This is a genomic window from Leptospira perolatii (genome assembly GCF_002811875.1).
Taxonomy (GTDB): Bacteria; Spirochaetota; Leptospiria; order Leptospirales; family Leptospiraceae; genus Leptospira_B; species Leptospira_B perolatii.
This window is the reverse complement of sequence record NZ_NPDZ01000001.1, coordinates 230,687-288,357: the sequence shown is the minus strand read 5'-3', so window position 1 is coordinate 288,357 and position 57,671 is coordinate 230,687. Positions and strand designations below refer to the sequence as shown.

Annotated in this window: 45 protein-coding genes and 1 riboswitch (2 of these 46 running past the window's edge); of the genes, 20 read left to right on the top strand and 25 right to left on the bottom strand. The window is 41.0% G+C overall.

What is annotated here, in order from left to right; all coding sequences use genetic code 11:
• From CH373_RS01310 to CH373_RS01290, 5 genes are all read left to right on the top strand, one after another.
• A protein-coding gene (locus CH373_RS01310; protein WP_100712125.1) for a DNA gyrase subunit A crosses the window boundary here: on the top strand, positions 1-1,345 show its 3' portion. The gene continues 47 nt to the left of window position 1, outside the view; the window shows 1,345 of its 1,392 coding nt (coding positions 48-1,392); the start codon falls outside the window, past its left edge; it ends in the stop codon at positions 1,343-1,345.
• Positions 1,342-3,480 carry a toprim domain-containing protein gene (locus tag CH373_RS01305; RefSeq protein WP_100712552.1) on the top strand — a complete coding sequence of 713 codons (2,139 nt, stop codon included), beginning with the start codon at positions 1,342-1,344 and terminating at the stop codon, positions 3,478-3,480. Before CH373_RS01310 ends, CH373_RS01305 begins: the two co-directional genes overlap by 4 nt.
• Before the next feature lie 9 nt (positions 3,481-3,489).
• Positions 3,490-4,461, top strand: a complete 972-nt coding sequence (locus CH373_RS01300) for a fumarylacetoacetate hydrolase family protein (protein WP_100712124.1) — start codon at positions 3,490-3,492, stop codon at positions 4,459-4,461.
• Positions 4,462-4,645: 184 nt separating this feature from the next.
• A complete protein-coding gene (locus CH373_RS01295; protein ID WP_100712123.1) occupies positions 4,646-5,491 on the top strand; it encodes an alpha/beta hydrolase in 846 nt (281 codons plus the stop codon).
• Between the two features lie 24 nt (positions 5,492-5,515).
• Complete coding sequence (locus CH373_RS01290; RefSeq protein WP_100712122.1) at positions 5,516-6,394, top strand: bifunctional helix-turn-helix domain-containing protein/methylated-DNA--[protein]-cysteine S-methyltransferase; 879 nt, start codon at positions 5,516-5,518, stop codon at positions 6,392-6,394.
• 36 nt (positions 6,395-6,430) lie between these two features.
• Here the strand turns inward: CH373_RS01290 and CH373_RS01285 are convergent, their stop codons facing one another.
• Positions 6,431-7,777, bottom strand: coding sequence for a flavin monoamine oxidase family protein (locus CH373_RS01285; protein ID WP_100712121.1), 1,347 nt, complete (start codon positions 7,775-7,777; stop codon positions 6,431-6,433).
• Between the two features lie 143 nt (positions 7,778-7,920).
• Positions 7,921-8,054, top strand: a riboswitch (adenosylcobalamin (AdoCbl) riboswitch).
• A 211-nt stretch (positions 8,055-8,265) separates the two neighbouring features.
• On the opposite strand from CH373_RS01285, the gene CH373_RS01280 reads away from it, so the two are divergent.
• The 4 genes from CH373_RS01280 (at position 8,266) to CH373_RS01265 (ending at position 11,498) form a co-directional block, all read left to right on the top strand.
• Positions 8,266-8,817 carry an LIC13354 family exoprotein gene (locus CH373_RS01280; RefSeq protein WP_100712120.1) on the top strand — a complete coding sequence of 184 codons (552 nt, stop codon included), beginning with the start codon at positions 8,266-8,268 and terminating at the stop codon, positions 8,815-8,817.
• A gap of 64 nt (positions 8,818-8,881) precedes the next feature.
• The gene (locus CH373_RS01275) at positions 8,882-9,742 is read left to right on the top strand and encodes an LIC_13355 family lipoprotein (RefSeq protein WP_100712119.1); all 861 of its coding nucleotides are present in this window, start codon (positions 8,882-8,884) and stop codon (positions 9,740-9,742) included.
• 30 nt (positions 9,743-9,772) lie between these two features.
• On the top strand, positions 9,773-10,366 hold the full coding sequence (locus tag CH373_RS01270; protein WP_100712118.1) for a DUF6580 family putative transport protein: 594 nt from the start codon (positions 9,773-9,775) through the stop codon (positions 10,364-10,366).
• A 64-nt stretch (positions 10,367-10,430) separates the two neighbouring features.
• Positions 10,431-11,498: a vWA domain-containing protein gene (locus CH373_RS01265; RefSeq protein WP_100712117.1), complete on the top strand. Its 1,068-nt coding sequence runs from the start codon at positions 10,431-10,433 to the stop codon at positions 11,496-11,498.
• On the opposite strand, the gene CH373_RS01260 is transcribed toward CH373_RS01265, so the two are convergent.
• The 8 genes from CH373_RS01260 to CH373_RS01225 form a co-directional block, all read right to left on the bottom strand.
• Positions 11,486-13,138 (bottom strand): mucoidy inhibitor MuiA family protein, encoded by a 1,653-nt coding sequence (locus CH373_RS01260; RefSeq protein WP_243393204.1) that lies wholly within the window; start codon positions 13,136-13,138, stop codon positions 11,486-11,488. The genes CH373_RS01265 and CH373_RS01260 overlap by 13 nt on opposite strands.
• 13 nt (positions 13,139-13,151) lie before the next feature.
• Entirely contained in the window at positions 13,152-15,233 is a 2,082-nt protein-coding gene (locus tag CH373_RS01255) for a DUF4139 domain-containing protein (protein WP_100712116.1), read from the bottom strand.
• Between the two features lie 139 nt (positions 15,234-15,372).
• Positions 15,373-15,930 carry a DUF1564 family protein gene (locus CH373_RS18910; RefSeq protein WP_100712115.1) on the bottom strand — a complete coding sequence of 186 codons (558 nt, stop codon included), beginning with the start codon at positions 15,928-15,930 and terminating at the stop codon, positions 15,373-15,375.
• A 269-nt stretch (positions 15,931-16,199) separates the two neighbouring features.
• Positions 16,200-17,492 carry a sterol desaturase family protein gene (locus tag CH373_RS01245; RefSeq protein WP_100712114.1) on the bottom strand — a complete coding sequence of 431 codons (1,293 nt, stop codon included), beginning with the start codon at positions 17,490-17,492 and terminating at the stop codon, positions 16,200-16,202.
• A gap of 110 nt (positions 17,493-17,602) precedes the next feature.
• Positions 17,603-19,153, bottom strand: coding sequence for an OmpP1/FadL family transporter (locus CH373_RS01240; RefSeq protein WP_243393203.1), 1,551 nt, complete (start codon positions 19,151-19,153; stop codon positions 17,603-17,605).
• Positions 19,154-19,420: 267 nt separating this feature from the next.
• A complete protein-coding gene (locus tag CH373_RS01235) occupies positions 19,421-21,376 on the bottom strand; it encodes a chloride channel protein (RefSeq protein WP_100712112.1) in 1,956 nt (651 codons plus the stop codon).
• Positions 21,377-21,403: 27 nt separating this feature from the next.
• Positions 21,404-22,201 (bottom strand): hypothetical protein, encoded by a 798-nt coding sequence (locus CH373_RS01230; protein ID WP_100712111.1) that lies wholly within the window; start codon positions 22,199-22,201, stop codon positions 21,404-21,406.
• On the bottom strand, positions 22,201-23,115 hold the full coding sequence (locus tag CH373_RS01225) for a CPBP family intramembrane glutamic endopeptidase (protein WP_100712110.1): 915 nt from the start codon (positions 23,113-23,115) through the stop codon (positions 22,201-22,203). The genes CH373_RS01230 and CH373_RS01225 overlap by 1 nt, the downstream gene beginning before the upstream one ends.
• On the opposite strand from CH373_RS01225, the gene CH373_RS01220 reads away from it, so the two are divergent.
• Together CH373_RS01220 and CH373_RS01215 are read left to right on the top strand one after the other, a co-directional pair.
• Positions 23,097-24,119 carry a peptidoglycan DD-metalloendopeptidase family protein gene (locus CH373_RS01220; RefSeq protein ID WP_165778753.1) on the top strand — a complete coding sequence of 341 codons (1,023 nt, stop codon included), beginning with the start codon at positions 23,097-23,099 and terminating at the stop codon, positions 24,117-24,119. The genes CH373_RS01225 and CH373_RS01220 overlap by 19 nt on opposite strands.
• The gene (locus CH373_RS01215; RefSeq protein WP_100712109.1) at positions 24,119-25,225 is read left to right on the top strand and encodes an SMP-30/gluconolactonase/LRE family protein; all 1,107 of its coding nucleotides are present in this window, start codon (positions 24,119-24,121) and stop codon (positions 25,223-25,225) included. The genes CH373_RS01220 and CH373_RS01215 overlap by 1 nt, the downstream gene beginning before the upstream one ends.
• 63 nt (positions 25,226-25,288) lie before the next feature.
• On the opposite strand, the gene CH373_RS01210 is transcribed toward CH373_RS01215, so the two are convergent.
• The 6 genes from CH373_RS01210 to CH373_RS01185 all read right to left on the bottom strand — a co-directional run bounded on the left by CH373_RS01210 (position 25,289) and on the right by CH373_RS01185 (position 31,351).
• Positions 25,289-26,971 carry an NADPH-dependent assimilatory sulfite reductase hemoprotein subunit gene (locus tag CH373_RS01210; RefSeq protein ID WP_100712108.1) on the bottom strand — a complete coding sequence of 561 codons (1,683 nt, stop codon included), beginning with the start codon at positions 26,969-26,971 and terminating at the stop codon, positions 25,289-25,291.
• Positions 26,972-27,040: 69 nt separating this feature from the next.
• Positions 27,041-27,631 carry a precorrin-2 dehydrogenase/sirohydrochlorin ferrochelatase family protein gene (locus CH373_RS01205; protein ID WP_100712107.1) on the bottom strand — a complete coding sequence of 197 codons (591 nt, stop codon included), beginning with the start codon at positions 27,629-27,631 and terminating at the stop codon, positions 27,041-27,043.
• A complete protein-coding gene (gene cobA, locus CH373_RS01200) occupies positions 27,628-28,452 on the bottom strand; it encodes a uroporphyrinogen-III C-methyltransferase (protein WP_100712106.1) in 825 nt (274 codons plus the stop codon). Before cobA ends, CH373_RS01205 begins: the two co-directional genes overlap by 4 nt.
• An 18-nt stretch (positions 28,453-28,470) precedes the next feature.
• The gene (locus CH373_RS01195; RefSeq protein WP_100712105.1) at positions 28,471-29,715 is read right to left on the bottom strand and encodes a sulfate adenylyltransferase subunit 1; all 1,245 of its coding nucleotides are present in this window, start codon (positions 29,713-29,715) and stop codon (positions 28,471-28,473) included.
• On the bottom strand, positions 29,715-30,623 hold the full coding sequence (gene cysD, locus CH373_RS01190; protein ID WP_100712104.1) for a sulfate adenylyltransferase subunit CysD: 909 nt from the start codon (positions 30,621-30,623) through the stop codon (positions 29,715-29,717). The genes CH373_RS01195 and cysD overlap by 1 nt, the downstream gene beginning before the upstream one ends.
• A complete protein-coding gene (locus CH373_RS01185; protein ID WP_100712103.1) occupies positions 30,620-31,351 on the bottom strand; it encodes a phosphoadenylyl-sulfate reductase in 732 nt (243 codons plus the stop codon). The genes cysD and CH373_RS01185 overlap by 4 nt, the downstream gene beginning before the upstream one ends.
• A 476-nt stretch (positions 31,352-31,827) precedes the next feature.
• Here CH373_RS01185 and CH373_RS01180 point away from each other — a divergent pair, with 476 nt between their 5' ends.
• Positions 31,828-33,837 (top strand): phosphoethanolamine transferase family protein, encoded by a 2,010-nt coding sequence (locus CH373_RS01180; protein ID WP_100712102.1) that lies wholly within the window; start codon positions 31,828-31,830, stop codon positions 33,835-33,837.
• Between the two features lie 14 nt (positions 33,838-33,851).
• Here CH373_RS01180 and CH373_RS01175 read toward each other — a convergent pair whose 3' ends face one another.
• Complete coding sequence (locus CH373_RS01175; RefSeq protein WP_100712101.1) at positions 33,852-34,835, bottom strand: lysophospholipid acyltransferase family protein; 984 nt, start codon at positions 34,833-34,835, stop codon at positions 33,852-33,854.
• A gap of 41 nt (positions 34,836-34,876) precedes the next feature.
• Positions 34,877-36,673: a hypothetical protein gene (locus CH373_RS01170; RefSeq protein WP_207763704.1), complete on the bottom strand. Its 1,797-nt coding sequence runs from the start codon at positions 36,671-36,673 to the stop codon at positions 34,877-34,879.
• An 84-nt stretch (positions 36,674-36,757) separates the two neighbouring features.
• Here CH373_RS01170 and CH373_RS01165 point away from each other — a divergent pair, with 84 nt between their 5' ends.
• From CH373_RS01165 to CH373_RS01140, 6 genes are all read left to right on the top strand, one after another.
• Positions 36,758-37,852, top strand: coding sequence for a lipocalin-like domain-containing protein (locus CH373_RS01165; RefSeq protein WP_100712099.1), 1,095 nt, complete (start codon positions 36,758-36,760; stop codon positions 37,850-37,852).
• Positions 37,853-37,966: 114 nt separating this feature from the next.
• A complete protein-coding gene (locus tag CH373_RS01160) occupies positions 37,967-38,983 on the top strand; it encodes an ABC transporter permease subunit (RefSeq protein ID WP_100712098.1) in 1,017 nt (338 codons plus the stop codon).
• The gene (locus CH373_RS01155; RefSeq protein WP_100712097.1) at positions 38,980-40,017 is read left to right on the top strand and encodes an ABC transporter permease subunit; all 1,038 of its coding nucleotides are present in this window, start codon (positions 38,980-38,982) and stop codon (positions 40,015-40,017) included. Before CH373_RS01160 ends, CH373_RS01155 begins: the two co-directional genes overlap by 4 nt.
• Entirely contained in the window at positions 40,014-41,015 is a 1,002-nt protein-coding gene (locus tag CH373_RS01150) for an ABC transporter ATP-binding protein (RefSeq protein ID WP_100712096.1), read from the top strand. The genes CH373_RS01155 and CH373_RS01150 overlap by 4 nt, the downstream gene beginning before the upstream one ends.
• Positions 41,012-41,977: an ABC transporter ATP-binding protein gene (locus tag CH373_RS01145; protein WP_100712095.1), complete on the top strand. Its 966-nt coding sequence runs from the start codon at positions 41,012-41,014 to the stop codon at positions 41,975-41,977. The genes CH373_RS01150 and CH373_RS01145 overlap by 4 nt, the downstream gene beginning before the upstream one ends.
• Position 41,978: 1 nt before the next feature.
• The gene (locus CH373_RS01140; RefSeq protein WP_100712094.1) at positions 41,979-44,060 is read left to right on the top strand and encodes an AsmA family protein; all 2,082 of its coding nucleotides are present in this window, start codon (positions 41,979-41,981) and stop codon (positions 44,058-44,060) included.
• Between the two features lie 38 nt (positions 44,061-44,098).
• Here the strand turns inward: CH373_RS01140 and CH373_RS01135 are convergent, their stop codons facing one another.
• The 3 genes from CH373_RS01135 to CH373_RS01125 all read right to left on the bottom strand — a co-directional run bounded on the left by CH373_RS01135 (position 44,099) and on the right by CH373_RS01125 (position 48,297).
• Positions 44,099-46,072 carry an LTA synthase family protein gene (locus CH373_RS01135; protein WP_100712093.1) on the bottom strand — a complete coding sequence of 658 codons (1,974 nt, stop codon included), beginning with the start codon at positions 46,070-46,072 and terminating at the stop codon, positions 44,099-44,101.
• A gap of 69 nt (positions 46,073-46,141) precedes the next feature.
• Positions 46,142-48,001 carry a MutS family DNA mismatch repair protein gene (locus CH373_RS01130; RefSeq protein ID WP_243393202.1) on the bottom strand — a complete coding sequence of 620 codons (1,860 nt, stop codon included), beginning with the start codon at positions 47,999-48,001 and terminating at the stop codon, positions 46,142-46,144.
• A 62-nt stretch (positions 48,002-48,063) separates the two neighbouring features.
• Positions 48,064-48,297, bottom strand: coding sequence for a hypothetical protein (locus tag CH373_RS01125; protein ID WP_100712549.1), 234 nt, complete (start codon positions 48,295-48,297; stop codon positions 48,064-48,066).
• A 170-nt stretch (positions 48,298-48,467) separates the two neighbouring features.
• Between CH373_RS01125 and CH373_RS01120 the strand changes: the two genes are divergently transcribed.
• Positions 48,468-48,674 carry a hypothetical protein gene (locus CH373_RS01120; RefSeq protein ID WP_100712091.1) on the top strand — a complete coding sequence of 69 codons (207 nt, stop codon included), beginning with the start codon at positions 48,468-48,470 and terminating at the stop codon, positions 48,672-48,674.
• A gap of 160 nt (positions 48,675-48,834) precedes the next feature.
• Here the strand turns inward: CH373_RS01120 and CH373_RS01115 are convergent, their stop codons facing one another.
• From CH373_RS01115 to CH373_RS01100, 4 genes are all read right to left on the bottom strand, one after another.
• Positions 48,835-50,454, bottom strand: coding sequence for a caspase family protein (locus CH373_RS01115; protein ID WP_100712090.1), 1,620 nt, complete (start codon positions 50,452-50,454; stop codon positions 48,835-48,837).
• A 263-nt stretch (positions 50,455-50,717) separates the two neighbouring features.
• On the bottom strand, positions 50,718-51,719 hold the full coding sequence (ilvC, locus tag CH373_RS01110) for a ketol-acid reductoisomerase (RefSeq protein WP_100712089.1): 1,002 nt from the start codon (positions 51,717-51,719) through the stop codon (positions 50,718-50,720).
• Positions 51,720-51,788: 69 nt separating this feature from the next.
• Positions 51,789-54,581: a PP2C family protein-serine/threonine phosphatase gene (locus tag CH373_RS01105; RefSeq protein WP_100712548.1), complete on the bottom strand. Its 2,793-nt coding sequence runs from the start codon at positions 54,579-54,581 to the stop codon at positions 51,789-51,791.
• Positions 54,582-54,675: 94 nt separating this feature from the next.
• On the bottom strand, positions 54,676-56,238 hold the full coding sequence (locus tag CH373_RS01100; protein ID WP_243393201.1) for a methyl-accepting chemotaxis protein: 1,563 nt from the start codon (positions 56,236-56,238) through the stop codon (positions 54,676-54,678).
• A gap of 248 nt (positions 56,239-56,486) precedes the next feature.
• Between CH373_RS01100 and CH373_RS01095 the strand changes: the two genes are divergently transcribed.
• On the top strand, positions 56,487-56,945 hold the full coding sequence (locus tag CH373_RS01095; protein ID WP_100712087.1) for an OsmC family protein: 459 nt from the start codon (positions 56,487-56,489) through the stop codon (positions 56,943-56,945).
• Here the strand turns inward: CH373_RS01095 and CH373_RS01090 are convergent.
• A protein-coding gene (locus CH373_RS01090) for a SpoIIE family protein phosphatase (RefSeq protein WP_100712086.1) crosses the window boundary here: on the bottom strand, positions 56,942-57,671 show its final stretch. 2,480 nt of this gene lie beyond the right edge of the window; the window shows 730 of its 3,210 coding nt (coding positions 2,481-3,210); the start codon falls outside the window, past its right edge; the stop codon is at positions 56,942-56,944. The two genes, CH373_RS01095 and CH373_RS01090, sit on opposite strands and share 4 nt — an antisense overlap.

Sequence of the window (57,671 nt, the reverse complement as noted above, 5' to 3'; positions counted from 1 at the left end):
AAGACCATTTGAGGACCAGGTAAACGACGACCAAAAAAAGTATTCCCGGTATGTTTGCGATTCCAGAGCAATTCCTCACGAAATTGACGGATTAAAACCTGTGCAAAGACGGATTCTCTGGGCGATGTGGAACTCCGACGCTCGGAACCGGTATACAAAAACTGTGAAAGTTGCCGGTCTCGCCATGGGATACCATCCGCACGGGGACCGTTCCATCCAAGACGCTCTCTCTCAAATGGCGCAAGATTTTACCTTCGCGAATAATTTTCCTTTAGTTGCGGGTGAAGGAACTTTCGGAGACGTTTTGGATCCGAGCGCGATCGCCTCTCCACGATACACTGAAGTCAAACTTTCCGATTTTGTAAAGGACCTTGGATTCTTTGAAAGCCTTCCGGATATTGATTACGTAAAAAACTACGACGAAACAGAAGATGAACCGATTCACTTCGTCGGTAAGGTTCCGGTGGTATTACTTAACAATATCCAGGGAATCGCGACCGGATTTAGATGCTTTATCCCGGGACACAAATTATCCCACGTCATCAATTCTCAGGTGAACTATCTCAAAACCAAAAAGCCCTTACCTCTGAAGCCTTGGTATAAAAACTACAAAGGCGAAGTAAAAATGGCGAAGACCGAAGCAGGGAACATCACTATGACCACTACTTTCGGCTTCACTTGGGAAGGAGATACTCTTTATCTCTCTTATTCTCCGATGAACTGGAATCGCGAGAAGGTAATCAATCTTTTAGATGATATTTTAGAAAGAAAGGATACTTGGTTAAAAGATTACGTAGACTATTCTAGCGAAACATTCCGAGTAGAATTGATCTATAAAAAGGGAGACAAACCTTCAACAAAAGATATTTTCCAAGTATTTTCCAAAGAGGATACTCAAACTCTCGCGAACAACGTCATCACATATGACGGTCGCCTAAAGAATTTTAACCCGGAAGAAATTATCAAAAGATTCTGCGATTTCAGAAAGACCCACTTGATCCGCAGGTTCAAGCGACTCGCAGGCTTAGAAGAAGAGAAGATCGAAAGAAACTCTGAACTCATTCGCTTTATTAAAGAAAAGTGGAATGAAAAAGTAATCGGAATCAAGTCCAAGAAGGACTTCGAGGATAAACTTCAAAAAGCTAAATTCAAATATTTCGAATGGTTGGCATCGATTCCAGTATACCGAATGACGATCGACGAAGTCAGAAAATGCGAAGAAGCGATCGTAGAAGCAAAAACAGCACTGAATCGTTACAATAGCTTGGTCAAAGAAGATAAAAAGCTTACCGAATTTATGATCGGAGAATTGACCGAACTCAAGGATAAATGGGACAAGGAATGAGCACCGGCAAAGCAAAAACGGATAAAAAAACCGGACAGGAAAGAAACTTTAAGAAACTCTCAAACGTAGAACACGTACGTATGAGAACCGGAATGTGGTTAGGCCAGAATTCGGCTTCCACTTTCGAGCAGCATTTTTTCCGAAAAAATTCCCAAGGTAATTATGAAATCGTTCACGAAGAACTAGAAGATGTTCCTGCAAAATTGAAATGCTTGGACGAAGCTTGCATGAACGCTGTGGACGAATACCGTAAGAACCTAAAAGACAAGTCCATCCCCGAAAAGGACAAAATGTCCAAGTTGATCATTCAACTTTCTTCGGATCGAAAAACTGTGACTGTCACCGACAATGGGCGAGGAATTCCCGCAGCAAACGCGGAAGGCGTTTACCTTCACTTAATGTACGGAGAAAATTTCGACGATCAAGTAAAGCAGGATCACGTCGCCGGACAAAACGGAGTCGGGATTTCCTTGGTTCGGATGGTTTCCTCGTACTTCAAAGTGAAAACGGTGAATAACGGAGTTTCTTTTAAGAAGCTTTTCACACTACACGAAGACGCTAAAAAACAAATCCGTTCTTACAAGTTATCCAAAGAAGATACAGAGAAAGTTTTTTTGTATTTTGACGAACACGGAAAATTCGATGATTGCACGCTTCTCACAAAAGACCAAATAGAAAAGCTTGTTCCGATTTGTAAAAAAACGAACATGTTCGAATCCGTCGAAAAAACAGACAAGGACGACCACGGAACCTCCGTAGAATTCGAGTTAAATCCAAAATACTTTAATAATCTGGATATCTCGTTTAACGTCGATTTGATGAAGCAATACTTGCAGGATATCGCGATGACGAATCCTGGATTAGAAGTTCAGTTTGTACTTAAAGGAAAGAAGGAAAAGTACAAATTCAAGAAAGGTCTAGACGAGATTTTCTCTCATTCTGAGCTGGTCTATTACAAAATGGATTATCAGGCCCCAAATACTGGAACTCAACTCCATCTAGAGTCATACTTGGTAATCGGACAAAATAAAAATCTCGCTTGGGTAAATTCCATTTTTGCCCCTCAAGGCGGTTCTGCGATCGAGTACTTAGAAAACAGAATCTGCGATGAGGTTCGTAAAAAGAGCCAGATTGTTTCATTAGAAAAGAAACTCAAAACGAACTGTACTCGCAATGACGTTCGAAACTGTTTCCATATGTATGTGAACATGAGACTTTTGAATCCTAGATTCAAGTCCCAAGATAAATCATACTTAATTAACGATCTAAACGAAGATATTCGAAATGCTGTAGATAAGCATTTGGATAAGTTTATTAAGAAAACCGGATTGATCGAAGAAGTAAAACTTCAGATGGAAAAGAGAACTCAGCTCAAGGCTTTTGAAGACGCTCAAAGAGGGTTAAAGAAAGCAAGTAAGATGAATATTCCGAAGTTAATGCCTCCGACAGGCAAGCCGGGCGACTCAGGGAGAGTTCTATTTATTGCAGAAGGTGACTCTGCCATTGCTGGCCTTCGCCCAGCACGAAATCCAAAGTTACACGGACTCTTCCCTCTTCGCGGAAAGCCGATGAACTGTAAGGGAGTCTCTCTGGCAAAAGCGATCGCTAACGAAGAGCTGAAAAATATAGTCGCCATCTTAGGTTTGCCGCTCGATGAAAAAGTAAAATCGATCGACCAGCTGAATTATGAAAAAGTCAGCATTATTACTGACGCTGACTTTGACGGCTATGCAATCCGATCTTTGATGCTTTCATTTTTTTATGAATACTGGCCTGAGTTATTCGAGATCGGTCTGATTCATATTTCGAATGCGCCGCTCTATGAAGTCGATATTAAGATGCCGGAAAGCAAAAAGACCGAGACAATCTTCTGCATCGATGACAAAGATTATGAAGATCTAATGAAGAAAATTCAGAAATCGGGCGGTCAAGTGCTTCGGAAAAAACGAAACAAAGGTCTTGGAGAAACCGGAAAGGAAGCCATGAAGTTTGCGGTCGAAGAATGTATGACCAAGATCGTCATCGGAAGTAAAAAGGAAGCTTCCAAAGTGCAGAATCTTTGGTTTCACAAGGATTTCGCGGAGCAGCGTAGGGATGCAATTTCCGAGTACGCAATGTCGGTTATACAGGATTAACGAGTTGCCATGAGCTTGAATATTGTTCGATTTCGTTTTCCTAAAAATCGGTCGAACGATATTTACTGGGGAGTGCAATCTTCAGAATTTGCACTTCCCTTAAAGGAAAAATTTTCCGAACTTTCTGATTTCTTAAAGAACGGCAAAGAATCTGCAAGAATCGTTTTAAACGACAAGTCCTCCGAGAAAATTCCGCTTTCGGAAATCGAATTTCTTTCACCTGTGACCGCTCCCTGCCAAATATTTTGCCAGGGACAGAATTACTCCGAGCACGCAAGAGAGAGCGGAACTGATCCAAGAGATAGATCATTCAATCTGTTTTTCCAAAAAGCAACTTCTTCGCTTCATTCTCCTGTCGGTGAAATTCGGAGACCGAAGGGTGTTAAACTTTTAGACTATGAAATCGAATTAGGCTTGGTCCTCGGGACTTCCATCACGGAACCCGTATCCGTAACCTGGGACAACCTTCATCAGTACATTTCCGGAATCGTGATTGGAAATGACGTTTCTGCGAGGGATGTCCAAATTCCACAAGGACAATGGTTCAAAGGAAAGAGTTACAGAACCTTTTGTCCAGTCGGACCTTATTTAACTCTATTAGAAAAAGATGAAATTCAATCGATTCCGAAACTTAGACTAATACTGTCCGTAAACGGAAAGGTCCGCCAAGATAGTGTAGCAAGTAAGATGATTTATCAACCGCCTGAGACTCTTTCTGAACTTTCTCAAATTACGGATCTGTTCCCCGGGGATCTAATTTTGACCGGAACTCCTAGTGGAGTTGCAATGAAGGCGCCTTCTCCTACGCTTCAACGAATTGCGCGGGTGTTTTTGAAAGAACCTAAACTGATGGAGATCTTTGTTAAAAAGCAGCTTAAGATTTCTGACTTTCTAAAAGATGGAGATGTGATGGAAGGCAGGATTTTTGATCCCGCAGGGAACCTCGATTTGGGGTCTCAGAAGCTAGTGATAAGTTCCTAGGCAAACACGATTTACTCCCGGTTCTCGTGCAGGAGGTCCTGCAGGCTTATGACAGGTAAATTTGAGATCTCACTCCTTTCGATTATTGATCCAGCACCAGTCTGTTCAAAAAAGCAAGAACCGGGTTGTTCCGATTCCAAAGCACGGTTAAAATCTCCTAAGCAAAACGGGAAAAGAAAATCAAATGGAAAACGCAACGACTGTAACTAAAGAAACAGCAAATTCTAACGAACAAAATGAATCACGGAAGAATGTTCTACTTGTGCACGGAATGTGGTGCACTAAATCGCATATGAGTCGAGTGCAAACCTGCCTTGAGAATTTAGGGTACAATTGCCATACGGCAAATCTTCCATTTCATGAAAAAGGAGAGCACTCTCAACTTTCCAATCTTGGCATATCGGATTATGTAGATTTTTTGGAAAGTGAGTTAGATCGACTCCAATGGAAATCTCCTATTTTATTGGGCCATTCTTTAGGTGGATTGCTTGTGCAACTATTGGCGACTAGAATAAATCCGTCCGCACTGATCATGTTAACACCGGTTCCACCCCTTGGAATTTCCGGATTTTCCTGGAAAGGAACATTCACTGTGATCGATATTCTAAGTACTCCTTTCTTTTGGAGGAAGACCAACATTTTAGGGCCTAAAAAGTTTGCGTATGGAATTTACAACTGTCTTCCAAAAGAAGAGCAGGAATTACTATATAAAACATTCGTAAAGGAATCCGGAAAAGTTGCTTTTCAAACTTTTCTACCTTTCCTTGATATGAGGCTGACCACAAGAGTGCAGCATCGAAAAATCAAATGTCCGGTTTTTATTGCGTCGGCAAGCCACGATAAAGTAACACCGCCGAAGATCGGGAAGAAACTTTCAAAAAAATTCAAAGTAGCAGAATACAAACTATATCAGCAATGTTCCCATTGGATGATTACAGAACCGAAAATAGAATCTGTTTTGACTGACGCAGATGCATGGCTTAAACAAACCGGTGCATTAACCTCCAAAGAAGCGCAGCAAGCTAAGTAAAATCGATTCTAGGAAGAAGAAAAAATGAACCTGAAAAAAGCATCCGAAGATTACGAGAGAATAGAATCCGCTTTGCTGTTTCTGCATAGAAATTTCAGAAAACAGCCAAGTTTAAAGGAAGTCGCCGATTCTCTTGGATTAAGCGAATTTCATTTCCAGAGACTTTTCAGCGAATGGGTCGGCATAAGTCCAAAACGATTCTTACAATTTCTAACAAAGGAATATACGATTCAACTTTTGAATGAATCGAAAAATCTATTAGATACGACATACGAGGTCGGCCTAAGCAGTCCAGGTAGATTACACGATCTTTTTGTTTCATGCGAAGCAATGAGTCCAGGAGAATTCAAGAGTAAAGGACTCGGTTTAGAAATTCGGTATGGAATTCACCCTACTCCATTCGGAAAATGTATTATAGGAATTACGGAAAGGGGAATTTGCAATTTAAACTTTATCGAGAATTCTGACGAGCAAGCAATTCGATCCTTGCAACAGGAATGGGAAAACGCAAATTTAAAAAAAGATCCGAAAGGCACCGAATCTCTAATCGAGAAAATATTTCTAAATCAGGTGAGTTCGAACGATTCGAACAAAGAGAGTTCTCCGTTAAAGCTTTTATTAAGAGGAACTAACTTTCAAATTAAAGTCTGGGAAGCCTTATTAAAAATACCGCAAGGCAAACTGATCTCATACGAGAGCTTGGCAAAAATTGTAGGAAGCGAAAATGCAGTTCGTGCTGTGGGAAGCGCGGTTGCAAAAAATCCGGTCGCTTATTTGATTCCTTGTCACCGCGTCATTCGAAAGATGGGCGTAATTCATGAATATAGATGGGGTGCGGAAAGGAAAAAAGCTATTCTGGGTTGGGAAGCGGCAATACGAGAAAAAGAAGAAGTAATCGCATAACAAATTCAAACGGAAGCGAAAACATCGATTAGTGACTTACAAAAAATTCACTGCTTTGATCGCTGAGCTCAATGCCGCCTCAACTGTGCCAGTCACTTCTGCTGTGTGTTCACCTGCAAAAAAGATTCGATCAAATGGCTTTCTTAGTAGCACTTCTGATCCGAAACTGCCTGGCGGAAATGTCGCAATTCCAGGTGGAACGTAAGCTTGCTTGCCGAAATCAGGAAAGTACATTCTCTGCACTTGCAAATCCTTATTCAATCCAAGTCTACCTAAAGTTAATCGAATATAGTCTACCTTCTGCTCTTGGCTCGCTGATTCGAAAACTTGGTAGCGATCACCGCTTGCAATCACACCGAGTATCTTCTCGGAAGAGCCAGGCTTTGTGCCTGCATCATACATGAATTGCGCCGCTAAATCGGAATGAACAGAGAATGGAGAAGTATCCCAAGGAGACTCTTTCAAAACCAAAAAAATTTTATAGATTTGAGAATAACGAACCCTAAGAATCGACAAAAGCTTTTCTTTATCAAGATCCGGGTTCCATTTAACAGAGGAAAGTTGATTTGTTGGCAGAGTGCAAACACAGGAATTTCCCGTAAACCTTCTCCCTCCAACAGTCAATACTGAAACTCCACTGTCGTCCTGTTCGACGGAAGCGACTGGCTCAGAGAGAACGAATTCAGTATTCTCCATGTTTTTCACAAGCGCACGGACTATACTCTCCATTCCTCCTTCAACCCTAACGTTTCGAATCGGAAATTTTTGTAAGTCGCTCAAAACTTTGTACGCGGATAAAAATCGAACGGAATCCCCATAATGTAAAGATAATTTATGATTTAATAATGCAAGATCGTCAGAACTCATCCCCTGATAAAACAGATAATTATAAAAACTAATTTTATCCAGACCTTGTTGCTGAGAAGGATTCATTTTTGAGTTTAATGAAACTAATTTGTTCAATAACTCTTTGGATTGTTCCGAAATTTCCCAAGTCCCCGCTTTCCGATATGTCCCCAAAAAAAGATCCGACTTTAAAGGTGCGTCCTGGTAACGAAGACCTAATTCTCTAACCACACTTCTCGTTGTTTTATCCTCTGAAGAAACCCATTCAGCTCCAAGGTCTAATGTCTGACCGGAAGGATCTAGAATGGTTCGAACTCTGCCGCCTAATCGCTCGGTTGCTTCAATGACAGTCACTTTGCTTCCGGTTTTTCCTAAAAGATAAGCCGCATACAAACCGGCCAATCCTGCACCGAGCACTATCACTCTTTTGGAATCGCCTCCTGACCCTTGTGCTTTCAGTGCATTCTTTCCGAATCCGAGTAAGACACTTGCAGTGATCGCACTTTTTTTAAGAAAGTCGGAACGCGAAAATTTCATCACTGTTGTCTCCTCTGATAATGAATAGAAACGCAAGAATGCGTTAGATAATTCGAGATATCGCTACATTTTAATTTCGGTCAGAAGGCAAAGATTCCATCTGATTTTTTTCTTGCCAGCGTAGGCTTAGGTCAATGCAGTGGAATTACGCTTTCAGGGAGGAAGTCGGGTGAAAATCCCGCGCTGACCCGCAACTGTAAAGTTTTACTTTTTTGAGTAAAACAAGCCAGATCTTCCCCGTGATAAGAATACCTCGAGGTAGGGTATTATCACAGTTCTCGTTTGTAGCACGTCCTGTGTACTTGCGAAGGGGCCCCCCAAAGCAAAAAATCGGAAGGCTTATTCCCGCGAAGCATCTCCATCTTGGCTAAAGAAAAATCTACTTTCCAGGAATAGAGAACTTTATAGGAACTCGAAAACCATTTAATGAACGTTAGTTGGTATTGCGATTTTGCCTCTTCGATCCAAATACAACTCGGAGAATAAAAATGGAAACTAAGACTATACTAAAATCTGTGATCGCAGCAAGTTTGCTTTTCTTACTCACTGCGTGCTTCGAAACCAAGAAAGAAGAAGATAAAACTTCCAACAACCTTTTGGTTTTAATGAATACAATTCCGGAAGTTTCAGGTCAGTGGAATTACTTTAACGGAAAACCTGATTACGCAGGGCAGACATCTCCGTATACTATTGATGCAGGAAATATCAGCCAAGGCACATATGTAGTTGATGCTACACAATTCACTTCCACGTATAAGACATTTGGCGCGACCGTAACTAATATTAGAATGTTAGATAATTCTAAAAATGTTGCTTTTGTTCAAAACCCCGCAGATGCGCAATACGGACCGAGCAAGTTCATGCACTACATATGGACTCACGATGGAAATTTCTTTTATATTTGTCCGGATCTAAGCGGCTATAAAAATACTTTAGAAGAGGCGATAACTTCCTTTAACAATTTGACGACTACTCAAGTAGATCCATCGAACTTAAATGGTGGTTGTTTCGGGACTGTCTGGAGCAGACTGGAGCAGTAAGATTACTATTTAGTTAAGGGGTCATCTCTCCCCTTTTGCGACTCAGAATGGGGAGAGGATTTTTATGAAAAAAATCTTTGCGCATATTTTTATACTACCGTTGGCATCATGGATTTTTTTGTCGTCCTGTGATTCTAATGTAGGACCGGGAAATCAGGTAGAGAATGCAATAGCAATCGCGCAAATATTGCAGAACAGTCCAGGAACGCAAGAATGCAGACTAAATTCTCTAGACAATTCTTCTGGTTTTTTTGCTGCAAATCTGGTAGTTTCCGCCCCATCCCAAACTGGATACGGATTTACAGATTCTTACTGTGCAAGGAACGGAGTAAGGGGTAGAGGGAAATTTAACGGATCCCTGGACGTGTTTACTCTCGGAGCTAGCGGCCCGGGGGCTTCTATTATACTCAGCTGGTCTGGCAAAAAAGTTCTAAACGCAGCCGGAATCGACTTTATCGTTTATGAAAATCCATTTTTCATCGGCGGCTCTGTTTCTAATACATATGATAACGTATTTGGCGAACCAGTTGTCGTAGAGGTCGGAAATGATTTATCAAAGTGGTGCGGTTGGAATCCTACCTATTCGCTTGGCACCTTTTCAGGAAATCCGGTTGACTGGCCGAGATTTGCCGGATTAACTCCTGTCGCGTATAACCAAGATACGAACCCGATGAACTTAACGGATTTGTTTAATACGGACGTAGTAAACGGAGGCGGTGGGGGAGATGGTTTTGATTTATCTGACGCGAATTTCGGGAATTCCGGAACAAATTGCTCGACAGCAGAAAGGGACGATATCCAGAATAATGGATTCCTTTATATTCGCCTAACTACTGCTAAAGTATCAATAGGATCTTTACCAATAGATGCAGCACATACAAATCCGGATATAGATGGTGTAATTGCAAAATCGATTAGCCCATAGAATGTATTTTTTCCAATCAGGAGGCATCCAGTGAATCGAATTGAAAGAGCATTCAAAAATTTAGGAACAACACTTTCTTTAAGAAATTGGGAACCTTTACATTGGATCGGAACCTTGGGCTCTTGCGCTGCCAGATTTTTACCTCATCCACCTAACTTTACTCCTGTAGGTGCTATGAGCATCTATGCGGGTGCACGAATTAAAGGATGGAATGCATATCTAGTTCCTATCCTTACTATGCTGATCTCTGATAGAGTTTTAGCATGGATCCATGGCTTTGATTGGTTTCATAATACTCTTCCTGTAGTTTATGCTTCTTTACTTTTGAATGTATTCTTAGGAAAAACTTATTTATCCGACAACTCTTCAAAGCTAAGAGTAGTATCTGTAAGTTTCGTAGGAAGTATACAGTTCTTTCTAACCACAAACTTTGCTGTCTGGGCGTTAAGCTCCATGTATCCGTACACGAGTGAAGGACTCATTACTTGTTATGTGGCTGCTATTCCATTCTTTCAGTGGACACTTGTGGGAGATTTAGTGTATGCTTCGATTCTATTCGGAATCTTCGATACGCTTGAGATTCGCCTAGCGAGATATTATTCTCAGCCAGTTTCTTGGTTCTAAAAATTATTCCTTAACTGTTAGGGTTTCTGAATTTTTACCGATACAAAATAGAAGGCTATTTTGTATGTCTTTTTCGTTGAAGCAGAAAATCTCTCGGGAACTAAAGGGATTTCTTTTGGGAGTTCTGTTCTGTTCGCTGTCCGGAGTCGGAGCTGAGACTCCGGTAAGAGGTACAACAGGAAAGCTATTTATCCTAGACGGAAGCGGCTCAATGAACGATTACATTGGTGCCTTCCAGAAAGTACACCTAGCCAAAAAGTATATAGCAAAGCTAATCGATCAATATTCCGAAGATTCTGAGATCGGGTTAATCGCATATGGAAATAGAATTCCGGGCTGCGGATCTTCCAGATTGTATTTCCCCTTGGAAAAATTTAAACGGACGGAATTTAAGAATAAGTTATATTCGATTACACCAGCAGGAGCTACGCCATTAGCCGAATCCATTCGAATCGCAGGCGATTACATGAAGAAGAAGTCGACGGAAACTGATCTAATACTAGTAACCGACGGCGTCGAAAGTTGCTATGGAGATCCGGAGAAGGAACTTCAAAGATTGAAACAACAGGGAGTCCGTTTTAAAATGCATATTCTTGGACTCGGATTAAAACCGGAAGAAAAAAGAATCATGCAGAAAATTGCGGAATCGGCGGATGGGAGTTACTACAACATAGATAGTGATTCCGATTTCGCAAATGCTATTACAGAATTATCCAGGAATAGAAATGACCAATCGGTTTTAAGAAACGAAGTAGAAAGTACCCAAAAACATAGTCTTCCTGGAAAAATACAGATAGTAGATATTCAGAAGGGTACAGAAAGAGATTCCTACACTATATTCTACACATTCGAAAATCCAGGCACAAAGAATCATTGTGTTGTGCTAAACGGAATTTCAACCGGAACTACGAATCCAAGAATGAATGCCCCGAGTCCTAGTCGATCTAAGGACCTAGATAGACTTTTGGGTCTGGATCTCCAATGCTTCGAAGCAGAAAATGGCAAAGGAGAATTTACACTTAAAAATGCAGGACCAATATCTCATAAGATAGAATTAGAATTATGGAATATGGACGAGATACCAGCCGCTGTTGCAAGAGATGATAAAATTCTTGCTGATCAAGGCAAGTAGAGGTTTTGATCCTTCGGATATAAAACTCTATATTCTACTCGAATTTCTTTTTTGTCTGAGGGCGGTATCTCCATATTCCATTCATAAATTCCAGAGTTTTGTCGGTATTCTCGAAAACCGGGAGTTGTCTTTTCCGAATCCATCTCTACTTTCACACTAGCTAACTCGGAAATTGGAATTTGGTCTCGAATCAGAACTTTCTTACTTTCCTTTCCAAAATTTTCTATTGATAGATAGATCCTTTTTTCCAGGACCTTTTGGGTCGAAATAATTCCCTCTTTTGTATTGTTAGTCTCGGTGCGATACGAAAGCCTCAAGCTTCCTTCAGTTCCAAGAGAAAGGTTTACTGAATCTTTCGGACTTGTGTACGGGATTCTAGTAGTTCCTACCATTCCGGAGGGGCGGAATAATGATACCGACCCTGGTAAAAGCGGAAACTCTCCAGGATTCATAAAAGTTGCTTCTAATAAAGGAAAAGGTTTATAACGCGGAGAGGCTATCGTTCGGATATTAAGTTGAATCGGAAAAGAAAGCATTTCAAATTTCCTAGATTCTTTTTGGGATGGAAGAGTGACCAATTTGGGCATTCTGTATAAAAAGCCACTCCCTCTTTCTGAAGCTCCAGAACTTTCATCAGGTCTTACTTTTTCTTCTGATTCCTTTCCTGTTTGTATAGCTCCTACACTTTGGGCTTGATTTTCCAGTATTTCGGTCTTATTTCGAACCTCTTCATCGTATAGTTTTAGAGGAGTTAGTCTATTTCTCCTTTGAGATAGATCCGGACGAGTTGTAGATAGCAAGATAGTCACGTCATTCCAATCTTCACCGGTTTCTTGGGTAATTTCGGCTATATATTCGAACTGGGCTTTCTCAAAATTCTGGTTTGTACTAAGCGTATAGGATGGTTTCCAAATTGCATTCGGTACTAAATAGCTGATTCTAAGTTCTGCAACCTTGGAGTCCTTGGAAGTGTTGATCACCTGGATCCAAGTAATTCGTTTGCTTTTTTCTGCCTGGGAGAGGAGAACCCTCAACTGCTTCTGAGCTTCTTCCAATTCCGCCTGAATTTTCAGCCTTGCAGTTTCAATTTTTTCCCAAGAAGCTAAGAGACTAACATTCTCCTCCCTGTTTCTGCGAAGGTAGGTTGCCCAGATTTTTCCATCCGGTTCCACACGGCCATAAAGCAGATTCCTGCCTACAGTTTCTGACACTTTCCGCCGGAATTCGGCTAAAACTTCCTTTTCACTTTTTAGATCGTTCTCTTTTGCCTGTAGGACCTCTAACTCCTTCTCGAGAGAATGAACCCTCCTTTGCAGTTTCGCAACTTCAGGATTCGAAGACGCAGTGCCTTCTTCCTTCCAGGTTCGAGTGCCCGAGACCTCAGTATTTACAGTATTGGTTCCTGCAGTGAGAGATTCCTCCAAGAGAGAAACAGGAAGATTAGATATCTCCACCTTATTTATCCCCGGCTCCAGCTCGATCTTACCCACACGCAATACTTGAGCTGTGCCCTGATGAACTGTTACTTCCTTTATTCCAAGTTTTTCTTCCTTCGCAAGTAAGCTTGAAGCTCCGAGAGAAATCATACCGAAAGCAAGTAAGAATCGTAAGGAAACAGAAAGCTGTAAATTTGATTGCATAGTGTTCTTCTCCTTAGTAGGAACCACTTCCATTTGATTGATGCAAAATATTTTCTGCAGGATAAGAGACTACATATTCAAACTGAATTTTCTTAGTTGCTCCTGAGTCGATTTGGAACTCGTACGTCAATATTCCATCCTCAGTTCGTTCCGGCTGATCCGTTCCTGAGATCCATTTTATCGAAACACTGTCATCCACTGTGTAAGGAATTCTATCAATCAGTCGAACATTGACCATTCTGCGTTTATTGTTTTTTAAAGTAATCTGTACCTTATAACGAATTGTTTTTCGGCTCGAAATTAGACCTGATTTATCCTCAAATTTCTCTTCTCTTCTTTGGACCTTGATATCATGATCGGGACCAAGCTCCATTCGGATTTTCTCTCCGGGTTTAAGCGTAGAAACTGAAGTAGTTCCTAGCAAATTTTCGCCGGAATAAATTTCTAAAGGACCGGACAATAATGGCTCCCTCTCAAGATTTTTAGAAACCACAGTCAGATAAGCTTCTTGTTTTGTGAGCGGAGAGGACTCGTATCCGGGTTCTACCGGAACCGTCCGCTTTCTGAGAAAGACACGATTTAAAGTTTTGTCCGAAGGAATTTTCTCTCTCGATTGCGCAATATATCGAAAATCAAATCCCTCAGCAGAAGAACCTGGGGAAACCAAGTTTCCAATATATTTACGATCCGAATTTAGTTGCGATGACCGATTCAGTAACGCCTGAGTTTCTGATTCGATTTCCTTTAATTCAAGTCTGGAACTTTCTCTCAAGCCAGAAAGGCGCCTTAAAGCCTCTTTTCCATACCGAATAGATTGGTCAAACTGACCAGTATCAAAACTGGATTTCTGTCGGGCTAAATCACCTTTTAGTTCATCCAGATTTTCTTCCACACGAAGAGAATTCGCTCTATCTTTATAATTGTTTTCAATCAGAGTTCTAGATTGTAGCAAAGGATTTTCGTTTGCTTCTGCCTCTTCTTCTGATTTAGAAACCTTATCTTTCTTTTTTGCCTCTTGCTTTCTTTGAACACGGTTTTTTGTAGTAGCTCCGCCGGATGGAGCAGGTTTAGCGGCCTCCGCGGCCGGATAATACCCTTCTCCATCGGAAACCTTATCCTGATAACCGTAACCCTGTTCCTGAACTACTACTCTTGAGCTAATTCTCCATTCCTTGTAATCTGGCAGATCGATATCTAAATTAGGATTTGCAGTCGAAAATTCTAATCTGATCCCATTCCAATCTTCTCCAGTTTCATTCTTTACTAAAGCGTACCAGCCAAGCTCAGCCTCATTACCGTCAGGCTTAAGATCTAGAGTATACCTCGGATACCAGTTCGCACCACGAATTAAATATCGAAACTCAATCGGCAAGTTCCCGCGAGCGTCTGACTCGATATCTGCCCGGAGTTCTTTTCTTCTGAGCAAATCACCTTGTGCCAAATGATCCAATTTTGCTGAAACAATATAAAATTCTTCCCTTACGCGATCCAGATCTTCTAGTTTAGATAATCGAATTTTAGTATTTTCTTCTACTAGATCGGAGTAAGTTTTCCGAAATCCTGAAATGGAATCCAAATCAAGCTTCTCGGTAATCGAGTCTTCTTCTCGAAAAGTTGGCTTGATTGATTTAAGGCTTTGCTCTAAATCTAGGAGATCCTGCACCTCGCGGCTTTTCGTCGCAATTGTCAGTAATAGCTTTTCCCTCCTCCCTTCGAGTTCCTTTGTCTCCGCAGATTTGTATTTTCTAGAAACTTTTTCTATTACTCTTATGCCTTTAATACGAATTTTTCTGCTCGAATCTGGGATCGAAATTGTGACGCTTCGATCAACGATATCAAATGGAACTTCACCTAGTAGGACCTCTACATTTCCCGGAATAAATTCTGCCTTTGTTTGTTTCGTTATATAGGCAAAGTCAGAATAAAGTAAAACGGATTCAATTTTAGCTGGAGATCCTACCAAAGTACCCCCAGCAGAGGTCTCTTTTTCCGTAAGTGCGACGGGAGCATCCCTAACTACATCTTGCGAAAAGACAGAGTATGAGATCAGAAATACAAATAAAAAACGAGATGCTGTTGCTTGAAATGCTTTCATGAGCGAATCAATTGAATCATCAAATTTTTTATTTCGTCAATTTCTTTTCAAACGATCTGTACTCGATCAAAACCAGCTAACGAGAATTTGCTGGAAGTTACGGCACCCTAACATAATATTAAAAGTACAAAGCAAAACATCACGAACCAGGATCATCAGGGGCGCCATGTACAATGTTTTTATTCGGTTTAGATTTTTCAATTCGGCTCACTATGTAATATCGATTGCCGATTAGTTGCAAAATAATACGAACTGAACTTTGGGTAGAACTCTTGATTTCTGTTTCCCGCTTACCTCCTACACTATCCATTTCGAGTAAGTAAGAAAAAAGAAAGCAACGAGAAACTCCATGATATACTGCAAGAATGCCAAGCCTTGTCCAAGCAACACAAGTAACCCTAACATTGATTCGAATGAAGGGGCTCGATTGACGAAAGTCTTCGGCTATCTTTTTCTTACTAGTTATATCTCTTTGATATTTCGTGTAGACACTGCGACCATTGATTCTAGGCATTTTCTGTAGAATATTTTCATATTTTTCTAGCAAATTTCCGAATTCCCTCTGCAGTGCTCTGCCTGATCCGGAGAATTTTCTAAAATAACGCTTGGGTAGGATAAGCGTACAAACTCTTGATTGAAAAGTTGTTACTTCAAAAAAATTGCGATGAAGAGGACTTACATTAACGCTTTTGTTCATGTAAAGTCCGGTTCTGCCGGCGAGTAATTTGCTTATTTTATTTTGAAACTTTTTGTAGTATTATGAATTCAAAAATTGTCCATCGATTCACTGCACCTATCAGCAAAATTCATTTACGAAAAGACATTTTGTTCTATCTTATTCTGATTAAAAGAGTAGGGATAGAATTGCAGGAATATTATTAAGTTACAAATTACCAGTCGTCCTTCTACCCTCGGAGTCGAAATCATTTCAAATAAAGCTCCAAGGGCAAAAAGAGGTAATTAAATCTATACTGTCTTTGCAGCGTATCCCTTAATGCTAAAAAACCGTTTTTGAGTAATCAAAAAGGTTCCAAGAACCGCAAAGGAAGTGACCGCGACTACTTTCATTAAAAACGGGAGCATCAAAATACTCTCCGTAGACAGATAATGTTGGAGTTTCGCCACCTTCGTAAAATCGAAAGCGTATACGTTGGTCAATACAGCAATGGATGCAAGGCGAACCAGTTCTGAAATCATCCCCGCAGTTTTTAGCTCAAAGATTGCTCCAATTGTCCATAATGTCCATAGAATATAGAATCCCAACACTATCATCTCAAGCATCGGCAGGTCTTTCTTAAATTCTATATAGACCATGGAAGCCCCTAAACCGAATAAGAATTGCAAGAATGTATAAACGCTCAGAGTTTTCGGAATAGTTGTATCAAACTTCCGATATTTTTCGCGATCTATCTCTGGAGGTACTACAGATTCTCCAATGTCTTTCGGCTTCCAACCGGGAGGCTTAATCCAAACAGCAAGTTTATCCTTCCAAGATTTGGTTTTTCTTGAAAGCTGAAAGAGTTCTTGAAAGTAATGAATCTGCGACCAAATCGGGCTCCAAGTTTGCATTGGCTTTACTACGCCGTAAATAGGCTCTTCATCCTCTTCCTTGAAGCTGCCAAAGATTCGATCCCAAATAATGAAGGTTCCGGCATAGTTTTTATCAATATATTTCGGGTCCCTGCCGTGATGAACTCTATGATGGGAAGGAGTATTCCAAATATATTCTAATATGCTAAGCTTCGGAATTCCTCTCGTATGAATCCAGAATTGATATGCAAAATTTACCTGAATACAAAGCAGGAACATGTAAGGAGGAAAACCTAGAACTGCCAGGGGTAAGTAGAATGGTAAAGAAAAGGAATTCTGAAAGATCCCTTGCCTCAGCGCGACTGTGAAATTATAATCTTCACTTTGATGATGAGCTACATGTGAAGCCCAGAACAAGTTCACTTCATGCGCAATTCTATGGTACCAATAGTAAAAAAAATCTGCGAGTATATAGCAGAGCGCCCACGCAATCCAAGATTCTCCACTAATCGTGATTAGGCTAAACCGCTGATAGACAGAGGCATAAATTGCAGTTAACCCGAGCGCAATGAAAACAGTGAACACCTGCATGTAAATGCCAGCACTTAGGCTATTTACAGAATCTTTATATCTATAAAATGGTTTCTTTCCTAAGAAAGCCCAAAGCATTTCTACAACCACAAGGATGAAAAATGCCGGGGTAATTAATTCAATTATATTCTTTTCCATATTCCCTTCTACTTTCTCTGAGTAACCGCTGTAGCAATCGGTCGGTCAAGAAAAAGATGTGAAACAGGAAAGATTAAAATATTCTTATAACAAACTATATATAAACAGTGTTAGAAAAAGAAACTAACAGAGAATGCTATAGACCAAATATATCCGCCATAGTTATAGTTGGGGTTCCTACTAGTTGGAATGTATTTGTTTACTTCCACACTTCTTAGTTGTTGGTTCGTAATTGCTATATCAAAGATAACAGGGTTTCTCAGTCGATCTTTTAGGAACTTGAAATTTCTTCCGTTAAAAATGTAAGAAGCTCCTACAGAATAGATATTGCGATCATTATCCATCCAGTTATTCTCTCCAGGCATATGTGGCACAGGAGAAGGACGTCGTCCAATACCGCCACGAACTTTTACCATAGGTAAGATAGCGAACTCTGTTCCGAATTTTACATTCGTAGTATCGTGCAAATATAGTGGCTCAGAATAGTTCTTTTTGATTCTGGAAAGCTGATAGCCGCTCCACAATTCCCGATTCATATCTACGCTCAAAACCCATCTTTGATTCGGCCTAAATGCTAAACCATAGGACCAGACTCGAGGATTATACTGATCTAGCAGAGCCAGGTCAAAATCTAACTGAATCCCCAATAGGGTAGTTTGAGCCCTTGCAGGAATTGGGTCAGCCGATAAGTATGTCTCTCTTTTGTAGGATGTACCAAGACTAAACTTTCCATACGTAAATTGAAGACCATACGTCGGGTTAATTAATGGTTTCAATTCTAGGATAACTTGAGAGTTAGCAGTTACTGGATCCGGAGAAATTGGAACATCTTTAAGCAAAATAGCACCGGAACCTCCAGCTAAGGCAGTAAATCCGATCCCAGCAAACAATCGATCCTTCCAAAGTTCAACGCCTAACCCACCCATAATAGTAGGTCTTTCATTGCTCTTTCCAGATTGAAGGTAGCGAGGAACCGTAGGATTTTGATCGTTCACTACCAATAGGTTACCACTCGCTGGAACCAATGCGTTAATTCCGAATCTGATGGTTCGTCCGATATCAAATATTTCGTTTAGATTTAAGGTTAAGCCAAGACCAGCAAAACTATCATCCGGATTTTTAATATTATCATTCTGAGGTGCGTTATTCTTTAACGTCGGATTAGCGTAAGCAGCTTGAAAACTTACTTCGTGATATACTCTTGTAGGTCTTAGAAGAGGTTTATATGTAAACACCTCTTTGGTAAATCCGTCTCTCAGAGAATAGCCAATTCGCTTATACCATTTTAGGTCACTATCCTTTGTAGGTTCTGGAGTTAGGATTGGGCCGTTAGCCGCTGGGTCAGCAGGATTACCTTCTTTTGTAGGATCTGCAGCAGCTTCCTTTTCTTTTTCTAGCTTCTCCAGGTTAGCGATAAACAAGTCGGCATCCGAAAGCCTGCCTAAACCAGCAACGTTATAGAACACAGCAGAAGAGTTATTTACGATTGAGGTAACGGCGTTCCCCATACCAGCAGCGCTTGGATGTGCGCCGTAGATATCACCGTAGCTTCCTGCAAACAACTCTGTGCTAGCACAAGTGATTAGGACGCATAGAATTACTGCTTTGAATTTTAAGGGAGCACCACCGAGTGCATTTCTAGACATTTGTATTCGCATCATTTTTTCCTTAATAACAGCGTTCTGTTACTTTAATTCAGTCACGTATCAGAGACTGATTTTTTTATTACACACTGGTTATTTTTAAAAAATTATTCGTATCTTCCGGTGAACTTCTAATTTGTCCACCAAAAAGAATACATGTACTGTACTTCGAAATTGCGCGATAATATTTAAAATTCTGAGAAAACTATCAAAAGTATATCAAAAACATTAGTTAACGAACGCTACATCCACTAGAATTAATTTCAGTCTCTTAAGGAATGATTTTTAGATGCTATTTTCTTCTTTTTTCATTTTTTTCGGAAGCGTTACCTCAAAATACTCTTTCATCAAATCTGCGTATCTGAGGTAACCCAAATACTTATTCTCTTGGACGACTGCAATCTTGTCCAAGTCGCGCTCCAGGAGGCAGCGCAGGACAGATGCGAGAGTCCAATCTAGGGAAACGGAAGGAATTGTAGGATCTACCACGTCTCCAACGATAATTAATCGATCAGCAAATTGCAAACTCTCGGGTAGATGTCTGATTTTCCTTAACGATACGATTCCCAAGTAGTTGTCCTTTTCATCCAACACTACGAATTCACTTGCTTGAATTCTAATTCCTTCCCGTTCTAAGTCAGATAAAAGCACACCCGTCCTTACAACGGCAATATTCCTAAGTCGGTTTGTAATAGATCCTACAGTAATCTCTTCGAGCACGTCCCGATTCATATCCCAATGGTGCGCAGGAGACTGAAATCGATTTTCCTTCTGGCTTCTGTACAAACTTAGGCGGTGCGAGAGAACAAATGAAATAATCGAAACAATCATCAAAGGAGGAAGAAGAGAATAACTTCCTATGATTTCGCAGATCATCACCATTCCGGCAATCGGCGCACTAGCGATTCCGGCATAAAATGTTCCCATCCCGACCAGAATAAAAGAAGAAAGATATACGTGTTCGGTTAATACCGCTTGCGCAAGTGTTCCGACTGCTCCGCCAAGCATACCACCAATAAAGAGCGAAGGCCCGAACATACCAGCGGAGCCTCCACTACCGACAGTAAAAGAAGTAGTAACTATTTTAAGAAAAGCGAATGATAGGAAAAACAAAATGAGAAAAAAGTTTCTATTGAAAGCAAAGGATTCCTGAAATCCAGAAGTATTCAATACTTCGTCTTCTTGAATTCCGATCGAACTTGGGAATTTCTCGATCCCAAAAGTCTCCAAAGAAGAAAATATATAAGAATCGAAGACAGATCTTCCATCCAAAGCATCCTGAAGGAAGCCAGCTCCGGTTCCTATTACTTCGGGCACAAAAAATCCTATAATACCTACAGGGATTCCGCCTAACGCAGGTATCATCCATTTTGGTAATTTGATCTTGGCGGAAATATCCTGAATAAATCGAAACGTTCTAATAAAGAGGGAAGCTGTCCAAAAGCAAAGAATTCCTAATAAAAAGTAGAAAATCAACTCCGGGTAATTTTCGAAGCCTAGTTCGGGGACTCTGTAAATAGCTCCAAATCCGTTTAACCATGAGTAGGTTAAATATGCAGTTACAGAAGATATAATACAAGGAAGCAAAGAGTCGCTCTCAATATCCTCTCGATAAATCATTTCCACAGAAGTCAGAGCACCGCCTAACGGGGCGTGGAAAATTGCGCCTAGTCCGCCTGCGGTCCCCGCTAATAACAAAGTCCTCCGAGCTCGTGCTCCAGCTTTTAGAATTGTGGCAATCAATGAACCAAAGCCAGCACCAATCTGGGAGATCGGACCTTCCTTTCCACCACTCCCACCTGTGGAGAGAGTGAATACAGTAGCAATCGATTTTATTAGAGACACTTTTGGATTCATTATGCCTTCCTTATTATGAAAGGCTTCGATCATTGCATCTGTTCCAGTTCCGGAAGATTCTGGCGAAAACCGCTGTACTAAAAGCCCGGTGATCAAGCCGCCAAGAATAGGCAAGAAAAGTAAAACCCAAGGGCCAAGCGTTAAACTCGCATCCGGATGCGCTTCTACGGAGTATTCACCAGTCGGATGCGACAAACTAAGTCCGGCAAAAGTTTCTAAAGCAAAAAATTCGCCCCAAGCGAGTAAGCGCGAAAATGCGTAAGCACCGAAGCCTGAAACAATTCCGGTAATCAAACAGTAAAAATACAAAGACCTTGGTCCACCGATCCGGAAAATCCGCTTAGGACCGTCTACATAATTCTTAAACTTTTGCAATAAGGCCATTGTACAGTCTAATTACTTAATTTTTTTCTAAAATGATTTCGATACCGAAAGTTCCATTAACCGATTGTGAGTGTATGTATCCTGAAATCCGCCGATCATCCTAAGTACTCTTGGAAGAAAGAATAATCCTAAGAACACTCCTCCTCCTGGCGCTTCCCAAACTTTACCAGACGGGCCATGCTTTAGTAATAAATTGTCCGCATCACTTTTTTGGTGGATCGTGCTCATGGCATAATAGTATCCGGCACCCGCTAACAATAAATCTGCGAGTATATAAGAGAACATTCCCTTAAACGTATCGCCTGAACCGTAAACCGGAGACTTAGTCGAGTTATACAAAACTGAAGCAGCGGGAAAGACAATTGCTAGCCCTTCTGATAAGAGATAACTTTTGCGGGAAGGTTTTTCCGAAATCTGCGGCGACTCACCTGTAGGAGCTCCAGAGCCGATACCAAGCGCTTCTTGCTGATTCAATTCGTTTAAAAGATAGTTTTTAAAAGCTTTCTCCATTCCCTTCTTTGGAGCTTCTACTCTTACCAGACTGACCTTTTCGCGTTTCGAAAAACCGACCACGTAGACATCGATTGAGAGTGGAGAGTACCACTTGGAAGTATATCGATAGGAAAATCCTTTCGTCTTTTTATCCGAGATAACTCGGTCTTCGGATAACTTGTTCAGTACGGCTAATATTCTAAGGTCGTTCGCCCCCGGATCCCCTTCAAGCTCGAAGGCCTCACCAGCAAAAACAGAAGAAAAACTAAATAAGAAAATTGCGATTGCAAGAATTTGAATTCTACTGTTTTGCACAACCTTACTTGCTGTCATTAAACGACCCGGTCCCCTAAAAAAAATGCAGCAATAAGCATACAGCTGTTATACGTAAGATGGGCTGTAATCGGAACCCAAATATTTTCTGTTTTTGCGTACGATAATCCAAAGAAGAATCCAACCGAAATAAGTAAAATTGGTCCGATCCAAGATCCTCCCGGGTTATAATGAATCAACCCGAAAAGAACAGATGTGATCACTAATCCGATCCATTCCATCTGTTTTCCTATGAACTGCTTCAAAAGAATTCCTCGGAAAAAAATCTCTTCTACTAACCCAGCTCCTACACTAATTCCCAGAAAGGACCAACCGAGCAAAGCCCAGTTCCCTCGGAGATGCTGGGTTAAGGCAAGCTCTAACGGGTTAGGCTGCGGCTTTCCAACAAAATAGAAGGTGATTCCACCCACTACATTCACAAAACTGAATGTAGCAATTCCTACAAGAAGACCAGACGAAAGTATTTTCCAGTTTGCCTTATTTCTTAGATCAGCAATCTCTACCTTGCCCAACTTACGTATGATCAGCAGAGCCGGAAGAATAAAGCAAAACGCCCAAACTACTCTATCTCCGATCAAAAGCCAAGGCTTTCGGGTCACGACCAAATTCGTATAGTCGCGAACAATTGTATCCAAGCTCTTTTTCTCGGCCGAAGCCTTTGCTTTCTCCTGGACATCATTCAGTTCAACAGTTTCTTTTTTAAGAACTCTGGTACTTTTTGATCGGGCAGCTTTCTTGTCTTCGGAAACAAGCGCGGATGCTGAAGAGTCTGAAATTGAGATTTCAACATATAGCCTTGCAACCTGCTGGTAAAGAAGATAAGATGCGAGCAATGCAACACTCTGCATGAATAGAATCCCTGAGATTTCTCCCCAGAAATTGTTCGTCTTTACTGATGGTTCAAATTTGGACATGGGCTGGATCGTTCCCATCATTTTTCTCCAATTTTTTGCGTCATTGTTTTTTTAGATCGACCGACAATCTTAGGGAAGTGGTATCCATCTTCAAAACTCCCAGTCGTCTGAATGTACTTACTTTAGTATCGCTTTCCTTTTGTTTAACTACAGATATAGCCGCTGTATTCGAGCGCTTTCCCTTAACCAGTCTAGATTACTCAGATAAGAATCTCAAAAAGGTTCGAGAAGAGGTTAAGCATAATCTTCACGTGTCCATTTCTAATTTAGAAAACAAAGATTTAGTCCCTCTTAGATTCTTTGTATATAAGGTCAAAGCAAACGATAACTTCTTCAAAATCATGGCAAGGACCGGAATGGATTTGGACACTCTATCCTCCGTAAACGAATTATCCTCGCCTCACGATATCTATCCTGGTATGGAATTATTAATTCCAAATATGCGAGGTTCCTACGATGCGGAAGAACCGAGATCGGATTCAATGACCCGAAAAAGAGTCGCTTCCAAAGCACGAATTTCTCAGAAGTTTATCTACTATGATGACCGAAGAAACGCCTGGTTCGTTCCGGGAAGAGGTCTCCAGAAAGAAGAGAAAAGTTTCTTTTACGGGATGGCCTTCATTGATCCTCTTGCAGAAGAGGGAACCGTAAGCTCTAATTTCGGAAGAAGAAGAGATCCTTTTACCAAAAAGAGTACTTTTCATGGAGGAATCGATTTGGCTGCGGACTTGGGCACACCTGTGTATGCTTCCGCAGACGGAATCGTTTCCTATTCTAACGAGAAAGGAGGCTACGGTAACTTAATTGTTCTGAAACATAATTTGGGATACGAGACCAGGTACGGCCACCTGAGCAAACTTTTGGTAGATGCAGGAACAAGAGTAAAGAAAGGCGAATTAATCGGAAAAGTAGGAAGTACTGGTAGAGCTACCGGAAATCATTTACATTTTGAAGTCCTGAGGAATAGTCAGAAACAAAGACCTGTATTTCACGGACATATTTAATGGCCTCGTTTCAGTTTAGTCTTCTGAGAAGTGCCCTTCTTAGAATCATCCTTACAATTTTACTCGTTGTCTTGTTATTCGGAAGTTTGATTTTATCCGGATGGACCAAGATAGATCCAGATTGGTATTCAACTGATTCGCCGATTCCTCAGGGAGAGAACCAAGCATTAATTTTTTCTGAAGCTATCAACAAAACAGAAATAGATGATCCATTCGGTCTTGCTGTAGATTCTAAAGGCTGGATTTACAGCGGTTCATCAGACGGTAACATCTATAGAATTCGTACGGATGGTTCCATTTCCGTTTTCGCTCGCACTTCTGGTCGTCCTCTAGGGCTTGCTTTTGACGAAAAAGGAACTTTGTTTGCCTGCGTTTCCGGCGTCGGATTAGCTTCTTACGATTCGGATGGAAAAGAAACCATTCTCTTACAAGAAGATTCCGAGGGAAATAAATTAAGAAATCTTTATGGACTTGATGTTTCCAAGGAAGGCATCATCTATTTTTCCGAAGTCAGTATGAAATTCTCTTTTGAAGATTCCTATCTTGAGGAATTAGAATCAAAGCCTTACGGACGAATCTTCTCCTTTGATCCAAAAAATCTAAGCCTAAAAGTCTTACTCGACCAAGTCTTTTATCCCACCGGGGTCGCGCTTTCTGCAAAAGAAGACTATTTACTATTTGGTGAAAAATACAGGCATAGAATATCTAAACTTATTTTAAAAGGAAAGAATGTAGGAAGAGATCAGTTTTTCATTACGCACTTGCTTGGAAGTCCGGCGCTAATCCGTTCTGATAGAAAAGGATCTTATTGGATCGCGCTCTCCGCACCGAGACATTCCATGATTGATAAGATTCAGATGGAGCCACTATGGAAAAAAATTATCGGCTCTTTTCCGAGAATTTTTAAACCGAAAGAAGGCGAGCTGGGTTATATTCTCGGAATGAATGAAGATGGAGATGTTACCTTTGCACTTACGGATCCAGGAGGAAATAGAGTCGGTCGAACCACTTCGGTGCACGAGTACGGGAACGGCTTATTGTTAGCGGGGAATTCCACAGAGAAAATATGGAAATGGAAATTCGAATCTTTGGAAATATTCTTTTAAACAAAAAAGGGATGCATTAGTTGCATCCCTTTTCTCCTCATGAACTTTTTGTTAAATTCTAAATCACATAGAACCTAATAAATCTCTGAACTTTGTGACTGTGTAGCGTTCCACAAAGCTCCCGAAACTCTCTCCTGGATTTCCTTCAGATTTCCAAACGGTAAATGCTTTTTCCAACTGACCTGGAATATCCGCAAAAGGAACTTTCTTGGCAACATAGTCCCCTACCTTTGTTCCTTCAGGATTTCCTCCAAAGAACAGAGAATACTTTCCTCCGGCTTGTTGTCCTACGATTCCTACTTCGGCAGAATAAGGCCGCGCGCAACCATTCGGGCATCCGGTCATTCTTACCAAAGGAGCTCTGTCGTTTAATTCAAGTTTATCTAATACTTTCTGAATCCCTTCTAGGAGCTGAGGAAAAGTTCTCTCGGACTCGGTTAACGCAAGACCGCAGGTTGGAAGCGCAGGGCATGCCAGAGCACGATCGTATAAACGCTTCGGAGAAGTCGGGTCAATATTATGCTTTTGAAGAACCTTCTCAAGGTTCTCCTTGTCTTCCTTCTTGATTCCGAGTAAGATCAAATCTTGATCTGGAGTGATTTGTACTCCGATTTTGAAAGTAGAAATTACCTCTTTCAAAGCAGTCTTTAAAGGTTTGTCCGGAAAGTCTTTGATCCTTCCCGATAAAGTATGAAAACCTAATGCATAGGTTCCGTCTTCCGATAAGGTCCAACCTAAATAATTCGGAATTTCCCATTTAGGCAGTGGTTTCTTGGTGTCAAATTTTGCGCCGGAACGTTTTTCCACTTCGGATCGGAACCATTCCACACCTTTTTCCGCTAGAACATACTTTAATCTAGCATGCTTTCGATTTGTACGATCTCCGAAATCTCTGTGTGAAGTCACGATGCCTTCCGAAACTGAAATCAGATCTTTTTCCCAAATCCAGCCAAGTAAATCGGCGGCTCTCGGATAGGTTTCAGGTTTATTGTGAGTCATACCTAAACCACCACCAGCAAAAACAAAATAACCGTCTATCTTGCCTGAAGAATCTAGAGTAGCCGCAAATCCCATATCATTCGTATAAATGTCTATTGAATTAATTCCGGCAAGCGTGACTCCTATTTTGAATTTTCTAGGAAGGTAAGTTTTTCCGTAAATCGGATCATCGACTTCTGGATTCAGTTGCTTTTCGCCCAACCAAATTTCAGCATAAGCTTTTGTTTTATATTTAAAATGATCGGATAATACCTGAGCTACATCATCCAAAAGCTGAAGATCTTTTTTTCCCCAAGGATTGATCGCTTGCGTAACATTTCGAACCACATCCCCGCAAGCACCCATTGTTGAAAGATTGACTTTATCAACTGCCTGCATGATAGGCTTTAGATCCCTGAGACGAATTGTGTGCATTTGAATGGACTGCCGAGTGGTTAACCTCAGTGCGCCTCCTGCAAATTTATCTCCTAATTCATCCCAAACAAGATATTGTTCTGCAGATAATCTTCCTCCCGGAATTCTACCACGGATCATGAAAGAAGTTGGATTCTCTATAAAATCGCCATTTTCGTCTTTTCGGCGATCCCTATCTTTCTGCTGGTACATTCCATGGAATTTGATCAACTGTCGATCATCTTCATTAAACTCTTCAGCCTGTGTTTCGACAGCCTCTCCGATTTTTCCTCTTAATCCATGAGAAGCTATTTTTATATGCTCGACTTCGCTCAGTTCTTTTTCATCTGCCATGGTGGAGTCATTTCCTCTGTTTATGTTTATAATTACTTTAGTATCCAGATTCTATTAATATTCGCTTATTTATGAATGTCTTAAATACTTGCTTTTAAAGTCTTTCAATAAGGTTCTCAAAGCGAACTTACGCTCCTCCGGATCACCTAACTTTTGTTTTACTGACTTTCTTAGCTCTACCAATTCTTCCATTTCTGAATCATGTTCTTTTGGAAGTAATTCTTCTAATATCGATTTAATCGTGCCTGCGAGCCCTGCAAATTCTCCTTGCGTGGAAACAGCAATTCTGACCGGCCCCCGATCCAAAGTAGCCGCACTGTAAAAATCGCATAATGAAGGATCATCCACGCAATTCACCCAAATCCCTTTTTCGTGAGCGTAATTTGTAAGTAAGTGATTCAGCTCTTTGTTGTTTGTAGCTGAGTAAATCAAATCGTAATCTTCGAGGTCGCTCAGCTCGACTTCCTTTTGTATAATCGTAACCTTGGAATTGTCGACTGCGAGCTTTCTTATTTCGGGCAAAACTTCTTTAGAAAGCAGAACTAGAACGCATCCTGTTCCGAGCAGGGCCATGAACTTTTCCAAGGCCACGCTTCCCCCTCCAATTAGAAGAACCTTCTTATTCTCGAGCTTTAAAAAGACCGGCAGCAATTGATTCATCCAAGGATACCTTGGAAATTTTTCCAATCCACTAAGCCTTCGATTTCCCGAATCAATTCATCAGGAGACTGGATCTGTTCCTCGTTTAACAAGTTTACTTGCGGATATAGTCGAACTACTGCGCCGATATAAATGATTCCGGGACCTTTTGTAATTTTTGCTAGGCCTTGGCTAGCGACTTTTTTTAAAGAGCTAATCTGGACACTTTGATTGGATAGGGATGCATTTTCTACCAAAGCTACAGGCAAATCAAAAGGAGCCCCATTCTCGATCAAATGGACTGCGATCCTTTGGATAGAGGAGGTCCCCATAAATAGTACGATCGTCCCTTTGAATTTTGCGTACCACTCCCAGTCTGTATCTTCCAGGAGGACAGTGTGACCGTCCATGATCAAAACCTGACGAGAAATTCCACGATGGGTTAGTGGTATTCCGGAACCTGAAGATCCACCTGTCAAAGAGCTTAATCCCGGAACGATTTCGTACGGAATATTCTTTTTTCGTAATGCGATCACTTCTTCCCCGCCTCTCCCAAAGAGAAACGGATCCCCGCCTTTCAACCGAACGACGGTTTTTCCTTGTATAGCGTAAGAGATTAGTAATTCATGAATTTCTTCCTGAGTTGCTGAGTGCTGACCCGCCCTCTTTCCTACGTAATGGGCGATCGCATTCTCAGGAAACAATTCCAGAAAACCCGGGTCCAGCAAGGCATCGTATAAAATGACTTCTGCAGATTGTAATATTCTAAGTCCGCGTACGGTGAGTAAATCTGGATTTCCGGGACCGGCGCCTACTAGATAAACCTTACCTTTTGACTCCATTTCAATTTCCAGAGAATGTTACTCCGCGGCTCCGGTAATCATTCCGGCACCCACAGTATTATTCGTTCCTTCATCTACTAAAACGAAACTTCCGGTTCCGCGATTATTCTTATAAATATCAAAAGCAACTTGCTTTGCTGTCTTAATCCGAATTCTGCCAATTTCGTTTAATGCAAGTTGGTGAGCTTCAAGCTTTGCATGAGTTTGAGGATCGATTCGGTAGGAAATTTCTCGAACAATAGCCTTTACGCCGTTTGTAGTCTGTCGAAGCAGATACTTCCCGCCAGGAACCAAAGACTTGCTATCCATCCAGCAAAGCTCAGCTTCTAATTCTTGCGCAACGGTTGGTTTATGGTTCGCGACTACGATCATATCACCGCGGCTAATGTCGATTTCATCTTCCAATAATATCGTTACCGACATCGGAGCATAGGCCTCTTCGACGGCTCCTTGCAAGGTCTCAATAGATTTGATCTTTGAAGTGAGTCCACTCGGTAATACTACTATTTCGTCTCCCTTTTTGAAAACGCCGCTTCTAACTTGTCCAGCATAACCGCGATAGTCGTGGTATTCTTCTGTTTGCGGTCTGATCACGTATTGTACGGGAAATCTAGGCTCGTGGAGACTTTCATCTACATCGATTTCAATATCCTCTAATAGACCAAGTAGAGTTTGTCCTGTCCACCAAGGCATATCCGGTGAAGGATCTACGACGTTGTCTCCGTTTAACGCGGAAATCGGTATAAAATGGATGTCATTAACTTCTAGTTCCGATGCAAAATCCAAATATGCGGCCTTTATTTCTTCGAATTTTTCTTTTGAAAATCCGACCAGGTCCATTTTGTTAATACAAACAACAATATGAGGAATTCTTAATAAAGATACGATATATGAATGACGATATGTTTGCTCGATGACACCTTTCCGAGCGTCTACTAGAATTACAGCCAAATCGGAGTTAGATGCCCCGGTTACCATATTTCGAGTGTACTGAACATGACCTGGTGCGTCAGCAATGATGAACTTGCGCTTAGGTGTAGAGAAATATTTGTAAGCAACATCGATCGTAATTCCCTGCTCGCGTTCCGCTTTCAGACCGTCGGTAAGCAGTGCTAGATTGATTTGACCATTTACTTGGCTAGATCTCTCGATTGCTTCCAACTGGTCTTCAAAAACGGATTTACTGTCATAAAGTAGACGACCGATTAAAGTGGACTTTCCGTCATCCACGCTTCCCGCAGTAATAAATCTGAGTAAATCCATCAGAAATAACCTCCCCGTTTCCTTTCTTCCATCGCCGCTTCAGATCTCTTATCATCCAATCTGGAGCCTCTCTCCGTCGTACGGGAAATTTGAATTTCGCGAATAATATCATCCAAGGTGTTCGCTTCCGATTCTACAGCAGCAGTGCAGGTCATATCTCCAACAGTTCTAAAGCGCACAGTCTTCTCTTCCACTTTGTCGGAACTGTCTAACTGGACGAATTCGGAGACCGGGAAGACCAGATTATCTCTCCATACAATCTTTCTTCTATGAGAAAAATATAATGAAGGCAACGGAATGTTTTCCTGTCTGATGTATTCCCAAACATCGAGTTCGGTCCAGTTACTAATTGGAAATACTCTGACATTCTCCCCTACATGAATCTTTCCGTTATAGATATTCCAGAGCTCTGGTCTTTGCAATTTAGGATCCCATTGACCGAATTCATCTCTAACAGAAAATACTCTTTCTTTGGCTCTCGCCTTTTCTTCGTCTCTGCGTGCTCCACCGATGCAAGCGTCGAACTTAAACTCGGCGATTGTATCCAAAAGAGTCACTGTTTGAATTGCATTTCGGCTAGGAAATTTGCCTTTTTCTTCTACGGCTTTTCCCTGATCTATTGAATCTTGCACATAGCGAACGATCAGCCTTTCTCCCGTTCGCTGGACGAGCTCGTCTCTGAATTGCAGGGCTTCTTGAAAATTATGGCCAGTATCAATATGAACTAAAGGAAAAGGAAATTTCCCTGGTCTGAATGCTTTCAGAGCCAGATGCACGAGTGTAATCGAATCCTTTCCTCCGGAAAATAAAAGCGCAGGTCTTTCGAATTGTGCTGCGACTTCCCTTAATATATAGATAGACTCGGCTTCGAGTTGTTGTAAATGAGAGAGTCTGGTTCGCGTTGTCATGCTTGCGATCCTTTCTTGCGTACTAATTTTCCATCTACCCAGTGCAATCCGCACTCTTTGGCAGATTCATTTTCCCACCACCATCTGCCGGCTCGGAAGTCTTCTCCGGGCGAAATTGCTCTTGTGCAAGGAGAGCAGCCTATGCTTGGGAAGCCCTTATCATGCAATGGATTGTAAGGAATGCTATTTGCGGCGATATAGGCCTTGGTCTCTTCCCAAGTCCAATCCAGAATCGGATGGAACTTTAGAATGTTCCTGCTTTCATCTAATTCTACCTTTGGCAGGCTTCCCCTTTCTCCAGACTGTTCACTTCGGATTCCTGTGATCCAAAGCTCCACACCTTTTAGCGCGCGATTCAGTGGGACTACCTTTCGAATATGACAGCATTCTTTGCGATTGTCTACCGAATCGTAAAATGAATCGGGTCCCTTTTCGTTCACAAGTTTTTCGACCTGCTCTCGTTCGGGATAATAGGTTTCTATTTTCTTCCCATACATCCCATTGGTGCGCTTATGAAGCTCATACGTTTCATTAAAGAGCCTTCCGGTGTCTAGGGTGAAAATTCGAATTCCTAAGTTTTGGGAATAAATCGCGTGAGTAATTACTTGGTCTTCTAACCCGAAACTAGTTGAGAACGCGGCAGTACCTGGGAATTCTTTATCTATCAGTGCCAAGGACTCCTCTAAAGTAAGTCCCTTTATTTTTTCTTCTAATTCCGCCGGTTTCATGGTTTCGAACCTCTAATTTCCAGGATTCTAGGTACCTTTAGACCAATATAATGTACCAAAGTTCTATATAGTGGATTTTTTGTAAAGTATAGTCGTCCGTCTACTTCCAAGATTAGAGATTATCAACGACGGAACAGATAAATTTTGGATAGAATTCAAAATTGCGAAGTAAGTTATGTCTCTTTAATGCATGGAGGTACTACACTCTTTTTCGACTTACATGCCGTTTTGTCCGTTCATATTTTCGATGTCTTGATTCGCATCAAAAGCAACTAACTGTTTCACACGACCGGAGCCTAAGAGCTCAAAGAAGAAATTGAAAAACGTCGTTCAAAACTCCGACCAAGTTCTAACATAAAATAGTCGATTTAAGATCTTGTTTTCTGATTTCGTTTATCATTTTTTTTGAAACTACTTTATAATTCGATGTAATTGACTCAGGGCATGTTGTCTAAGAATCTGGATCAAAAACTCAAATGAAATACATCGAGCTAGAGTATAGAACAAGATACCAGAAGTTCTTTGTCGCGGTAGTTCCCTTAATAATATTGATCAGCGACATCCTATTTCGCTTAAATACATTAGAAGAATATAAAAGATTACAGTGGGTATTCTACTCACTTTCATTGGTATATTCCGTGCTGCTCTATTCTATGGTTCTAATCGGACTTCGCAGGCTGTACACGCAGGAGAGTCCGATTCCTTATCGAGTATCCCTTGGTTTGGCGACGGCATTTTATACGTCAGTCATCGTCGGTTCTTATGGATATTTTAGCTATACGGGCATAATGCCTAATTTCTTTGTATTTTCGTTTCTCTTTAACGAACCGTTCAACAGCTGGACGATTTTCCTAGGCGCACTGTCTTTTAAATCGGTTCTGATCACAGCCGCGATTGGAAGTGTATTTTGCTACTCGCTCTGGAAAGCTACTTCGATTGAGAATAGAGCTTCCCAGTTCTATACGGTTTATAAGGCTTTCGCATTAGTTTTGTTAGTCGGTTTGACTGCCTTTCTGCACAATAACACCAGATTTAACGATCAGGTGTATGTATCGGACACGAACACAATCGCTTTTACTTGGAGAAATCTTTATAATAAGCTGACCGGAGATCGCTTAGGTTCGGCTGGTTTGCAATCTAGAAACAAACCGAACCTAAACGCAATTGCTTCCCAACAAGATTTTAATATTCTTTTCGTTGTCGCAGAAAGTCTACGAAAGAAGAGCATGAACCTGTATGGATATTCTAGAGACACCACTCCGAATCTAAACAGAATGATCCGGGAAGCTGATCCCAATTCTGTATTTGTATTTGAACGAGCTTATTCAAACTCAAGCTCTACTCTTTTATCTTTTCCAAGTATTGTCTCGGGAGTGTCTCCCGCTCAATCCATATCGATGACCCACAGTTTTCCGCTGTTTTGGGAATATGCGAAAGTTGCAAACTTCTCAACTTTTTACATTTCGAGCCATAGTCTTACGTGGAATAATTTTGAAGGCTTCTTTAAAAACTCCGGAATAGATAAGCTCTGGGCCAAGGAAACTAGCGGTTTAAATTCTTTTAACGATATCGGAGTAGATGACAGGGAAACGATCCAAACCTTTAAGAACTACATAAAATCTGTTCGAAACTCCGGTCGCCGTTTTGCGGGAGTTCTTCATTTTAATACCAATCACTTTCCCTACTATGTACCGAAAGGATCAGAGACCTACGCAGTAGACGGAGTCTTAGATCAATATGATAATTCTGTCCACTATTTTGATTCTCTATTGCAGGAAGTATTCTTGTTTCTAGATTCAGAAGGTGTGTTTAAGAATACTCTAGTCATTTTTACTTCCGATCACGGAGAATCACTATTCGAGCACAATTATCTGGGTCATATAGATAGTAACTATGTGGAAACGATTGCGATTCCTATGATATTCTACTTTCCTCCGAGTATGCGCGAGCGAATTGGCAACTCTGCTTTTCGAAGGAATACAAAGCGAATTGTGGCAAATACTGACTTGATTCCCACAGTTCTTGATATTTTACATTTGGAAAACCGACCTGATATTCGCGGTTATTCCTCAAAGTTAGAGGGAAAGTCCCTTTTGAGAGAATTGGATAATCAGAGAAAGATTATCGTTACGAACAATAACGAGATATCTCTCTATAAAGTGGGTTTGAGTTATCTGAAAGGAAATCTTCACTATCTGATGAACGTAAACACCGTGCCTCCAAAGGAGCAGCTTTTCGATCTTTCCAAGGATCCGAACGAACTAAACGATCTATGGACTTTTTTGAATGATTCTGAGAAGAAGAGATATAGATCCGAATTGGAAAATTGCCAGGTATGTGTAGATTTGCTTTCTTCTGCAAATTTGCAGATGAGTTCTGCAGAAGTGCTCGGGACTTCTTTACGTGCTTCTGCTACGACAGACTCATCGAATCCGAAAGAACCTCAACTGCCGCTAAATAACACTTCTATGAATAAGATTAGATAGCTATTAAAGATCTATTACGATTTCGTAATAGATCTTTTTTCCTTTTCGAAGGATTCCCAATAGGATTTAAGCTCAGATTCGTTTTCAGGTTTTGTGTGCCAGCGACGGTGTAACCAAAAATAGTCGGCTGGGTGACTCAAGACTTCCTTTTCCAATCTTTTTACCCAGCGATAAGTAAACTCTCTTTCCCATTTTTCCGGATCTGGTTTTGGATCGAATTCCGGACGATCGAATTCTTCGAGATAAAAATACAATTTCCCGTCATCATCATACCAACCACTCGCAAAAATCACAGGAACGTTGATCATTCTAGAAAACATTGCGGGCCCCAAGAAGGTAGATGCGAATCTACCTAAGAACGGAAAAAACAATCCACTTTTTCCAGCATCTTGATCCGAAATAAATGCGACGAGCTTTCCTTGTTTTAAAAGACCAATCGCTTTTCTAGGGCTTTCGTCCGTATAAATCAGTTTGATTCTTTGCGAAGCTCTTGTCCTTTCAATCCATGCGTTCGACCAAGGATTACTCTGGCGTTTGGAGAATACGTATAATTCGTTATCGCAGGATCTCATAATGGAAACGCCCATCGTTTCCCAGTTACCTAGGTGACCTAAAACAAGGATTCCGCCTTTATTTAGAAGCCTCTTGTGTGTTTCTATGTCTGGCAATCTCACAATCCAGTCGGATATGTACTTGTCGTCCATGGATGGTTCCTCGCAGAACTCATTGGCCATGTGAGAAAGATTTTTTATATTGTGCCGAATTAATCTTTGTACTTCTGCATCTGGTTTTTCTGGAAAAGATTGCTTGATATGCTTTTCAATTCTGTTTTTTACAGAACCGGTCAATTTTCCCAAAAGAAGAACGATCCCGAACAGAATCTTACCTCTAAGTTTGTACGGAAAAAAAGATAAAAACCCTACTATGATTCTAGAAAGCACGTATTGGAGGAACTTTCGCACTTTCTTTCGTTCACTTCTCGGCTTCGGATTGGACATACTGCTATTCGAACGACCCATTCCAGGCGAACAACAAGAATTTACTGATTTTTAGGTGTGGAATAAAACGGAGATTCCCAAATTCCGATACAACCATTTTTGAATTCTATCAGTCGCAATCCCTTTGCCAATTCTCTGTGGCAATTTTCCTTTTCCTCCGGAATGCAAATTCTGCTCTCGATTTCCTGGCAGTTGAGTGCGGCCAGGATCCAAGGCATTGGAGATCCTACACTTTGCTCCCAGTTGATCCGGTCCGACTTCCGTTTTTCCTGAATGAGGGCCTTATTTTCATAGCCCGCGCGATAGGCTGCCAAATCTAAATCCGGTTTATTGTAGGAATGGTCGGGGAGAAGATTCCAAAAGACATACATCCTACCCGGAACAGTGATTTGTCTCAGTTTTCGCTCAGCCTTATTTGGGAATTCGTACACTTCTTTTGCTACTCCCGAAAAACAGAGATTGGTCCGGCTCCAAACTGAATTGCGATTCCAAAGGAAATAACCTGCAGTAGTGCTTAGAAGGCCTACAAACAAAAGAGATGTAATAGGTACTACAATTTTCCTTTGAGAAAAACCATGCACCCCTCGCCAAAGTACCAAACCTATCCCAACTAGAAGACTAGGGTACAAATGATACACATGCCTAACTTGGTGATTCGGAGTAAATACAGTGAGAATCGTGTAGGATGCCCCACACAGAAATAAGATCCTCTGCCCTTGCGAAATTTCCTCTCCGCGAATTCTCCTGAACAAAAGCTCAACGATCCCGAAAATCCAAATTGCAAAGATCAAAAAAGCAGCCATTGCATTGTAATGGGAATTATTCAAGAATTCTTTGATATAAACCGTATAGAATATGAATCCTGATTCTCTACCGACACCATATCCGATTCCTTCGGACTGCACATGAGAGATTGTGCTTTGAGAACTTAGGAAGCGATCCGGATGAAGGAGTACCCAAAATACGACCGGTGCTATCCAGAATTTCCAGAACTCTGAAAGCTTTTGGTACACGATTTCATCCTTTTTCGCTTTAAAGAATATTATAAATACTGCAAATAACATCCAACAGGAAACATATCGCAACAATCCAGGTCCTTTCCCTTTTAGCGGTAGAAGAAAAGAAGCAAGAAAGGAAAAAATTGCTAAAAGAAAGAGCACCTTGAAATACAAAGGAGATCGGTTTAAAAACTGAATCCACTTTTTAAATAATTCTAAAATAGTTTCCTTTGAAGATTCTAGCAGGATTAAACTGAGCGAAGTTATCAGAAACAAATAGCCATAAGGATATTTCGTCTGAAATAATAGAAAAGAAGAAATAGCTCCGAGCCAAACTACTCTTTTCGAAACAGTTGTTCTCCCCTGCCAAAGCAAAAAGAAAGTAAGGGAAAGCAGGTAAAGAAGTGCTCCCTGGACCTCCAACATTCCGGTAAAAGTGTATAGCATGAATCCCGGATTCTGCAGCAAACTTCCCCATACGACAGGATATAGGAAAACACTTAATATAAACTTAATATTTCTTTTCCCATCAACCAGACAAAAGATGCAGACTGGAAGGAGTAGAAGCTGGATCAAAAAGATTCCTGAAGTAATGTAACCAGGCACCTGTCCACTGGTACCGAAAAAATAAACAAATGGAACTTCCAGTACGTTTCGAAATACCGGCCAGGTAGGTGAATCGAAGATAATTCTAAGAATCTCGAGAACATCGATTCTTCTGATAGAATCCGCAAGGTTTAAAGTAACGATCCATCGTAAATCTGGATCCCAAGTCAAAAATTCTTTGTTTGGACAGTATTCTCGGAACTTTTCCACGAGATTCCACCAAACAGTGGACAAGAAAACTCCTTGTGCTATTAACAGAGCTCCTAAAATCAAATAGATGCTTCGAGAAACCCGGAATTTTTCCATACGGATGTAAAGATGTACTTTTTGCCTAGAATAAATTATAGATACAAGTTCAGCGTCAGTCTGAAAATCTTTAGCTTCCTCCTTTTTGCAATCATTCTAATCCCGAGCGAGACCAAATCCGTAAACTCTCGCTCTCAGTTTCAGTTTCCGAAGGATCATCTCTTTCATTCGGGCTACAAAGTGGAATGGTGCTATTTTGTTGGAAATCTTACTAGCAAATCGGGCAAACAGCTCGGCTATGAGCTGAGTTTTTTTCGCGCATTTGTCGGATCTTCTGTAGCGGTTTACCCTGTCCATTTTGCAATTTCCGATATTGCGAACAAAAAGCACTATAGTGCCCAAGCTTTAGAAAGGGAGCTGGGCAATCTAGCCGGCGTAAAAGAAAATTCGCTATGGAGTGGCGATTTTCGAATGGATATCAGAGGTCCTACAGAATTGCAACTTCGCGCCTATCCTAGAAACTCTCCAGGGCTCAGTCTAGAACTGAATCTATCTTACGAGCCGGGACAAATTCTGATTCATGGAAATCATGGAAAATCGACGAAAAGCAGACGCTTTCCCGAAATCTATACTTACTACTACAGTATTCCTAGAATGAAAACCAATGGAAAACTGGTTTTAGAAGGACAGTCACACGAAATAGCTTCCGGAACGAGTTGGATGGATCACGAATGGAGCGCGCACGAGAAGGAGTCTAGCTCGATCAACTTATTTGCGAATTCCAATTCTTGGGATTGGGTTTGCATTCAGTTGGAGGACGGCTCTGATATCATGGCCTTTAATTTTCGCTCTCAGCTAAACGCAGAATCTGAAACTTTCGGGACCTTTCGCCAAGATAAAGAGCAAGTTCACTTCGAAAAGGAAGGAGAGCTGGCATTTACTCGAGCCGGAAAAAAATGGACTAGTTCGGTTTCTGGCCGCAACTACTGGACAGAATGGAATCTAAAATCAGAGAAATTTGACTTACGGATCCAGCCCAAATTTGAAGCGCAAGAATTTGACGCTCGGCCAACCACTGGAATCATTTATTGGGAAGGCGCGATCTCGGTAGAAGGTGAAAAGGAAGGGAAGCCAGTGCGTGGAAGCGGATACTTGGAATTACGGTAAAAATCTTTCATTCCTAACTACTTAGGGTCCTTGGAAAAACTCTTTATTCTTCAGTTACTCTCTGAGAAATTGTTCTTCGGTCGATTCACGACTGTTACAATTTAGGCACTCGGAATGACTGGAAATTATTTTTTGAAAAGACTAGCCTTGGTAGTGCCGACTCTCTTCGGAATTACCTTTCTAGTATTTACACTTTCACACCTCGCTCCCGGAGGGCCCTTAGAAAGAGAAATTGCGAAACTTAGAGGTTACGCGAATTTACAAGGCGCTTCCGCAAAAGAGATCAACCAGGAAGAAATTGAACTTTTAAAGAAGAGATTGCACCTGGATAAGCCAATTCCTGTCGCTTATTTGTACTGGTTAAGCGAAATCGTAGTATTTGATCTGGGTGATTCCAGACTTCACTCGAGACCAGTATCCGATCTGATTCTCGAAAAAATTCCGGTTTCATTAACTTTTGGACTTTCCGGTTTTCTACTTTCTTATCTGATCTGCATCCCTTTGGGAATCGGAAAAGCTTTAAAAAGTGGAGAAGCTTTCGATTCCAGTACTAGTATTATCATTTTGCTCGCATATTCTATTCCGGTTTTTGCTTTCGCAATGCTACTTTTGTATGTGTTCGCTTCAGGAGAAATTTTCTCCTGGTTTCCTTTAGGTCACGAAGTCTCTGACGATTACGAAACATTCTCTTTTTTTGATAGAGTGATCGACAGACTCTATCACATGGTATTGCCGGTGCTATGCTACGTTAGCGGTTCTTTTGCAGTACTCACTCTACTGATGAAGAACTCTTTGCTTGATCAAATATCAAAAGAGTACGTGCGTACAGCTATCTCAAAAGGTTTATCTTTCAAAGAGGCAGTATTCAAACATGCATTTCGAAATAGCTTGATTCCTATTGCCACAGGATTCGGTTCGAACATCAGTTTAATACTAGCAGGCTCCCTTATTATCGAACTAGTTTTTAATATAGATGGCATGGGGCTTCTAAGCTTTCAAGCGGTTACAGAAAGGGACACGGACCTAATGATGGGACTTTTGCTTGTTCAGAGTATCCTAGCATTGATCGGAAATATATTATCCGACTTCTGTTATGTTTGGATTGATCCGAGGATTAACTTCGAAGCATGAGTAGTGTTTTAAAGAGAAGGTTCGAGAAGTTTCGCTCTAACCGAAGAGCCTGGATTTCGTTTTGGATTTTAGTCTTCAGCTACACCTTATCATTGTTTGCTCCTTTGATCGCAAGCAACCAACCTTGGATTGTGAACTTCCAAGGTTCGTGGCGGTTTCCTATTTTCTTTTTTTACACAGATTCGGATTTTGGCGGTGCCAACCTGACGGTTCCGAATTACAAGCGATTGGCATTAAGGGAAGATTTCTCCAGTGGAACTAATTGGATTCTTTTTCCCCCCATTCCTTACGGATTTAATGAAGATAATTTAGAAAGCTTGGAGCAAGATGAAACACCTCCCTCTTCTCCTAGGCGCAAACATTGGCTAGGCACTGATGATAGAGGACGGGATGTATTCACTAGAATTTTCTATGCTTACCGAAATTCGATGAGTTTCGGATTAATCTTAGTTTTAGTAGAATTGCTGTTTGGAACAATTATTGGCGGAATCCAAGGGTATTTTGGAAAAAGAACCGACATAGTTCTTCAAAGAATCATAGAAATTTTGTCTGCAATCCCGTTCCTCTACCTAATTTTAATAATGGGTTCCTTTTTCGGTCGGGGATTCCTAGTTCTTCTAGTTACTTATGCTTCCCTCAGCTGGATCGGAATCAGCGCCTATATGAGAGGGGAATTTTATAAACTGAAAACCCAGCTATTTGTAGATGCAGCTAGGGCTCTTGGAGCCAGTTCTTGGAAGATTATGCGAGATCATATTCTTCCAAATGCGATCACTCCTTTAGTTACCTTCCTGCCTTTTACATTGATTGGAGCCATCGGTATTTTAAGTGCTTTGGATTTTCTTGGTTACGGAATTCCGGCCCCAAATCCCTCTTGGGGAGAAATGATCAGCCAGGGAAGAGAGAACTTTCGCGCCTGGTGGCTGATTACTTTCCCTTCCCTAGCATTGGCGATTACAATATTGCTCACTTCTTTTGTAGGAGAAGGAATTAGAGACTCCTTCGACGCAAAGGAAAAGACGGTGTACGAATGAATTCCTTCGAAAAACCGATCCTAGAAGTATCGAACCTTTCCGTGGAATTATCAACTCCCAACGGATACGTTCCGATTCTGGAAGAAATTTCATTTAGTTTAGGAAAAGGTAAAGTATTAGCACTCGTTGGAGAATCCGGCTGCGGAAAGTCAGTTTGTTCTTCTTCTCTTACCAGATTGCTCCCCGCTGGACTTTTTCGAACTAGTTCCGGAACAGTTATGTATGACGGAAATACCGATCTATTAAAAGTAGATTCTACCAAATTGCATGAACTGAGGGGAAAAGAGATTTCCTACATTTTTCAGGAACCTTTTTCCTCTTTGAATCCACTGCAAAAAATCCGTCATCAAATGACAGAAGGATTCGTATTACACGGATTAGGTGATAGAAAAGCTGCTGAGGAAAAGGCGGAGTACTTATTGTCATCTGTCGGTATCACCGATGTAAAACTTAGAATGGATTCTTACCCTCACCAGCAGAGTGGTGGAATTTTGCAAAGAGTATGCATTGCGATGGCCTTAATGTGCGATCCAAAACTTTTAATCGCGGATGAACCTACGTCTGCCTTGGATGTAACCGTGCAAGCTCAGTTAGTAGATCTCCTTTTGAATTTAAAAGATAGATTCGGCCTCTCTGTTCTTTTTATCTCTCACGACTTTGGACTGGTAAGCAATATTGCCGATAGCATTTGTGTCCTTTATGCAGGCAGAATCTCGGAACTAGGACCAACTGATTCAGTAATCGATTCACCGTTCCATCCTTACACAAAAGGCTTATTAAATTCTTTGCCTTCCAGATTTTCCAAAACGGGTGAATTTAGACCGATTGAAGGAAGAGTTCCCACTGCAGGATCCTACCCGAAAGGTTGTCACTATCAAAATCGTTGTCCTTCGGCATTCGGTCCTTGTGTATTAGAAAAACCGAAACTACTTTCTGTAAGCGACCAATCACATTTGTCAGCCTGCTTTCTATCTACTCACGGAGAGTTAAAGAAATGAGTTCACTTTTGCAAATCCAGGACCTTACGGTTGGATTCGGAAAGGAAACCTTTTTCGGAAAAGCAAAGAAAACTCTCCTTGCAGTGGAGAACGTAGAACTGAACCAATCTGTTGGAGAGACTCTGGGATTAGTCGGTGAATCTGGATGCGGAAAATCAACTCTTGGGAGAGCGATACTAAGGCTACTAACCCCCGATCGAGGCAAAATTTTTTTCCAAGGAAAAGAAATCCTTTCTTTGAATCAGTCGGAGTTCCTTCCGCTTCGAAAGAAGATACAAATCGTATTCCAGGATCCTTATTCCTCTCTCAACCCTAGACTTAGCATCCGGGACATATTAACAGAGGGGCTGTATCTGCACGGAAATCCAACAAAGGTTGAGGCGGAACACGAGGCCATTATGATCTTGGAAAAAGTGGGACTTCCTACAGATATTTTGAACAGATATCCTCACGAATTTTCCGGGGGGCAGAGACAGAGGATAGCGATCGCAAGAGCTTTTATACTCAAACCAGAATTTGTTGTATTGGACGAAGCGGTTTCGGCTTTAGATGTATCTACCCAAGCTCAGGTACTACTGCTACTCAAAGAATTAAAGAAGAACCTTGGACTTTCTTATTTATTCGTATCCCACGATTTAAGTATCGTAAAAGCGATTTCGGATCGAATTGCAGTAATGTATCTGGGTAAGATTGTAGAGGAAGGTCCTACGGAAAAGATCGCGAAATCACCGGCTCATCCTTATACCAAGGCGTTATTCGGATCGGTCTTTGATATAGAAAATCGCAAAGTAAGAAAGCAACCTCTTAAGGGAGAAGTGCCTAGCATTCTTAATAAACCTAGCGGTTGCCATTTTCATGCAAGATGTCCGATCGCGAAAGAAGTTTGCAAGACAACTCTTCCGGAATGGAAAATGGTATCAGCAGATCATAAAGCTTACTGTCACTTCCCGTTGGAGGGATGACTTGAGATCCTGGGACGTACTGATCGAATTCCTACGAAGGAACAAGATTTATTATTTTTCTGTAATTTTGTTCTTTTTACTTTTATTTATCGTTTTTGCGTACATCCCTTTTGCCCAAAGAAAAGAAACCTATAAGCAGTATATATTAAGTGAATTGAGAAGTGCGACTGGATTAGACATTGATGTAGATTCTTCGGATCTATCGATCTTTCCGTTTCCCGGAATCGATTTAGAGAATGTCTATATTCGAAACGATAACATTCTACTAGCTGTGTGCAACCGTATCGAGTTGGACATTTCATGGGTCGGCCTCCTGAGTGGAAATATTGAACTTCGAAGCGTCCAAATCGATGGCGGTTCGTTACGATTGCAAAGAAAAATCGACGGCACGATAGACCTGATCGAATTCATTAAGAATCGAGAGAATAATTCTCAGTCTGAAAAGATTTCTAAAATTGAAATTTCTCCGGAAGAATTTTCGACTGGTTTGGATGTACAAGCCAAAGACTTTTTTAGAATTGGACTCAAAAACGTCGAGATTTCTAATTTTACGTTGTGGTACACTGAGGAATCGCACAAAAGAGAATACAAGGTCTACTTTCATAAATCAAAAGCTTCGATTTCGTTTTATGAGGACAGCTTAGATCTTCTGTTCCATGGGAAGATTGACGAACAACCAATAAGATTCGAATCTACCGCATCTATATTAGATTTTCCTATTAAATATGAAAAAATCCGATTTTCTGCCGTACTAAACGTAGAGGATCTATCACTTTCCCTTTTACGAGATGTTTTCTCCTTCTTTCCTTTGGCAGATTTTTCTCAGACAAAGTTTAGCGGTCGAATCGCAATGGATAAAGAAGAGGATTCTCCAATCCATTTTAAAGTCCGAAGTCAAACCCGAAATCTCTGCTACAAAGGCGGAAACCCATTCGGAAATGTTAAAACGGATGTAGATTTCGATTTAGATCTATTTGGGAAACGAATCAACTTTCCTTATATTGAAGCCTCCTGGGAGGGGGTAGCCAAGGTATCGGCAAAAGGAAATGTGAACTGGAAAAACAGAACGATCGGCCAGTTCACGATTCGAAGCGATTACGGAGATTACCATAGTATATTAAAAATATCTAAACTTTTTAAATACGAAAGTCCAAAAACAAAATATGTAGCACGGACAATAAGTGGGCCGCCTTCTCTTCCCGGGGTTTTTTACTTTAATGTCGATTTGAATAATATTTATGCTTTTAAGCACAGGTTTTCTTCCATCCGAGGGGATGCAAAATATATACATCCTGTCCTGACTGTGCCCAGCTTTCACGCATATATTTACAACGGCGAAATAGTTGGCAAAGCCAAGATTTTTCCATTGCAACCCAAAATGGAAGTGGAAGGCGAGGCCTTCAGATTACATATCGATAAAGCAATTTTGCCGTATGTAAAGGAACGCATTATTACAGGAGACTTATATAGTAAGTTCTATCTGGAAACAATGATAAAAGACAGGTCTAGGGACACTGTCGCAGAACTACTCTTGAACATGAAATCCAGGGGAACAATCGAAGTACTGAACGGGGAACTCCTTGGTTACGCTAACTTTATGATTCCTGTGTTAAACACTCTAGGAAAGATTATCAGTTTTTCCGGAATCGATGGTAGGCAGGTTCAGTTTTCGAAGCTCACTTCTGAGTATTCTATTTATGGAAATCGATTTCGTTTTACAAAATTAGAATTAAACGGAAGCGGACTAGAAGTGGATGCTCGGGGAAGTTTTGGATTCGACAATACGATCGATATGATCCTGAATCTAAGACTGGGGGGACAGGTCGTCGGTAAAGCATTAAAGATTCCGATCCTTTACAAAGGAACCTTCGGTAAAACAATTCCGTACATAGATCCGATTTGGTTGGGTTCAGTCTTCGCCGGGTCTACATTGCTGGCTCCCTACTTGATCCCACTAGGAGGTCCGTATGGTGGTGGTGTTGCCGGATCGGTGATCGGAGAATATGTCCGAGACCTTTGGGAAGGAGTAAAAGGTTTATTTGGAGGTTCTGAGGAAGAAATCAAAAAGCAGAATCGAAAATAGCAAATCGATCATTTGCCACATGGAATTGTTTTGCTACTTTATTTAATATTCCCTTTTTCTAATTCTTCTTCAGAAGGAAAAACTATATTCTTATTCAGAAGATCGTAACTCAAATTCAAGAATGCTTTCCCTTTCCTGTTATTTGACTCGCAAATCGAAATATCTACGTCGCATTCATTGCTTTGCCCCCTAGGAGGATAAACCGTATATTTCAGATTTCGATTTCCGTCTACGAACTGAATATAAAAAAGATTTTTCTCGATCCAGCCAAATAAATTTCCATAAGCGAAATATGCGCTCTCTGTTTTTTTAGGTGAAAATAGATCCCTTCCCATTGCAGTAAAGTAAGCCTCTTTGCCGACTAACCCGAGTATGGTCGGAATCACGTCAAGTTGCGACGCATAGCGATCGTCGATTGCAGGCTTAATTCTCCCTGGAGCATATATTAAAAATGGAATATTTCTGTCCTCGTAGTAGTCAAGATATCTGTGGTGAGTATGATCAGCTACAAAAACAAAGATCGTATTCTTAAAGTAATTCGACTTTTCGGCTAAGTTAACAAACTCTTGCACCGCCCAATCTGCATAGTGATAGACGTTCAAAAAATCATAATCTCGAATCGAAGAATCATAAATTCTAAACCTATCAGCCGGAACTCTGTACGGATAGTGGGTGGATAAAGTAAGGCCAACACCTAAAAAGGGCTTTTTAGAGGCAGAAATCTTTTCGTGCAATAGGCGCAGAACATCCGCGTCATCGTAACCCCATGCACCCAAAGTAAATCGATTCAGCTTTGCGATTTCCTTCTCTCCGATTACGGTATCAAATCCCCAGTGAGGCATCAACGTTGCCTTATTATCGAAGGTCAGATCACCCCCTGTAACAAAATAAGTATCGTAACCCATTCGTTTAAAGATGCTTCCTATACCGGAAAAATTTCCCAGAACTTGGTGGGTCCTTACGACAGTCAGACCAGGTCGATCGGGAATTCCGGTAAGAACCGACATCATTCCGTTGGTTGTCCTTCCACCGGATGCAAAGAAGTTTGTATAGAACCTTCCCTTTCTTAAGAGCTTATTAAAATTTGGTGTAAGCTCTTTTCCTTCTACAATTCCATCGGAAATCGGGCGAATGAATTTTCCGGTCCAGTTTTCCAGGAGAATTAAAACGATATTCGGTGGAGTCGATCTATTTGTTCCATTCTGTTTTCTTAATAAAGGATAACGGTCGCTGACAAATTCAGCACCTTCGTATTGGATTTCATTTCTGACAATCGAGACCGCTTCATTCGAATCCAGTACTAGAAATTTGGGAATCGACTGGCTTTTTAGATCCATGATGGAAGTAAAGATCCCATTTAGACCTATATTGTTAACGAAGTTATGGGTAGAAATAATCGCGTGACTTGCTCTAAGGGGTGTTTCTTGGAGTCCGCCTCGAATCAATACGATCACGCATATCAGTACAATTGGTAACTGGGCCAATTCCGATTTCCAATGACCTGGCTCGTATTTATAAGGAGTGTATCTAACAAAAAGCCAAGTAGACACCGGTAAAAAAACTAATAAAAAGATCAGAGTTACGATAACCAACCCTGTGTTTTGTTCAAAGGCCGATTTAAGAATTACTCCAAGATCCTTTCCCAAAAATACAAAGCCTTCGTACCCGATATGCTTGTTCGCATTTTCATAATATATAATATCGGCAACTAAATGCGCAATCATCCAGATGCTGATTAAGATGGGAGTATAACCCCAAAAAAATCTATAAATCTTAAACCGATTTAAATAGGGGACCGCAGAGAGAACCGCGAATAATCCGAGAAGCATTGCAATTACAGAAAGATCGAACCGAAAACCGACCAGCATTGCATGCAGGATTTCCGTAAGTCCCACTCCCTCTAGGCGATAGGCATAAATCCATAAAAAGGCCAGTTTATAAAGAATTAGAATGACTGCAAAATAAGCGGCATAACCTAATATTAGTTTTAGATTCGAAGGCAATTTTTTCATTCGCAAATGTAAGTGAACTAATCAACAAAATGCTAGCAACCCAAAAACAAAAGTGAAACTAACCGCTGATCAGCCATACTCAAGATCAATCCCTTCCAATCGCAATACTTCCAGTGCATTGCTAGACTGAACGACGCCAGGTCGGAGAATGTAATCAAATGTCATTTTTCCGTCTTTGACTTCTTCCCTAAAATGTTTCAGTTCCAAATCCGGAAGATCCGAAAGTTCCAAGTCATGAGTTGTTACGATTCCATACACATTGTATTTTCTTAATTGTTTCAGAATACCCTTGCAAGCTAGGGTCCTTTCCCTGGAATTCGTGCCTTTTAGAATTTCATCCAGCAAAACCAACTGCGCTGCCTTGGAATTCGATACAACATCTCTTAATATTTTTGCTAAACGACGTACTTCTGCATAAAAGAATGAAATGCCTTCTTCTACAGAGTCTTCGTTTCTTACGCTAGAATGTATAGAAAGAGGAGGTGTCTTAAAATCAGAAGAAGGTACAGGCCCTCCGGCCATCGCCAAGATTCCGCAAATCCCAACAGAGCGCAAAAAAGTAGTTTTGCCAGACATATTTGATCCGGTTAATAAGAGTAGATTTCCTGGACTCAAATTTTCCAAGTCGTTCGCCACTCTTTTTTCTGGCTGAATCAAAGGATGGACCAAGCTTTTTGCACTGATTTTTTTTGCATCTACAACTATCTTCGGAAATGCAAATTCAGGTTCTATCCATTTTAGATTTGCCAAGGGAAGAAGCGAATCTAGTTCACATATATCTTGAAATCCTAATAAAGTTTTTTCGCCCCAGCGATTCCACCATTTTTTATAAGAAGACCAAAGCCATAAATCGTATAAAAAAAGGAAATTGAGAATAGTGTGAAACAGAGGAGCCTGGATTAAAGAAGCCCTATCTGCGATCCTTGAAAGCTTTTTCCAAGACTCGCTCAAATCTTGCCGGGACCATTCTTGAAGGTACGATTTTCCGGAAATTCCACGAATCTTAGATCTGTGAATATATCTGAGCAATTTTCCTAGATCCGGTAGGGTTTCCACTTGTAAGCCCAATGACCTGAACTGCAGTACCGAACCACTACGATAAAGTCCAAAGAATCCTAGGTTGAATAAAAAGATCCCACTTCCCCAGGTTTTTCCGAATGCTAATGTAAATAGAACAAGAGCCCAAAGAAAAACGATCCAGATCGGAAGTAACATTGCTATCAAATTCGCAAAAGTACCAAATGTGGAAGACCAAAGATCGATCGGGTTCTCTTGCAACAGTCCGAAAGGAAATTCTGATTTTGTTTCTAAATCTTTCTTCTTTTCAGAATTTAAGAAATTTGGAATATAGGAAGGCAATTTTTCGGACTCGACTTCGTCCCTTTGCCGAAAAGAAGCTTCGTAAAATTGAAACTTTTTGATTAGTTTCTGCAATCGTCCGCTCTGTGAAGAAAGAATTTTCACAGTGTTTTGCCGTTCGACATAGGACTGATTTAATTCAGATTCATTCCATTGGAAACAACTCAGAAATTTTCTAGATCCTAAAGGAGTTACAGTAGTATCTATTCTGGAAAAAATCCCTTTTTCTCCGATAAAGTCCAGGTCTTTTGCCCAAGAAGGAACTTCTTTCAACAAACTCATGTTGCTGTACTGAGATTTTTTAATCTCAGGATACTTCTCGCCGTTTAACAAAACCCTAGCCTTTTGCTGCACCAGAAATTTATCCCAGACAAGGATTCTGCGGATCTTGTCCTTTCGGCTTTGGTACATTCCTAACAGTTTAAAGAAAGCAATCAGGAATAAGAGCGATGGTAGATATACTAGTTCGGATTTGAATTTAAGAAGATAAAAAGCAAGATTCCAAGTTAAAAAACCAGTAAAGGCAAGGATTCGTAATTGGGATAGTGTTCTGAGTTTTTTTTCCTCCAAAACTCGGAGGGAGTTGAGCCGTAATACCTTCCTAGAAAGGAAGGAAGCTCTCTGTAAGAAATTCATGCGATTGCAGTGACGTTTTCGTAATTTTCCGTTTCTCTGCGATATAATTCGTGATCCAAAAGTCGAACCAATGAACCGAAATCATTCATGATCCAGCGAGAAACCATTTTCCCTCTATCTTTGCCGCGGAATTTATCAACATATACATAACCGAACAAATCCGTACCATATTCGTAAACCACGAATCGTCCGGTTCTTCTGCCAGTTCGGTTTTCCAATCGGATCTGCATTTTTACCGACATTATCCTTCGCTTTTTAATCGTACAAGAAAAAAAATATCTCAAGTATTTTTCAAATCGCCCGAATTGTAAGTTTAGGGAGAGGCTTCTTATTCAAGGACGAATTCGCCTTTCTTACAAACAAAAATACATTTCCCGACAGGGTCGCACGGAGGCGATTTATGATGTATTCAGAAATGAACCCGGATCTTCGGAGTTCCTTTACCAAACTAAGTACCACATTCGCGAACTTAACAAATGATAGCGTTCTTCCTACTTTTGGTCTGAAAGCTGCCAATCTGCTAGATTCTACACAAATGAAAAAGCTGACCGAAATTCGGAAAAGGAGAATCAACTCAAAACAGTGGCAATCTTTTGAGAAAGATTGAACTCAGCTTGAATGCTAGTTAGAAACGCGAGTACAATCGTCGTCTTCTTTAGTATCTTGCAAAAACATCTCTAATTTTCGACTTCAAATCCAACTCTTAGCAAAAACAAAAAGGCCTTCCAAACGGAAGGCCTTTTCTTTTTGTACAGATCAAATTGAGATCAGTACTTTGTTTTTGTGGAAGGCATCTTGACGTTTAGAATCACGTCAACTTCTGTTACTTCCCCCTCTCTGACTACGATCATGGAATTATTCAGATTTAAATCTTCTGCAAACGAAGCTTTAATCTCATACTCCCCCGGTTTTAAATTGGTAAACCAGAAGTTTCCGTTCTGATCCGTATTCAGTTTTTGGATTCCTGTGACACTCGAAATCGTCGGCATGTAGATCGGTTGATTGATCACAGGATTGTCCAGAGTCCTGTAAAAGACCTTTCCTCGAATCGCACCGAAGCCGCTCATCGAAGTAACAACTTCCATTTCGTTTTTCTTCGAAGGAAGTACTGCTTGCGTCCTTTGGATTTCTGGATAGTCGTCCGTTTGGATGGTAACTTTGTGAACCCCAGCAGGAACATCCCTTAGAGTGATCGTGTAAGTTGCGCCCGCCACGAGCTTGCCCATTTTCTTGACCGCTCCCCAATAAGGAGAAGTTTCGGAAGTTAACTTTGCTTCAAACTCTTTGTCATCGATCAAAACTCTAACTGTTCGATCTCCTTTCCGCTTTTTGCCGGTTGATAAGCGAATATCTGGAGGAAGATCGGATACTCCATATGCACGATCTTTAATGATCGTAGTTTTGATGATCAAATCTCCCTTTTGGTTTGTAGGAACTACAGGTGGTTCATCATTGGTTACGACCGGAACAACTGGATCTGGCTTGGGAGGATCCACATCAGGAACAGGAGTTGGTGGTGGAGGCGGCTTGACCGGTTCTACCGGTTTAGGAGGATCAGGTTTCTTTTCTCCTGCTAGAAAAATTCCCGAAGCATTTCCGGAGATTTGAGGATGCTGGTCATGGTCAAATTTCCTAGCCATGTTAACTGTTTCGTCCTTAGAAGCAAAAAAGGCCTCCAAGGCAGTGACAACATCATCCTTATTTAAATCCGCTGATAGCGCCTTACCGAAGTTATACGTAAATATTCCGTGATTGATATTTCCGCCGACCTCGATCGCAGTCTCGTTATCATCTGCTGAGGAAATGATTGCCTTATCCTGGAAGAAAAAGTCCTGAGGATCCTGACGAACTGTTCCGTCGCTTCCTTCAGGAATCGGAACCGACGCAGAACCTCGAGTCGCCTTTCCCTTCTTCGCAATTCCACCTGAAAAGCAGCAGTCGAATACGAAAACGGTTTTTGGTGACTTGATCTTTGCGAGGTAATCATTCAGTTCGTCGTCGCTCAAGTGTGGACGATCGTAGCAAATGATTAAGTTTCTCATTCCATTTTTGGCGCTCGCATCTCGCTGAAAAGCACCGTGGCCAGAGAAATAAAGAAAAACAGTGTCTTCATCTTTCGCTCTTGATCCGAGCGCTTTGATCTCACGTTCTATATTATCTTTGGTTACTGACTTACCGAGAAGGATTTTGATATCGTCGAATTTACCAACTCGCTTAATTTCATCGTGAAGGTACTTTGCGTCGGCTTCGCAAAGATTCAACTCAGGAATTCCAGCTTTGTTTCCAGTGTAGTTTGATCCGAAAATTAGGCCGTACCTTTTCTGAGCAAAAACATCTGAAGAAACAAAGAGGAGAATTATTCCGATTACGGAAATAAAGGATTTCAATCCGAGCCTCCTATTTAGGTGGAAAATACCCTACCGATTCTGGGAGGGTTGTCATTATTTTTTTTCACCAGCAAATCTATCGAGCTCAGCGCAAAAACGGACGAACTGTTTATTAAGTTTTCCTATAAAAAGGGAGTGTAATAAGAAGAACCGGCAGGCTGCAAAAGCCCCGTCCTATTTCCTTCCTATATCATAGAATTTTTTTCTATTATTTTGAACGAACCGGGGGGAGCCCCCGGTTTTTGGGACTGCGGAAAATCGAGTTACTTAGAAAGCCACTTCATCATGCTGCGAAGTTTTTTTCCAACGGACTCGATTGGATGCGCCGCATTCTTTTCGCGCATTTTTTTGAATTCAGGATAGCCTGCTTTGGTTTCCGCCATCCATGCTTTCGCAAATCTTGCACCTTTATCTTTACGAATATCATCGAGCACTTGCTTCATACGCTCTTTGACACCTGCATCGATAATGCGCGGGCCTGAAACATAATCTCCGTACTCAGCGGTATCCGAAATGGAGAATCTCATTCTAGCCAAGCCACCTTCGTAAATCAGGTCGGTGATCAATTTCACTTCATGCAAACATTCGAAATATGCGATCTCTGGGTCATAACCTGCTTCGGTTAACGTTTCAAAACCGGACATGATTAGATTCGAAAGTCCGCCGCAAAGTACGACTTGCTCGCCAAACAGATCGGTTTCTGTCTCTTCTCTAAAAGAAGTTTCTAGAATTCCAGCTCTTCCACCGCCGACTCCTGCAGCATGAGCGAGTGCTCTTTTCTTTGCTTCACCAGTAGAATCTTGGTGAATTGCGATGAGACAAGGAACTCCACCACCTTCGACGTACACTCTGCGAACCAAATGGCCAGGACCTTTTGGAGCTACCATATAAACGTCTACGTTTTTTGGAGCTTGGATAAAATCGTAATGAATGTTAAAGCCATGAGAGAATACAAGAGCATCGCCTGCCTTTAAATTCGGCTCAATCTCAGATTTGTATAGGTCCGCCTGGATAGTATCCGGAGCTAAAATCTGAATGATATCTGCTTTCTTAGCAGCTTCTGCTACAGAGTAAACTTCAAAGCCGGCTTCTTGTGCTTCGTGTTTAGATTTGGATCCGTCTTTTAGTCCGATGATCACTTTCAGTCCGGAATCCTTCATGTTCTGGGCCTGTGCATGCCCCTGGCTTCCGTAACCAATGACAGCGACCGTTTTGCCTTTTAAAACGGATAGATCACAGTCTTGGTCATAATAAATATTGGCCATTTTGTAGTACCTCGAGTCTTACCGAAGGGTTATTATGACAGCACATGTGGAAGAGGCCCATTCCACAACCTAAAATTCCTGTGGGTACCCTTTCGATTTTAATATCTCATCCAGCTTTCGAACTCCTGAGTTCTGAGGGTCCAGTGAAATCGCCGCGTCGAGAACCGATCTGGCTTCAGAGAGTCTGCCTAACTGTCGATAGTTGTCTGCGAGGTTGATCAAATTTGACAATCTATGAGGCTGAGAAACACGCACCTTCTCCGCGGCTTCGCTCGCATTCGTATAATCTTTCAGATACTTGTAACAAACAGAAAGTAAAAACCAGACATCGGTGGAATCCCCATCATAAGTAAGGAAATTTCGGAACCATTTCGCGGCATTAGAATAGTCTTTTGCATCATAATACACCTGAGCCAACAAACGAGAAGCTTCTTGAAACTCGGGAATATCCCGGAGCGCTTCCTCGAGCAAAATCGTAGCCGTGGAGAATTCTTTCTGTTGCAGAAGGGCTTTTGCTTCCATGAACTTTCTCTTTGCAACGTCCAGATTTGCGGTGCTTATTTCCTCCAGTTCTCCAACTCCGTTTTCTTGAAATCCGATCCGAATCAAAGATAAATCGTCAGTAATCATCCCTGAATCGTGAAGTTTGGTCACTACCTTGTCCAATTCACCTGAAGCTTTCTCTACACAGACTAAAAATCTATGCTCGTCCTCATTCATGGCCCAAGAATCATCATCTTTTAGAATATTGATATCGTCCTTTCCGTCCGAGCCCAGGAACACGACATCTCCAGGCTTCAAAGTATATTCTAATATTCTAAAGTTCATTTCAGAAGGAGAGCCTAATTTCCTGAGAGTCAGCTCCCTTTCCAAAAACGAGGATTTGCCGTCACGAAACAGTACCGCCCAAGGATGTTCTGCATTGAAATAAAGCATTTGGCCCGTTTTCTCGTTGATTAGACCCAGGATCGCGGATGCCATCATGACCCCATCGAAAGTTCTAAAAATATCGTCCAATTCCCGGAAGGTTTGCTTTAACCAATCTTCCGGGTTGACATTTAGGCTCTTGCCTTCTCCGGAGGATCTAGTTAATATATTGTTCATCGCTGTTCCGAGCACGATAGCTCCACCGGCTCCTTGCATGGATTTTCCCATTGCATCTGCATTTAGAAAAACTGTCCAAAGCTCCTTCTTGTTTCCAAACAATAGGTCACCGCTGATGCAAAGATCGCCTCCAAGTTCAGAATCTTTATTTCTAAAATTGAATTTCTTTTTTTGTTCAATATAAAACGAAGTGCTCACAAATTTGGATCTGTTTAGGTTCGACATGAGAGGTCGGCTCAAGAGCGAAGTTAAGTAGTAGTCACCGTCTTGCTGGACTTTTAGAGCTTGGATTTCCTCCATTTTTTCGGTGACTTCTTTTGTTCTCTCCTCCACTTTCGCTTCCAGAGTATCTGCGTATTCTTCTAATTTGGTACGACCTTCCAAGATACTCTGCACCATTCCGTTAAAGGCTCCGCTTAAATATCCGATTTCGTCCTGCACCAAAACCGGAATCTTAACATAAAGATTTCCTAAATTAACTTCTCCTACCCCGTGAATTAGTTCATTCATCGGTTTGACCAAACTTCGATTAAAGAATACAGGAAAAAGAGTGAGGATAATCAAAACCAAGCAGATCGTTAAAATAGCAATCCATCGATTTGTATCATCCAAGAATTCTCTATATTTAAGATACGAGAACGAAAACTGCAAAGTTCTTTCGGCACTCTCATCTCTGATATAGTAAGAGTAAAAAAGACTTTCCGGAGTAGGTGTGATTATTCCGGATTTTTCTTTATCTTCCGAAAGATAAATTTCGGGGATTCTCTTTAGAAAATTACCTGCTTCTCGATTTAGGAGGATTTTCTCGAAAGGAGCACTCAATTCTAAAACTAAATTTGTTCGATTTGCAAGTAGCTTAGGTTTTTGGGATCCATCGGGGAGGGAAACAATACGAGAGATATCAGTACCTTCTACGATTCCTGATTTTGAAAAGGAATTCACTTCCTTCAAACTGATTTCATCGAACAGTTTTTCGTTTCTAAGATTCAAAATAGTTGAGAACCCCTGAGCAAACAAAAGACAGGTTACAACTGTAATTCCCACTATCTTTGTCATGAAGGAAGTTCGATCTACGGTATTGTTGATAAATACGATAGTAAGTGTGAAATATCCGATGATAGTAAAACCCACGTAAAGTTGCTGAAAACTGTTTCTAGAAATAACTCCCTTTTGAAAAAGTAGATTGGATAGGACTGGAACAAGATACGTGATCGCTAAAGAAAGCGACATTTGAATCAGAGCTTTTCTCTCTTCTGATGATTCTGCAGTTCTAATTTTTTGAATCTGTACATACAACATGACCCCTATGTAAGAAAGCATCAGAGCCGCGAGGAATTCTCCTACGCCTTTCGGAAAATTATATGCTTGTCCTGCAAAATTAAACTCGGCTTCCTTTGTGAATATTTGATAAAAGAAATAACCGACGCTTATGACAGCGAGGCTCACCATGATGCTGAGTACGATTCTCGCTTCCCTTGGCCTATCGTTGCGAGGATACAAATAAGAAAAAACGGAAAGGAAAATCGTACCAAAGATCGCGGATGGTCCGGTCAATAGTCTATGGTATGCAGCCCAAGGATAAGGAAAAAGTACGGAAATCAGGAATCCTAGATTAATTAAGAAAACTAAACAGAACTGTATCGAAAGTGCAGACGTGTAACGAGCTTTGTTTTTTAAAGTCGCAAGGAACACGAAAATAATGAATGTAAATATGCAACAGATTAAATAAGAAATTGCCCAAGAGTTGAAATAGAGCATTGGCATATACTGATTTTATTCAATATTCCTTATAAGATTCGCAGTGTTAAAAATGTAACGCCCTCGAAGACCGCGTGATCAGAATCTCTTCCACTTAGGATTCAAAAGAAAGAGTTTTAGCTTCGTCCTCTAAAACGTGAATCGTCTCTATTAGTAGCTCACTTTTATTCAGCAGCGAGTCCATGGATGTTTTTAAATCCGAAACTAACTGCATCATGGAACCCGCTCCCGAGTGCTGCTCCTTTACTGCGCTTTCAATATCCGACGATCGATTTCGCAATTTTGCTAAACTTTCTAAAAATCCGTCATTGATTGATTTTTGTTCTATCAATAATAAATTTAATTGATCAAATCGCAGAGAGAAATTCTCAAAGAGTAAATCTTGTTCTTTTACTTTTCCGGATGCAGTCTGGGCAGTTCTTTGTCCTTTTTGAACATGACTGGAACTGTCATCGATAATCTTCGAAATTCGACTCGCATTCTCAGCGCTACTAAATGCAAGTTTCGAAACTTCCTGGGCTACAACTGCAAAGCCTTTGCCGGCTAAGCCTGCACGAGCTGCCTCGATGGATGCGTTCAACGAAAGCAGGTTTGTTCTGTCCGCAACTTCAGACATAATCTGATTCACTTCGCCGACCGAACGAAAAGAATCACCTAACGAATCTAAAGATGTTTTGAGTTCTTCCACGAAGTCTGTAACTACTTTAGATACATCCTTTACGATCTCCATGCTGGTATTCAAACTCGTAGAGAATGTAGATATCTTTTCGATCAAAGTCTTTAGCGAATTGCTCTCATGTAAAAGCTCTTCGATTCTTTGGAATTGATCGTTCACTGCACCAGAAGAATTTCCTGCTTGTGTCAAGAACTCTCTCATCGTAGAACTAATTTGTTCAAAAGAAGACGCGTGATCGTTGACCACATCGTTCAATTCAGTGGAGAAGTCCTTTAATCTTTTTGAATTTTCCATCAGTGAGCTCGCGGATTTCGTCATCCTATGCTTGCTCGCTTCGACGCTCTTTCTAGAAGATTCAACTGCCGCGATTTTTTCTTCCTCAGCTTTTTTTAGCTCGGAGAAGATTCGAATAACCGATCTTACAATGAATGCACAAGTCAATAAGAATGCGATCTTTGTTATATGCTCGGACATCGGTGCGTATCCGGGAAAATTCACCACCTTTATGTCTTCCGTAAAAACGACACCAGTTAGGTACGCATTATATGTTACAACTGATTGTACAACACTTGCAAGGACACCGATCCAAATCACAAAAGAAGGAGATAACAGCAGTCCAGCATAAACAATATAGATTATATTTATTGTATAGAGAACAACCTGGCGAATCACCACGGAGGCATTTTCTGGATTTTCGCTCGTAGCGCCGATCATCACTAAACCGAGAATAACGACATCCGTAATAATAAACGTTTTACCCAGAAAAGGCGAAATTCCTCCCCTCCTATTTTTATAAAAAGAGTAAAGAGAATATCCGAGCATAAAGCAAGTCCCGGAAATATACATTGCATTCTGAAAGAAGGTGCTTCTCTCTAGACCGATCGCTATAGAAGCGAAATAGAGAAAGGTCAATCCAAATCGGATTCTATTTATAGTAATCGGTCCGGTTGCCGCTATGATTTCTGATTTTGTTTTTTGCATCAATACTGATCCTTTAAAAGGATACTCATAAGTATCTAGGATTGCTCACGATAAAACTTTTCGACCGACGCAAATCGACCCTTTTTTGAGAGACGAAAAATGGAAAATTGTACACAATTACGTTATTCTTATAATAGCTTGTGCCAAAAGTTATAGACTCTTGAACCTCTAATCGCTGCTTAAAGCGGGCTAAGTTTCAAAGACAGCCATCAAACTTTTGTAAAGAACGATCATACAAGGAAGCAACTATGTCCGAACACAAAATTCGTATTAACTGGCAAAAAGGCACGGAGGAATTCACTTACGAAACCTATGATAGAACGCACGAGATTTCGTTCGAAGGCGGAAGAAAGATTTTAGCTTCCGCAACTTCTACCTATTTTGGGAAAGCAGAATACGCAAATCCTGAGGAACTCATTACCGCTGCGCTATGCAGTTGCCATCTGCTTACTTTCTTGGCAGTAGCGGCGAGAAAGAAATTTACTATCTTGCAATACTCTGACGCAGCTGTAGCAACCCTAGAGAAAAATCCCGAAGGTAAATTATCGATCGTTAAAATTGATCTATATCCGAGAACAAAGTTCTCTTCGGATAAGGTTCCAGATATGGAGGAATTAAGATCTTTGCACGAACTATCCCATAAAAACTGCTTTATAGGAAATTCGATCAAATCTCAAGTAGTGATCCACCCAGAGATTGCAAATTAGAGGTAATCGTCTTCTGCTTCACTTTTATGCTTGATATCTTCTTTTTCGCTATCAGTTCTTTGGTTCCAGTATTTTTCGAGCACATCCCTTATCTTGATAATTGCTTCATTTTCAGGGTCAATGCGCAACGCGGTTTGAGTCATCATCATGGCCCTTTCGTAATTCTTGAGCGCAATATATATCTGAGCTAAGTTCATCAAGTTTTTTAGATGCTCCGGTTCTCTTAATCTTAGTCGTTCTCCGAAATCGAGTGCTTTACGTAGCTGTCCGGCTTTTCTTGCTGCAAAAGAAGCTACGTAAAGGATTTCCTTATCCACCGGTTTCATATTCAGATAATCTTCCGCGTAAAGTGCTGCTTTTCCGTAATCTTTTATTTTAAGAAATAATCGGACAAAGTTCTTCTTTACTTCCGGAATTCTACTGTCCAGATTTTCGGCTTGTTCTAAAAATGAAATCGCCTCTTCTACGTCCTTGTGATTCGCTGTCTCCTTTGCTCTTTTAAGAAGTTCCTTTATTTTTACTTTATGCTCTAATTCGATTCTTCTTTGTTCCTGATCACTTTCCTTATAAGAAAGTCTGATCATTGAGAGGTCGTCCGTCAAATGACCGCGACCAGTAATTACTTTATAAATTTCTGAAAGTTCTCCCTTTCCGGCTTCCACAGCTCTTAAAAATAAAAGCTCATCATCGTTGATGATCCTGTTCCCGACATCATCGACACCGATT

Bases quoted from the DNA above. Each gene is read 5' to 3' on its own strand.
- CH373_RS01305 (WP_100712552.1), top strand. From the start codon at position 1,342: ATGAGCACCGGCAAAGCAAAAACGGATAAAAAAACCGGACAGGAAAGA.
- CH373_RS01300 (WP_100712124.1), top strand. From the start codon at position 3,490: ATGAGCTTGAATATTGTTCGATTTCGTTTTCCTAAAAATCGGTCGAAC.
- CH373_RS01295 (WP_100712123.1), top strand. From the start codon at position 4,646: ATGGAAAACGCAACGACTGTAACTAAAGAAACAGCAAATTCTAACGAA.
- CH373_RS01290 (WP_100712122.1), top strand. From the start codon at position 5,516: ATGAACCTGAAAAAAGCATCCGAAGATTACGAGAGAATAGAATCCGCT.
- CH373_RS01285 (WP_100712121.1), bottom strand. From the start codon at position 7,777: ATGAAATTTTCGCGTTCCGACTTTCTTAAAAAAAGTGCGATCACTGCA.
- CH373_RS01280 (WP_100712120.1), top strand. From the start codon at position 8,266: ATGGAAACTAAGACTATACTAAAATCTGTGATCGCAGCAAGTTTGCTT.
- CH373_RS01275 (WP_100712119.1), top strand. From the start codon at position 8,882: ATGAAAAAAATCTTTGCGCATATTTTTATACTACCGTTGGCATCATGG.
- CH373_RS01265 (WP_100712117.1), top strand. From the start codon at position 10,431: ATGTCTTTTTCGTTGAAGCAGAAAATCTCTCGGGAACTAAAGGGATTT.
- CH373_RS01260 (WP_243393204.1), bottom strand. From the start codon at position 13,138: ATGCAATCAAATTTACAGCTTTCTGTTTCCTTACGATTCTTACTTGCT.
- CH373_RS01255 (WP_100712116.1), bottom strand. From the start codon at position 15,233: ATGAAAGCATTTCAAGCAACAGCATCTCGTTTTTTATTTGTATTTCTG.
- CH373_RS18910 (WP_100712115.1), bottom strand. From the start codon at position 15,930: ATGAACAAAAGCGTTAATGTAAGTCCTCTTCATCGCAATTTTTTTGAA.
- CH373_RS01245 (WP_100712114.1), bottom strand. From the start codon at position 17,492: ATGGAAAAGAATATAATTGAATTAATTACCCCGGCATTTTTCATCCTT.
- CH373_RS01240 (WP_243393203.1), bottom strand. From the start codon at position 19,153: ATGATGCGAATACAAATGTCTAGAAATGCACTCGGTGGTGCTCCCTTA.
- CH373_RS01235 (WP_100712112.1), bottom strand. From the start codon at position 21,376: ATGGCCTTATTGCAAAAGTTTAAGAATTATGTAGACGGTCCTAAGCGG.
- CH373_RS01230 (WP_100712111.1), bottom strand. From the start codon at position 22,201: ATGACAGCAAGTAAGGTTGTGCAAAACAGTAGAATTCAAATTCTTGCA.
- CH373_RS01220 (WP_165778753.1), top strand. From the start codon at position 23,097: ATGGTTCAAATTTGGACATGGGCTGGATCGTTCCCATCATTTTTCTCC.
- CH373_RS01225 (WP_100712110.1), bottom strand. From the start codon at position 23,115: ATGTCCAAATTTGAACCATCAGTAAAGACGAACAATTTCTGGGGAGAA.
- CH373_RS01215 (WP_100712109.1), top strand. From the start codon at position 24,119: ATGGCCTCGTTTCAGTTTAGTCTTCTGAGAAGTGCCCTTCTTAGAATC.
- CH373_RS01210 (WP_100712108.1), bottom strand. From the start codon at position 26,971: ATGGCAGATGAAAAAGAACTGAGCGAAGTCGAGCATATAAAAATAGCT.
- CH373_RS01205 (WP_100712107.1), bottom strand. From the start codon at position 27,631: ATGAATCAATTGCTGCCGGTCTTTTTAAAGCTCGAGAATAAGAAGGTT.
- cobA (WP_100712106.1), bottom strand. From the start codon at position 28,452: ATGGAGTCAAAAGGTAAGGTTTATCTAGTAGGCGCCGGTCCCGGAAAT.
- CH373_RS01195 (WP_100712105.1), bottom strand. From the start codon at position 29,715: ATGGATTTACTCAGATTTATTACTGCGGGAAGCGTGGATGACGGAAAG.
- cysD (WP_100712104.1), bottom strand. From the start codon at position 30,623: ATGACAACGCGAACCAGACTCTCTCATTTACAACAACTCGAAGCCGAG.
- CH373_RS01185 (WP_100712103.1), bottom strand. From the start codon at position 31,351: ATGAAACCGGCGGAATTAGAAGAAAAAATAAAGGGACTTACTTTAGAG.
- CH373_RS01180 (WP_100712102.1), top strand. From the start codon at position 31,828: ATGAAATACATCGAGCTAGAGTATAGAACAAGATACCAGAAGTTCTTT.
- CH373_RS01175 (WP_100712101.1), bottom strand. From the start codon at position 34,835: ATGTCCAATCCGAAGCCGAGAAGTGAACGAAAGAAAGTGCGAAAGTTC.
- CH373_RS01165 (WP_100712099.1), top strand. From the start codon at position 36,758: ATGTACTTTTTGCCTAGAATAAATTATAGATACAAGTTCAGCGTCAGT.
- CH373_RS01160 (WP_100712098.1), top strand. From the start codon at position 37,967: ATGACTGGAAATTATTTTTTGAAAAGACTAGCCTTGGTAGTGCCGACT.
- CH373_RS01155 (WP_100712097.1), top strand. From the start codon at position 38,980: ATGAGTAGTGTTTTAAAGAGAAGGTTCGAGAAGTTTCGCTCTAACCGA.
- CH373_RS01150 (WP_100712096.1), top strand. From the start codon at position 40,014: ATGAATTCCTTCGAAAAACCGATCCTAGAAGTATCGAACCTTTCCGTG.
- CH373_RS01145 (WP_100712095.1), top strand. From the start codon at position 41,012: ATGAGTTCACTTTTGCAAATCCAGGACCTTACGGTTGGATTCGGAAAG.
- CH373_RS01135 (WP_100712093.1), bottom strand. From the start codon at position 46,072: ATGAAAAAATTGCCTTCGAATCTAAAACTAATATTAGGTTATGCCGCT.
- CH373_RS01125 (WP_100712549.1), bottom strand. From the start codon at position 48,297: ATGCAGATCCGATTGGAAAACCGAACTGGCAGAAGAACCGGACGATTC.
- CH373_RS01120 (WP_100712091.1), top strand. From the start codon at position 48,468: ATGATGTATTCAGAAATGAACCCGGATCTTCGGAGTTCCTTTACCAAA.
- ilvC (WP_100712089.1), bottom strand. From the start codon at position 51,719: ATGGCCAATATTTATTATGACCAAGACTGTGATCTATCCGTTTTAAAA.
- CH373_RS01105 (WP_100712548.1), bottom strand. From the start codon at position 54,581: ATGCTCTATTTCAACTCTTGGGCAATTTCTTATTTAATCTGTTGCATA.
- CH373_RS01100 (WP_243393201.1), bottom strand. From the start codon at position 56,238: ATGCAAAAAACAAAATCAGAAATCATAGCGGCAACCGGACCGATTACT.
- CH373_RS01095 (WP_100712087.1), top strand. From the start codon at position 56,487: ATGTCCGAACACAAAATTCGTATTAACTGGCAAAAAGGCACGGAGGAA.